This window comes from Streptomyces altiplanensis, assembly GCF_053591575.1.
Genome location: NZ_JBSFUB010000060.1, coordinates 1 through 43,893, shown reverse-complemented (window position 1 = coordinate 43,893; position 43,893 = coordinate 1). Strand labels below are relative to the sequence as shown.

Annotated in this window: 46 protein-coding genes, 2 pseudogenes and 1 riboswitch; of the genes and pseudogenes, 21 read left to right on the top strand and 27 right to left on the bottom strand. The window is 72.9% G+C overall.

Going from position 1 to position 43,893, the window contains the following annotated elements; genetic code table 11:
* Window positions 1-180 precede the first annotated feature (180 nt).
* On the top strand, window positions 181-1,026 hold the full coding sequence (locus tag ACWD0Y_RS23955) for a spermidine synthase (RefSeq protein ID WP_450262369.1): 846 nt from the start codon (window positions 181-183) through the stop codon (window positions 1,024-1,026).
* Here ACWD0Y_RS23955 and ACWD0Y_RS23950 read toward each other — a convergent pair.
* Together ACWD0Y_RS23950 and ACWD0Y_RS23945 are read right to left on the bottom strand one after the other, a co-directional pair.
* A complete protein-coding gene (locus ACWD0Y_RS23950) occupies window positions 988-2,325 on the bottom strand; it encodes an MFS transporter (protein WP_450262368.1) in 1,338 nt (445 codons plus the stop codon). The genes ACWD0Y_RS23955 and ACWD0Y_RS23950 overlap by 39 nt on opposite strands.
* A gap of 64 nt (window positions 2,326-2,389) precedes the next feature.
* Window positions 2,390-3,385 carry a hypothetical protein gene (locus ACWD0Y_RS23945; RefSeq protein WP_450262367.1) on the bottom strand — a complete coding sequence of 332 codons (996 nt, stop codon included), beginning with the start codon at window positions 3,383-3,385 and terminating at the stop codon, window positions 2,390-2,392.
* A 93-nt stretch (window positions 3,386-3,478) separates the two neighbouring features.
* On the opposite strand from ACWD0Y_RS23945, the gene ACWD0Y_RS23940 reads away from it, so the two are divergent.
* Together ACWD0Y_RS23940 and ACWD0Y_RS23935 are read left to right on the top strand one after the other, a co-directional pair.
* Window positions 3,479-3,931, top strand: coding sequence for a DUF4442 domain-containing protein (locus tag ACWD0Y_RS23940; protein WP_450262366.1), 453 nt, complete (start codon window positions 3,479-3,481; stop codon window positions 3,929-3,931).
* Between the two features lie 142 nt (window positions 3,932-4,073).
* Entirely contained in the window at window positions 4,074-4,757 is a 684-nt protein-coding gene (locus ACWD0Y_RS23935) for a DedA family protein (protein ID WP_450262365.1), read from the top strand.
* Window positions 4,758-4,773: 16 nt separating this feature from the next.
* Here ACWD0Y_RS23935 and ACWD0Y_RS23930 read toward each other — a convergent pair whose 3' ends face one another.
* Window positions 4,774-5,304: a gamma carbonic anhydrase family protein gene (locus ACWD0Y_RS23930; RefSeq protein WP_450262364.1), complete on the bottom strand. Its 531-nt coding sequence runs from the start codon at window positions 5,302-5,304 to the stop codon at window positions 4,774-4,776.
* 143 nt (window positions 5,305-5,447) lie between these two features.
* Here ACWD0Y_RS23930 and ACWD0Y_RS23925 point away from each other — a divergent pair, with 143 nt between their 5' ends.
* On the top strand, window positions 5,448-6,203 hold the full coding sequence (locus ACWD0Y_RS23925) for an acyltransferase (RefSeq protein WP_450262363.1): 756 nt from the start codon (window positions 5,448-5,450) through the stop codon (window positions 6,201-6,203).
* A 22-nt stretch (window positions 6,204-6,225) separates the two neighbouring features.
* Here the strand turns inward: ACWD0Y_RS23925 and ACWD0Y_RS23920 are convergent, their stop codons facing one another.
* A complete protein-coding gene (locus tag ACWD0Y_RS23920; protein ID WP_093803700.1) occupies window positions 6,226-7,092 on the bottom strand; it encodes a DMT family transporter in 867 nt (288 codons plus the stop codon).
* A gap of 94 nt (window positions 7,093-7,186) precedes the next feature.
* Here ACWD0Y_RS23920 and ACWD0Y_RS23915 point away from each other — a divergent pair, with 94 nt between their 5' ends.
* Both ACWD0Y_RS23915 and ACWD0Y_RS23910 read left to right on the top strand, forming a co-directional pair.
* The gene (locus tag ACWD0Y_RS23915; RefSeq protein WP_450262362.1) at window positions 7,187-7,759 is read left to right on the top strand and encodes a helix-turn-helix domain-containing protein; all 573 of its coding nucleotides are present in this window, start codon (window positions 7,187-7,189) and stop codon (window positions 7,757-7,759) included.
* A 43-nt stretch (window positions 7,760-7,802) separates the two neighbouring features.
* On the top strand, window positions 7,803-8,357 hold the full coding sequence (locus ACWD0Y_RS23910) for a YbaK/EbsC family protein (RefSeq protein ID WP_450262361.1): 555 nt from the start codon (window positions 7,803-7,805) through the stop codon (window positions 8,355-8,357).
* Between the two features lie 31 nt (window positions 8,358-8,388).
* Here the strand turns inward: ACWD0Y_RS23910 and ACWD0Y_RS23905 are convergent, their stop codons facing one another.
* Window positions 8,389-8,796 carry a CoA-binding protein gene (locus tag ACWD0Y_RS23905; RefSeq protein WP_450262360.1) on the bottom strand — a complete coding sequence of 136 codons (408 nt, stop codon included), beginning with the start codon at window positions 8,794-8,796 and terminating at the stop codon, window positions 8,389-8,391.
* A 194-nt stretch (window positions 8,797-8,990) separates the two neighbouring features.
* Here ACWD0Y_RS23905 and ACWD0Y_RS23900 point away from each other — a divergent pair, with 194 nt between their 5' ends.
* The 4 genes from ACWD0Y_RS23900 to ACWD0Y_RS23885 all read left to right on the top strand — a co-directional run bounded on the left by ACWD0Y_RS23900 (window position 8,991) and on the right by ACWD0Y_RS23885 (window position 14,919).
* Complete coding sequence (locus ACWD0Y_RS23900; RefSeq protein ID WP_450262359.1) at window positions 8,991-9,545, top strand: DoxX family protein; 555 nt, start codon at window positions 8,991-8,993, stop codon at window positions 9,543-9,545.
* 31 nt (window positions 9,546-9,576) lie between these two features.
* A complete protein-coding gene (locus tag ACWD0Y_RS23895; RefSeq protein ID WP_450262358.1) occupies window positions 9,577-10,203 on the top strand; it encodes a YigZ family protein in 627 nt (208 codons plus the stop codon).
* A 394-nt stretch (window positions 10,204-10,597) separates the two neighbouring features.
* On the top strand, window positions 10,598-11,779 hold the full coding sequence (locus tag ACWD0Y_RS23890; protein WP_450262357.1) for an exonuclease SbcCD subunit D: 1,182 nt from the start codon (window positions 10,598-10,600) through the stop codon (window positions 11,777-11,779).
* Window positions 11,776-14,919: an AAA family ATPase gene (locus ACWD0Y_RS23885; protein WP_450262356.1), complete on the top strand. Its 3,144-nt coding sequence runs from the start codon at window positions 11,776-11,778 to the stop codon at window positions 14,917-14,919. Before ACWD0Y_RS23890 ends, ACWD0Y_RS23885 begins: the two co-directional genes overlap by 4 nt.
* On the opposite strand, the gene ACWD0Y_RS23880 is transcribed toward ACWD0Y_RS23885, so the two are convergent.
* Window positions 14,880-15,326, bottom strand: a complete 447-nt coding sequence (locus ACWD0Y_RS23880; RefSeq protein ID WP_450262355.1) for an Lrp/AsnC family transcriptional regulator — start codon at window positions 15,324-15,326, stop codon at window positions 14,880-14,882. The genes ACWD0Y_RS23885 and ACWD0Y_RS23880 overlap by 40 nt on opposite strands.
* A gap of 94 nt (window positions 15,327-15,420) precedes the next feature.
* Here ACWD0Y_RS23880 and ACWD0Y_RS23875 point away from each other — a divergent pair, with 94 nt between their 5' ends.
* Window positions 15,421-15,927 carry a rhodanese-like domain-containing protein gene (locus ACWD0Y_RS23875; protein ID WP_450262354.1) on the top strand — a complete coding sequence of 169 codons (507 nt, stop codon included), beginning with the start codon at window positions 15,421-15,423 and terminating at the stop codon, window positions 15,925-15,927.
* Window positions 15,928-15,994: 67 nt separating this feature from the next.
* Window positions 15,995-16,858: an SDR family oxidoreductase gene (locus tag ACWD0Y_RS23870; protein WP_450262370.1), complete on the top strand. Its 864-nt coding sequence runs from the start codon at window positions 15,995-15,997 to the stop codon at window positions 16,856-16,858.
* 81 nt (window positions 16,859-16,939) lie between these two features.
* Here ACWD0Y_RS23870 and ACWD0Y_RS23865 read toward each other — a convergent pair whose 3' ends face one another.
* Both ACWD0Y_RS23865 and ACWD0Y_RS23860 read right to left on the bottom strand, forming a co-directional pair.
* Window positions 16,940-18,631: a DUF885 domain-containing protein gene (locus tag ACWD0Y_RS23865; protein ID WP_450262353.1), complete on the bottom strand. Its 1,692-nt coding sequence runs from the start codon at window positions 18,629-18,631 to the stop codon at window positions 16,940-16,942.
* A gap of 87 nt (window positions 18,632-18,718) precedes the next feature.
* On the bottom strand, window positions 18,719-19,201 hold the full coding sequence (locus tag ACWD0Y_RS23860; protein WP_450262352.1) for an Lrp/AsnC family transcriptional regulator: 483 nt from the start codon (window positions 19,199-19,201) through the stop codon (window positions 18,719-18,721).
* 59 nt (window positions 19,202-19,260) lie between these two features.
* Here ACWD0Y_RS23860 and ACWD0Y_RS23855 point away from each other — a divergent pair, with 59 nt between their 5' ends.
* Complete coding sequence (locus tag ACWD0Y_RS23855; protein WP_450262351.1) at window positions 19,261-20,496, top strand: trans-sulfuration enzyme family protein; 1,236 nt, start codon at window positions 19,261-19,263, stop codon at window positions 20,494-20,496.
* Here ACWD0Y_RS23855 and ACWD0Y_RS23850 read toward each other — a convergent pair.
* A complete protein-coding gene (locus ACWD0Y_RS23850; RefSeq protein WP_450262350.1) occupies window positions 20,390-21,844 on the bottom strand; it encodes a GNAT family N-acetyltransferase in 1,455 nt (484 codons plus the stop codon). The genes ACWD0Y_RS23855 and ACWD0Y_RS23850 overlap by 107 nt on opposite strands.
* 154 nt (window positions 21,845-21,998) lie before the next feature.
* A complete protein-coding gene (locus ACWD0Y_RS23845) occupies window positions 21,999-23,627 on the bottom strand; it encodes an alkaline phosphatase D family protein (protein WP_450262349.1) in 1,629 nt (542 codons plus the stop codon).
* Between the two features lie 282 nt (window positions 23,628-23,909).
* On the opposite strand from ACWD0Y_RS23845, the gene ACWD0Y_RS23840 reads away from it, so the two are divergent.
* Both ACWD0Y_RS23840 and ACWD0Y_RS23835 read left to right on the top strand, forming a co-directional pair.
* On the top strand, window positions 23,910-24,791 hold the full coding sequence (locus tag ACWD0Y_RS23840; RefSeq protein WP_450262348.1) for an RNA polymerase sigma-70 factor: 882 nt from the start codon (window positions 23,910-23,912) through the stop codon (window positions 24,789-24,791).
* Between the two features lie 136 nt (window positions 24,792-24,927).
* Window positions 24,928-25,698 (top strand): GntR family transcriptional regulator, encoded by a 771-nt coding sequence (locus ACWD0Y_RS23835; RefSeq protein ID WP_450262347.1) that lies wholly within the window; start codon window positions 24,928-24,930, stop codon window positions 25,696-25,698.
* A 51-nt stretch (window positions 25,699-25,749) separates the two neighbouring features.
* Here ACWD0Y_RS23835 and ACWD0Y_RS23830 read toward each other — a convergent pair whose 3' ends face one another.
* The 7 genes from ACWD0Y_RS23830 to ACWD0Y_RS23800 form a co-directional block, all read right to left on the bottom strand.
* Window positions 25,750-26,907: an ROK family transcriptional regulator gene (locus ACWD0Y_RS23830; RefSeq protein ID WP_450262346.1), complete on the bottom strand. Its 1,158-nt coding sequence runs from the start codon at window positions 26,905-26,907 to the stop codon at window positions 25,750-25,752.
* 135 nt (window positions 26,908-27,042) lie between these two features.
* Window positions 27,043-27,606: a G/U mismatch-specific DNA glycosylase gene (gene mug, locus ACWD0Y_RS23825; RefSeq protein WP_450262345.1), complete on the bottom strand. Its 564-nt coding sequence runs from the start codon at window positions 27,604-27,606 to the stop codon at window positions 27,043-27,045.
* 10 nt (window positions 27,607-27,616) lie between these two features.
* Window positions 27,617-29,059 (bottom strand): adenylosuccinate lyase, encoded by a 1,443-nt coding sequence (gene purB, locus ACWD0Y_RS23820; RefSeq protein WP_450262344.1) that lies wholly within the window; start codon window positions 29,057-29,059, stop codon window positions 27,617-27,619.
* An 81-nt stretch (window positions 29,060-29,140) separates the two neighbouring features.
* The gene (locus ACWD0Y_RS23815) at window positions 29,141-29,920 is read right to left on the bottom strand and encodes an SGNH/GDSL hydrolase family protein (RefSeq protein WP_450262343.1); all 780 of its coding nucleotides are present in this window, start codon (window positions 29,918-29,920) and stop codon (window positions 29,141-29,143) included.
* 78 nt (window positions 29,921-29,998) lie between these two features.
* Window positions 29,999-31,024 (bottom strand): hemolysin family protein, encoded by a 1,026-nt coding sequence (locus ACWD0Y_RS23810; RefSeq protein ID WP_450262342.1) that lies wholly within the window; start codon window positions 31,022-31,024, stop codon window positions 29,999-30,001.
* Window positions 31,021-32,418 (bottom strand): hemolysin family protein, encoded by a 1,398-nt coding sequence (locus tag ACWD0Y_RS23805; RefSeq protein WP_450262341.1) that lies wholly within the window; start codon window positions 32,416-32,418, stop codon window positions 31,021-31,023. The genes ACWD0Y_RS23810 and ACWD0Y_RS23805 overlap by 4 nt, the downstream gene beginning before the upstream one ends.
* Window positions 32,419-32,575: 157 nt before the next feature.
* Complete coding sequence (locus ACWD0Y_RS23800; RefSeq protein ID WP_450262340.1) at window positions 32,576-33,001, bottom strand: GNAT family N-acetyltransferase; 426 nt, start codon at window positions 32,999-33,001, stop codon at window positions 32,576-32,578.
* Between the two features lie 96 nt (window positions 33,002-33,097).
* Here ACWD0Y_RS23800 and ACWD0Y_RS23795 point away from each other — a divergent pair, with 96 nt between their 5' ends.
* Entirely contained in the window at window positions 33,098-33,325 is a 228-nt protein-coding gene (locus ACWD0Y_RS23795) for an antitoxin (protein ID WP_450262339.1), read from the top strand.
* Entirely contained in the window at window positions 33,322-33,693 is a 372-nt protein-coding gene (locus ACWD0Y_RS23790; RefSeq protein WP_450262338.1) for a fic family toxin-antitoxin system, toxin component, read from the top strand. Before ACWD0Y_RS23795 ends, ACWD0Y_RS23790 begins: the two co-directional genes overlap by 4 nt.
* Before the next feature lie 30 nt (window positions 33,694-33,723).
* Here ACWD0Y_RS23790 and ACWD0Y_RS23785 read toward each other — a convergent pair whose 3' ends face one another.
* The 5 genes from ACWD0Y_RS23785 to bioB all read right to left on the bottom strand — a co-directional run bounded on the left by ACWD0Y_RS23785 (window position 33,724) and on the right by bioB (window position 38,081).
* Entirely contained in the window at window positions 33,724-34,416 is a 693-nt protein-coding gene (locus tag ACWD0Y_RS23785; protein ID WP_450262337.1) for a class I SAM-dependent methyltransferase, read from the bottom strand.
* 38 nt (window positions 34,417-34,454) lie between these two features.
* Window positions 34,455-34,817, bottom strand: coding sequence for a VOC family protein (locus ACWD0Y_RS23780; protein ID WP_450262336.1), 363 nt, complete (start codon window positions 34,815-34,817; stop codon window positions 34,455-34,457).
* A gap of 18 nt (window positions 34,818-34,835) precedes the next feature.
* Window positions 34,836-35,528 (bottom strand): dethiobiotin synthase, encoded by a 693-nt coding sequence (gene bioD / locus ACWD0Y_RS23775; protein WP_450262335.1) that lies wholly within the window; start codon window positions 35,526-35,528, stop codon window positions 34,836-34,838.
* A gap of 128 nt (window positions 35,529-35,656) precedes the next feature.
* Window positions 35,657-36,952 carry an adenosylmethionine--8-amino-7-oxononanoate transaminase gene (locus tag ACWD0Y_RS23770; protein WP_450262334.1) on the bottom strand — a complete coding sequence of 432 codons (1,296 nt, stop codon included), beginning with the start codon at window positions 36,950-36,952 and terminating at the stop codon, window positions 35,657-35,659.
* Window positions 36,945-38,081, bottom strand: a complete 1,137-nt coding sequence (gene bioB, locus ACWD0Y_RS23765) for a biotin synthase BioB (protein WP_450262333.1) — start codon at window positions 38,079-38,081, stop codon at window positions 36,945-36,947. The genes ACWD0Y_RS23770 and bioB overlap by 8 nt, the downstream gene beginning before the upstream one ends.
* Before the next feature lie 144 nt (window positions 38,082-38,225).
* Between bioB and ACWD0Y_RS23760 the strand changes: the two genes are divergently transcribed.
* Window positions 38,226-39,383 carry an 8-amino-7-oxononanoate synthase gene (locus ACWD0Y_RS23760; RefSeq protein WP_450262332.1) on the top strand — a complete coding sequence of 386 codons (1,158 nt, stop codon included), beginning with the start codon at window positions 38,226-38,228 and terminating at the stop codon, window positions 39,381-39,383.
* Between the two features lie 291 nt (window positions 39,384-39,674).
* Window positions 39,675-40,106 carry an ATP-binding protein gene (locus tag ACWD0Y_RS23755; RefSeq protein ID WP_450262331.1) on the top strand — a complete coding sequence of 144 codons (432 nt, stop codon included), beginning with the start codon at window positions 39,675-39,677 and terminating at the stop codon, window positions 40,104-40,106.
* A 3-nt stretch (window positions 40,107-40,109) separates the two neighbouring features.
* Here ACWD0Y_RS23755 and ACWD0Y_RS23750 read toward each other — a convergent pair.
* Window positions 40,110-40,445 (bottom strand): annotated as a pseudogene (locus ACWD0Y_RS23750) (LysR family transcriptional regulator substrate-binding protein); the annotation flags it as partial.
* Between ACWD0Y_RS23750 and ACWD0Y_RS23745 the strand changes: the two are divergent.
* Window positions 40,405-41,028, top strand: a pseudogene (locus tag ACWD0Y_RS23745) (LysE family translocator). The pseudogenes ACWD0Y_RS23750 and ACWD0Y_RS23745 overlap by 41 nt on opposite strands.
* A gap of 30 nt (window positions 41,029-41,058) precedes the next feature.
* On the opposite strand, the gene ACWD0Y_RS23740 reads toward ACWD0Y_RS23745, so the two are convergent.
* The 4 genes from ACWD0Y_RS23740 to ACWD0Y_RS23725 all read right to left on the bottom strand — a co-directional run bounded on the left by ACWD0Y_RS23740 (window position 41,059) and on the right by ACWD0Y_RS23725 (window position 43,422).
* Complete coding sequence (locus ACWD0Y_RS23740; RefSeq protein ID WP_450262330.1) at window positions 41,059-41,445, bottom strand: VOC family protein; 387 nt, start codon at window positions 41,443-41,445, stop codon at window positions 41,059-41,061.
* A gap of 44 nt (window positions 41,446-41,489) precedes the next feature.
* Entirely contained in the window at window positions 41,490-41,963 is a 474-nt protein-coding gene (locus tag ACWD0Y_RS23735) for a C40 family peptidase (protein WP_450262329.1), read from the bottom strand.
* Window positions 41,964-41,966: 3 nt separating this feature from the next.
* A riboswitch (cyclic di-AMP (ydaO/yuaA leader) is annotated at window positions 41,967-42,129 on the bottom strand.
* 334 nt (window positions 42,130-42,463) lie between these two features.
* Window positions 42,464-42,760, bottom strand: coding sequence for a hypothetical protein (locus tag ACWD0Y_RS23730; protein WP_450262328.1), 297 nt, complete (start codon window positions 42,758-42,760; stop codon window positions 42,464-42,466).
* 8 nt (window positions 42,761-42,768) lie between these two features.
* A complete protein-coding gene (locus ACWD0Y_RS23725) occupies window positions 42,769-43,422 on the bottom strand; it encodes an ATP-dependent Clp protease proteolytic subunit (protein WP_450262327.1) in 654 nt (217 codons plus the stop codon).
* A 62-nt stretch (window positions 43,423-43,484) separates the two neighbouring features.
* On the opposite strand from ACWD0Y_RS23725, the gene ACWD0Y_RS23720 reads away from it, so the two are divergent.
* Window positions 43,485-43,769 carry a type II toxin-antitoxin system Phd/YefM family antitoxin gene (locus ACWD0Y_RS23720; RefSeq protein WP_450262326.1) on the top strand — a complete coding sequence of 95 codons (285 nt, stop codon included), beginning with the start codon at window positions 43,485-43,487 and terminating at the stop codon, window positions 43,767-43,769.
* The last annotated feature ends 124 nt before the right edge of the window (window positions 43,770-43,893 follow it).

Here is a 43,893-nt window from a genome sequence, read left to right as displayed (position 1 = left end):
CCGCCCCCGCGACGAAGGTCCCGAACATCCGCGGGGTGCACCGGGTGTGGTGCAGGCGGACCCGGCCCGCCCCTTCCCGCCGTGACACCTCACGGCTCCGCCGCGGGGAAGTCCCCGAGGACACGGCACGGAACCGCTCCCCGGCGCGGGGCGGGCCGGCCGGCGCCGCACAATGGTGGGGTGGACGAGCCGATACCCGTGATCCGGGACGTGGACCGGGGCACCGCCAAGCTGATGCCCGACGTGGACCGGGAGCGGGCCTGGCTGCTCACGGTCGACGGCGCGCCCCAGTCGTACGTCGACCTGGACGATCCCGCCCACCTGGAGTTCGAGTACGCGCGGCGCCTCGCCCATGTCGTCGACTGCGCCGCGGAGGAGGGCGCACCCCTCGACGTGCTGCACCTCGGCGGCGGCGGCCTCTCGCTGCCCCGCTACACGGCGGCCACCAGGCCGGGCTCGCGCCAGGACGTGGTGGAGGCCGACCGGGGCCTGCTGGCGCTGGTCGCCGAACACCTGCCGCTGGCCGAAGGGTCCGGGATACGGGTGCACGGCGCCGACGCGCGCCAGTGGCTCGAAAACGCCCCGGCCGCCTCCGCCGACGTACTCGTCGCCGACGTCTTCGGCGGTTCCCGGGTGCCCGCGCACCTCACGTCCGTCGCGTACGCGCGGCTGGCCGGACGCGTCCTGCGCCCCGGCGGGATCTACGCGGCCAACCTCGCGGACGGCGCGCCGTTCGCCTTCCTCCGCTCCCAGCTGGCCACCTTCGCGGCCGTCTTCGAGGAGCTCGCCCTGATCGCCGAACCGGGCGTGCTGCGCGGCCGCCGCTTCGGCAACGCGGTACTGATCGCCTCGCACGTCCCCGTCGACACGGCGGCCCTGGCCCGCAGGGCCGCCGGGGACGCCTTCCCCGCGCGCGTGGAGAGCGGTCCTTCGCTGGCGCGCTTCATCGGTGACGCGACGGCGGTACGGGACGAGGACGCGGTGGAGTCACCCGAGCCGCCCGGTGGTGCCTTCGGCATCGGCTGACGGCACGGCGAGGACGGACGAGGACGCGGGGGAGGGGGCGGGTACACCCGCCTTCGGCGTCCCGTGCGTACGGCGGGTCAGGTTCCGTACGTCGGGCACGAACAGCACCGCGGCGGTGACGAGCACCACCAGAGCCGCGCAGCCCCACAGCGCCTCCTGGCGCCCGACGAGGCTTTCGACGGGTCCGGCCACCGCCGTGGCCAGCGGCAGCATCGCGACCGAACCGAACCAGTCGTACGCCGAAACGCGCGAGAACTTCTCCTCCGGGATCTCCTGGTGGAGCGCCGTCATCCAGGCGACACCGAACACCTCGATCGCGACACCGCTGAAGAACATCACCGCGGCGAGACCCGCCGCCGGCAGCGGCACGGCCAGCGCCGCCGACGGCAGGGCGAGCGGGAAGACGCACAGGGTTCCGACGAACAGCAGGCGCCGGGGCTTCCACCGCATCATCACCAGCGCGCCGCCGACCGTGCCGACACCGAAGGCGGCCAGGGCCAGGCCCCAGGGCGCGGCGCCGCCCAGTTCCTCCTCGGCGACCAGTGGCCCGTAGACCGCCTCGGCGGCTCCCACGACGGCGACGACCACCGAGAACTGCGCCACGATGCTCCACAGCCAGGGCCGGCCGACGACCTCGTGCCAGCCTTCGCGCAGGTCGGCCAGCATCCCGCCGCCGGATTCGCGGGGCTTGATGTGGCTCACGTCGAGGAAGGCCCGCAGCGCGCCGGCGAAGGCGAACGCCGCGGCGTCGACGGCGAGGACCCAGCCGGGACCCACCGCGGCGACCAGCGCGCCGCCGAGCGCCGCGCCGCCGATGCCGGCGCCGTTCATGGCCATCCGGAAGAGCGCGAAGGCGCGGTTGGCCTGTTCGCCGCTGACGCTGGACAGGAGCATGCCCTCGGCCGCCGGGTTGAAGAACGCCTGGCCCGTGCCGCACAGGGCGGTCAGGACCATCATCTGCCACAGCTGGGGATCGCCCGTCAGGACCAGCAGGGCGAAGGCTCCCTGGGAGAGGCAGTTGAGCGCGTTGGCGGCGACCATCACGTGGTGGCGCGGCATCCGGTCGGCTATCGCGCCGCCCACGAGGAGGAACAGGACGAGCGGCAGGGTACGGGCCGCGGCCACCATGCCCACGTCACCGCCGTCGCCGCCGGCCTGGAGGACGGCGAACGCCGCCGCGATCAGCGCACCGTGGGTGCCCAGGTTCGTCACGACCGCGGCGGCGGTCAGCAGGGTGTAGTTACGGCCGGCCCATTCGGGGCGGCGGGCTCGGCGGGGAGCGGCGGCAGGAGATGTCACTTCCGGACTATCGCTGGCGTCGGCCGCCGTTGCCAAACCGATTCGGCACCGGCGGCAGGTCTGCTCAGGAGTCGATCAGCCGGACCGTTCCGAGGATCTTCCGGATGGTCGCGTCGGGGAGCTCGTCCTTGACGCCCTTGGCGGTGTACAGGCTCCAGACGGCGAAGTCGCCGTCGGTGTCCTTGAAGGCGAAGGCGATCGACTTGCCGTCGGTGTCGCACTTGTCCTTCCTGGTGACGCCCGTGACGGAGGCGACGGACACACTGCCCTTGAGCCCGGACGCGGAGGTGAACGGCGTGGCCCTGGAGACCTTGAACGTGCCGGTCTCCTTCTGGTCGTACGCGGCGAACACCCAGTTGTCGGCCACGTTCTCGGCCTCGGTGGTCGTGGTGCGGGCCCCGTTCGCGCCCCGGGTCCCGGCCGCTCCGAGCAGCGTGTCCTTGCCGCACCACCCGCTCTTGAAGTACGCCGGCGCCGACATCCCGATGAGGGGCTTGTCTCCCGGGTTCACGGTGTCCGTGATGCTGAGGGTGATGCCCGGCGCCTGCACCTCCCACTCCGGCGGTACGTCGAAGCGGGTTCCGTGCTTCGGGTTGGTGACGACCTTCCAGCCGGGGATCGTCGGCTTGGCCTTCTCGACCGAGCCGCCGCGCGGATTCTCGACGGGAGGGGTGGGGGCGGAGGGGGCCTCGGAGGTGGCGGAAGGCGACGACGTCTTCTCGCCGCCCGCCCGGGTGCCGCCGCCCTCGTCGTCCTTCCCCAGGACCACCGCGCCGGTGATCACGGCCGCCGCGACGACGGCGGTGGCCGCGGCGATCGCGACGATCGCGGTCTTCTTCCGGTTGCCGCCCGGCGGCTGCGGGCCGCCGGGCGGCGTCAGGGGCGCGTACGGCTGCTGCTGGTAGGGATTGGGCTGCTGGTACCCCGGCTGCTGATGGCCCGGCTGCTGGTAGCCGGGTGACGGGTACCCCGGCTGCTGATAGCCCGGCTGCCGGTACGGGTTCTGCTGCGGGTCCTGCGGGTTCTGCTCGCCCCCGGGCGGCTGCTGTCCTGGCCACATGACCGGTAACGATAGAGGTGCGCGGCCGGAGCCGTTGCTTCCGCCCCCGAGGGGATGGCCAAGTGCGCCTACTCGTGGGTAACCTGGCGCCGCATGAGCGCAGATCAGACGTCCGTCGGCGACATGCTCGCGGCGACGGTTCCCATGGCCCGTACCCTCAACCTCGAATTCCTGGAGACCACGGAGGAGCGCGCCGTGGTCCGCCTTCCGGACCAGGCCGAGTACCACAACCACGTGGGCGGCCCGCACGCCGGCGCGATGTTCACCCTCGCCGAGTCGGCGAGCGGCGCGATCGTCCTCGCCGCCTTCGGCGACCAGCTGTCGCGTGCCGTGCCGCTCGCCGTCAGGGCGGAGATCGGCTACAAGAAGCTCGCCATGGGGCCGGTCACCGCGACCGCGACGCTCGGCCGCCCGGCGGCGGACGTGGTCGCGGAGCTCGACGCCGGACAGCGCCCCGAGTTCCCCGTCGAGATCGCCATCCGGCGCGAGGACGGCGCCGTGACGGGCGAGATGACCGTCGTGTGGACCCTGCGTCCCCACAGCTGACCACAGCTGGCCGCGTCCCCGTGTGACGGGAGCGACCTCCCGGACGCCGTCACGCCGTGGTGAGGTGCGGGTAGGCTGCCCGCCGTGCGCCACGGGGGCGCACGGCGGGCAGCCGCCCTCCCCACGACGACAGGAACCGGCGTTGCACATCACGGAGTGGCTCGAGACCATCCCGGCGGTCAGCATTTACCTCCTGGTGGGGGTTGTCATCGGGCTGGAAAGTCTGGGCATTCCGCTGCCGGGCGAGATCGTTCTCGTCAGCTCGGCCCTGCTGGCCTCCCAGCACGGCGACATCGACCCGTACGTCCTCGGCGCGTGCGCCACGGCGGGCGCCATCATCGGTGACTCGATCGGTTACGCGATCGGACGCAAGGGCGGCAGGCCGCTGCTCGCGAAACTGGGCCGCAAGTTCCCCAAGCACTTCGGCGAGAGCAACATCGCCATGGCGGAGCGTTCGTTCGAGAAGTGGGGCATGTGGGCGGTCTTCTTCGGCCGCTTCGTCGCCCTGCTGCGGATCTTCGCGGGACCGCTCGCGGGCGTACTGCGCATGCCGTACTGGAAGTTCCTCATCGCCAACGTCTTCGGCGGCATCCTGTGGGCGGGCGGCACCACCGCCGTCATCTACTCGGTGGGTGTGGTCGCGGAGGCGTGGCTCAAGCGCTTCTCGTGGCTGGGCCTGGTGCTCGCCGTGCTGTTCGGTGTCACCTCGATGCTCGTGCTCAAGAGCCGCGCCAAGAAGGCCGCGGCCCAGTCCGGGGCGCGGTCGCAGGCCGGGGAAGAGCCGGTGGCCGCCGTGCCGGAGAAGGCCGCGGCGACCGCCGACTGACGGCGTCGCCCCGCGCCTAGTCCGCGTGCGCCTCGCGGTGGCTCCTGGCCAGCTCCACGTACATCGCGGCGTTCAGCTTGATGCCCTCGCGCTCCTCGTCCGTCAGCTCCCGCCTCACCTTGGCGGGTACGCCGGCGACCAGCGAGCCCGGGGGCACTCGCATGCCCTGCGGCACGAGCGCCTGCGCGGCGATCAGCGAACCGGCGCCGATGTGCGCGCCGTTGAGCACCGTGGCGCCCATGCCCACCAGTACGTCGTCCTCGACCGTGCACCCGTGCAGTACGGCGTTGTGTCCCACGGAGACGCGGTCGCCGACCGTGACGGGGAAGCCCGGGTCCACATGGACCGTGCAGTTGTCCTGGATGTTGCTGTCGGTGCCGAGGACGATCGGCCCGCAGTCGGCGCGCAGTACGGCGTGGTACCAGACGCTGGCGCCCGCGCCCAGCGTGACGTCCCCGATCACGACGGACGTCGGCGCGGCGAAGGCCGACGGGTCGGTCCGCGGCTCCTTGCCGCCGACGCCGGTGATCAAAGCCTGCTGTGCCATCGCGTGCTCCCTGGTGCTTCGTCGCTGGTCGGTCGCGCCAGGGGAACCGTAAGTGACGCCCCCGGTCTTCGGGGTGCCGGGTGGGGCGAACATCACAGCAGGCCGCTCCGGGCCGCCCGCGTCCCGCCGACTACCGTGTGCGGGTGCCGAAGAACAGAAACACGTTCTCATCGTTGTCTGCGCTGGCCGCCTGGCGCCGCCGTCTGGTGACCGGCGCCGTGCACGCCGGATGGCGCTGGGTGCAGCAGGCCGGAGCGGTCAGCGCGGAGCGTCCGGGGCGGCTGCGCTTCGGTGCGATCGGCACCGGAACGAAGCTCGCCTTCCCGCAGGGCACCGTGTTCGGCGAGGAGTGGATCCGCCTCGGCGACCACTGCATCATCGGCGAGCAGGTCACCCTGACCGCCGGAATGATGCCCGGCCTCGACCTCGGTCCCGACCCGATCCTGCGGCTCGGCAACGGTGTGGTCCTCGGCCGCGGCAGCCATGTCATCGCCGATACGACGGTGACCATCGCGGACGACTGCTACTTCGGCCCGTTCGTGTACGTGACGTCCACGAACCACAGCTACGACGATCCCGACGTCCCCGTCGGCAAGCAGTGGCCCCGTACGGACCCGGTGGAGATCGGCCCCGGCTGCTGGATCGGCACCGGCGCCGTGATCCTCCCGGGCGCCCGGCTCGGCCGTAACGTCGTCGTCGCGGCGGGCGCGGTCGTACGGGGCGAGGTTCCCGACCACGCGGTGGTGGCCGGGGCGCCCGCCCGGGTCGTACGCAGCTGGGACGCGGTGAAGGGCTGGCAGCCGCCGCTGCGCACGCCCGCGCCCGTACCGATCCCGGAGGGCGTCACCCCGGAGCAGCTGCTGGCGCTGGCCGAGCTGGAGACCGGGGCCGCCGAGTGAGCCGCGGCGGATGCCGGTCCGCTCACCCCGCGGCGAGCAGCACCGTGCCCACCACCGCCAGCCCGGCGCCCGCCGCCTGCACCGCGCGCAGCCGTTCCTTGAGGAGGGCTAGGGCGCACAGCGCCGTGACGACCGGGTAGAGGTTGGCCAGTACGGCGGCGACGGTGACGGGCCCGCTCTGGGCGGCGAGGGAGTACGTGCCGTTCGCCGCGACGTCGGCGAGACCGACGAACGCCAGGGCGGGCAGCGCGGACCGGACCACGCGCATCCCGCCGTCCTCGGGAAGGGCCTTCGCGCCGCGCCTGACCGACACGTACAGCGCCGCGCCGCCGACCGCCACGTTGGTCACGCGCTGGACGAAGAGCGCGAGGAACAACCCCACCAGAGTGGTGGACGCCTCGGCGATCAGGGCCAGCACCGCACCGAAGCCGACCGCCGCGACCAGCGTCAGTACGACCGCCTGCCGCTGCACCGGCGCCCCGCGCAGCTGCGGACCGCTCGCCAGCACCACTCCGGCGATCGCGACCGCGATGCCGGCGAACTGCAGCAGCCCGGGGCGCTCGCCGAGGACCAGGCCCACCGTGACGGGCACGGCGACGCCCACCGACCCCAGCGGCGAGACGACACCCATCGGGCCCAGCGCGAGGGCCTTGTAGAAGCACAGCATCGCGACGGGACCGACCGCGCCCGCGGCCACCGCGAACCACAGCTGCGGCCCGGCCTCGCTCCAGCCTCCGGTCGCGACGACGACCGCGCCCAGCACCACCACGGCGATGGTCTGGGACACCACGACGACGGTCAGCGCGGGCGTACGCCGGGTGAGCAGCCCGCCGCCGAAGTCGGCCAGCCCCCAGAGCAGGCTGGTGGCCAGGGCGAAGAGTGCGGTCATGGCGGTGCCTCGCAGTACAGTGCGGTGAACAGTCTGGTGCACCAGACCGTAGTGCAGTTCATTGAACTCTGTCATCCAAAATATTGGACGCAATGTGACGGACCTCGACCAGCTCACGCAGTCGCTCGCCCGCAACCTCAAGCGCTGGAGGGGTGAGCGCGGCTTCACGCTGGACGCGCTGGCCACCCGCGCGGGCGTCAGCCGCGGCATGATCATCCAGATCGAGCAGGCGCGTACGAACCCGAGCGTCGGCACCACGGTGAAACTCGCCGACGCGCTCGGCGTCAGCATCACCACCCTGCTCGACTACGAACAGGGCAAGCAGGTCCGGCTCGTACCCCGGGAGCAGGCGGTCCGCATGTGGTCCACGGACGCGGGCAGTCACACCACGCTGCTCGTCGGCACCGAGACCCGTGGCCCGCTGGAACTGTGGGCCTGGCGGCTGGTGCCGGGCGACAGCAGCGCGTCCGACCCGCATCCCGCCGGGACCACCGAACTGCTGCACGTCACCGCGGGCGAGCTGACCCTCGTGGTCGACGGCGAGCCGCACTCCGTGCCGGCGGGGGCCTCCGCGACGTTCGAGGCGGACGTACCGCACGCGTACCGCAACGAAGGCACCGAGACGGTCGAGATGACGATGGCCGTATCGATTCCGCCCGTACGCTGAGACGGTCAACGGGCTCCCCGGGGGCGGCTGTTAGCGTCTGCCCATGCGCGCGCCCCTCGGAGACTTCGACAACGCCACGCCCGCCCCCGACTGCCTCGGCCTGCTGACCGCGCCGGTCGCGGAGGCCGTGCGCGCGTGGAGCAACGACGTACCCGCCGACCAGCTGGTCTACGTCGACACCGACCCGGAGATCGCCGACACGGCGGCCTTCGCCGAGCACTACGGCACCGGACTTCTCGATGCCTCGGCGAACTGCGTGGTCGTCGCGGGCAAGCGGGGCGGCGAGACCACCCTGGCCGCCTGCGTGGTCCTCTCCCGTACGCGGGTGGACGTGAACGGCGCGGTCCGCAGGCACCTCGGCGCGCGCAAGGCGTCGTTCGCCCCGATGGACACGGCCGTCGGCGAGACCGGCATGGAGTACGGCGGCATCACGCCGGTCGGGCTGCCCGCCGGCTGGCCGCTGCTCGTGGACTCCGCCGTCACCGGCGTCCCATGGGTCCTGATCGGCAGCGGCCGCCGCAGGGGCAAGCTCATCCTGCCCGGCAAGGCCTTCGCGGGGCTGCCGGGCGCGGTTGTCGTCGACGGGCTCGGGGTCTGACCCCCTCCGGCGGTGCGCCCCCGGCCGGCCGTCAGCCGAGCCGGGGGATCTCGATCGCCGGGCAGCGGTCCATGACCATGTCCAGTCCGGCGGCGCGGGTGCGTTCGCAGGCGGCCTCGTCGACGACCCCCAGCTGGAACCACACGGCCTTGGCGCCGACCGCCACCGCCTCGTCCGCGATGCCGCCCGCGAGGTCGCTGTTGACGAACACGTCCACGACGTCGACCGGGAACGGGATGTCGGCCAGTGACGCGTACCCCTGTTCGCCGTGGACCGTCTCGGCCTTGGGGTGGACCGGCACGATGCGCTTGCCGTAGCGCTGGAGCACCTCGGCGACGCCGTACGCCGCCCGCGACCGGTTGCCGGACAGGCCCACCACCGCCCAGGTGTCGCCGGACTGCGTGAGGATCTTGCGGATCGTTGCCGGGTCGCCGTACACGCCCTGCCTCCTGGGGTCGGAAGGTCACTTGTGGTGGCCAACGGGCGACGTCCGGCGGGCATTCCCGGGGCGGCGCGCCGGTCCGTTCCCCGGCGCGCTGTTGTTCAAAGTTGTACCGCTGTGTATCGTCGCGACGTGTGACTTGAAGTTTCAAGTAACTTCGGACCGGCCCGACCCACAGGAGAGCCCCTCACATGACTCCCCCCACCAGCACCCTCGGCGTCCCCGTCATCGGCGGCGCCGCTGCCCGCCGCACCCCCTCGCTCCACGGCTACGACACCGGCCTGCTCGTCCTCCGTCTCGCCCTCGGCCTGACCATGGCCGCCCACGGCGTGCAGAAGCTCTTCGGCTGGTTCGGCGGCGGCGGACTCGAAGGAACCGGCCAGTTCTTCACCGCGAGCGGCTACCCGGCCGGCGAGGCGATGGCGGTCGTGGCCGGCCTCACCGAGACGCTCGGCGGCCTCGGGCTCGTCCTCGGGCTGCTCACCCCGCTGGCCGGCGCGGCCCTCGTGGGCACCATGGTCAACGTGCTCGCCGTGAAGTGGGGCGGCGGTTTCTTCGCCCCCGAGGGCATCGAGTACGAAGTGCTCCTCACGGCGGCCGCGGTCGCGCTCACGCTGACCGGTCCCGGCCGGTACGCCGCCGACCGCTTCCTGCCCGGCCTGCGCACCCACCGGCTCGCCTACGGCGCCGCCGCCGTGGCCGTCGGGCTGGTGGTCGCCGCCGTCATCCTGCTGCTCCGGAAGTAGTGCCCTCCGGTCTGCGCATAGGGTGGGCCGAATGCAGGAGCAGTACCGGACCGTCGCCCGCGCGGGTGTGCACGAGGCCGAGATCGGCCGATCGCGCTTCCTCTGCGCGCTCGCACCCGCCGCGACCGAGCGGGAGGCGCAGGACTTCGTCGCGCGCGTCCGCAGGGAACACCCGACGGCGTCGCACAACTGCTACGCGTACGTCATCGGCGCGGACGCCTCCGTGCAGAAGGCGAGCGACGACGGCGAACCGGGCGGCACGGCCGGTGTACCGATGCTCCAGATGCTGATGCGCCGCGAGGTGCGGTACACCGTCGCCGTGGTCACCCGCTACTACGGTGGCGTGAAACTCGGCGCGGGCGGACTGATCAGGGCGTACGGCGGAGTGGTCGGCGAAGCCCTGGACGCCCTCGGCACGATCACCCGGCAGCGCTTCCGGCTCGCCACCGTCACCGTCGACCACCAGCGGGCCGGAAAGCTGGAGAACGACCTGCGGACGACCGGACGCGCGGTGCGCGAGGTGCGGTACGCCGACGCGGTCGCGATCGAGGTCGGACTGCCGGAGGCGGATGTCGAGCCCTTCCGCGCCTGGCTGGCCGACGCCACGGCGGGCACGGCGGGGTTCGAGCTCGGCGGAGAGGCGTACGGCGACGCCTGAGGGCGGACACCGGTGCGCCTCGCGGCCCCGGCGTGCCTCGCCGCCGCGGTGCGCCGGGCGCCCTGACCGGCGGCAGACCGCCGGCCCCGCCCGGACGGCCGCCGTGCTCCGGTCCGTACCCGCCTCCGGAGGCGGACGGGAGGCGTGGCCGGGATCACGTTGCGGACCGGGTCTGATGTGATCCCCGACTCCTGCGGCGGCTAATGGAGTCGCCCCGGCGGCATCTTCGGCCTCTCCGCCCGGGCCGGCTCTCTTCCCCGGGTGAAAACAGAGGTCTGTGACAGCCCGGGTGCCGACCGGCGCTAACGTGGTCCGTGCTGACAGTCGGGTCCGCGCCGGGACGGCGCCGGCCAAGGGGGCGGAGGAAGGTACACATGCAGGTCGGAGCCGTCTCTTGAGGATTCTGCATACGTCGGACTGGCACCTGGGGCGTTCCTTCCACCGAGTGAACCTCCTCGACGCCCAGGCCGCGTTCCTCGACCACCTGGTGACGACGGTGCGCGAGCGGGACGTGGACGCGGTGCTGGTGGCGGGGGACGTGTACGACCGTGCCGTGCCGCCGCTCGCCGCCGTCGAACTCTTCGACCGGGCCCTGCACCGGCTCGCCGCCGAGGGCGTTCCGACCGTCATGATCTCCGGGAACCACGACTCGGCCCGCAGGCTCGGCGTCGGCGCCGGGCTCTTCGACCGGGCCGGGATCCATCTGCGTACCGACCCGGCGGGGTGCGCCACGCCCGTCGTCCTCTCCGACGCGCACGGAGACGTGGCCCTCTACGGGCTGCCGTACCTGGAACCCGCCCTGGTGCGCGAGGAGTTCAAGACGGCCAGGGCCGGGCACGAGGCCGTCGTCGGGGCGGCGATGGAGCGGATACGCGCCGACCTCGCCGGACGGCCCGCCGGCACCCGCTCGGTCGTTCTCGCGCACGCCTTCGTCGCGGGCGGCGAACCGAGCGACAGCGAACGGGACATCACGATCGGCGGCGTGGCCTCCGTCCCCGCCGGTGTCTTCGACGGCGTCGACTACGTGGCCCTCGGGCACCTCCACGGCTGCCAGGCCATCACCGGACGCGTCCGCTACTCGGGCTCCCCGCTCGCGTACTCCTTCTCCGAGGCGGACCACCGCAAGACGATGTGGCTGATCGACCTCGGGCCCGGCGGCGAGGTCGAGGGCGAGCGGATCGACTGCCCCGTGCCCAGGCGCGTCGCCCGGATCCGCGGACGCCTGGAGGAACTCGTCGAGGACCCCGCCCTCGCGCGCCACGAGGACTCCTGGATCGAGGCGACGCTCACCGATCCCGTACGCCCCCCGGAACCCATGGCGCGGCTCAGCGCGCGCTTCCCGCACACCGTCAGCCTCGTCTTCGACCCCGAGCGGGCGCCCGAGGACCCCCTGGCGTCCTACGCCCAGCGGCTCAAGGGGCGCAACGACCAGCAGATCGCGGAGGACTTCGTGGCCCATGTGCGCGGTGGCAGCGGCCCCGACGACCGGGAGCGCACCGTGCTCCAGAGCGTCTTCGACGACGTACGCGTCGACACCGCGCTCGCGCAGGACGGTGTGCGCGGGGCCGCCCGATGAGGCTGCACACCCTGCACATCACGGCCTTCGGGCCCTTCGGCACCACTCAGGAAGTCGACTTCGACGCGCTCAGCGCCGCCGGGGTCTTCCTGCTGCACGGAGCGACCGGCGCAGGCAAGACCTCCGTCCTCGACGCCGTCTGCTACGCGCTGTACGGCGCGGTGCCGGGCGCCCGGCAGAGCCCCGGCGCCTCACTGCGCAGCGATCACGCCCCGCACGGCCTGCCGACCGAGGTGCGCCTCGAACTGACCGTGGGCGGACGGCGCCTGGAGATTACCCGGCGCCCCGCGCAGCCGCGCCCCAAGAAGAAGGGCACCGGCTTCACCACGGAGAAGGCGCAGAGCTGGCTGCGCGAGCACCGGCCCGACACCGGGTGGAAGGCGCTCAGCCGCTCCCACCAGGAGATCGGCGAGGAGATCACCCAGCTCGTCGGCATGAGCCGGGAGCAGTTCTGCCAAGTGGTGCTGTTGCCCCAAGGGGACTTCGCGCGCTTCCTGCGCGCCGACGCGGAGGCACGCGGCAAGCTCCTCGGACGGCTCTTCGACACCCGCCGCTTCGCCGCCGTCGAAGAGCGTCTCGCCGAACTGCGCCGCTCGGCGGAGCAGCAGGTGCGGGCCGGGGACGAGCGGCTGCTCGCCGTCGCGCAGCGGATGGCGCAGGCCGCGGGCGACAGCGCGGACGCGCGCGAGTGGCCGCTGCCCGACGCGCAGCCCGGCGAGCCCGGACTCGCCGAGGCCGTACGGGAATGGGCCGCGATCGCGCGCAGCGGTGCGCGTGAACGGCTCGCCGTCGCGGAGTCGGCGGTCGCCGCGGCGGAGAGCCGGCGGGCAGCGGCCCGCACCGCCCTGGAGGCCGAACGCGAACTGGCCGCCCTCCAGCAGCGTCACGCCGACGCGCGCCGGCGCGCCGACGCACTCGAAGCGCGCCGCCCCGAGTACGAGCGGCTGCGCGCGCTGCAGGACCGTGCCCGCCGGGCCGACCGCGTCGCCCCCGCCCTGTCGCTGCGCGACGACGCCGAGCGGGAGCACCGCGCGGCGAGCGCGGCCCGCGAACGCGCGCGGGCCGAACTGCCGCCGGACCTCGCCGACACCGGTGCCGAGCACCTCGCCGCACTGGAACGCGGGCTCCGCCAGGACCTCGGCGGCCTCGAAGCCGCGCGCAGGGCGGAGCGGCGCAGCGAGGAGATCGGCCGGGAGCGGGCGGCGCTGGAGCGGCAGGCCCGCGCCGACGACGAACTGCTGCGGGACGCCGCCGACTGGCTGGACGGCTGGGACACGACCCGCCGCCGCTGCCAGGAGCGCATCGAAGCGGCCCAGGACGCGGTGACCCGCGCCGAGCACCTGGCGGGCCGGCTCGAACCGGCCCGCCGCAGACTCGACGCCGCACGCCGGCGCGACGCGCTCGGCGAACAGGTCACGGCCGCCGAGGACCGGCTGCGGACGGCCCGGGAGGAGGCCGCCTCGGCCCACGAGAGGTGGCTGGACCTGAAGGAACGCCGGCTGCTGGGCATCGCGGCCGAACTGGCGGCGGGCCTGCGCGACGGTCAGGAGTGCGCGGTCTGCGGCTCGACCGAGCACCCGGCGCCCGCACGGGCGGCGGCGGACCAGGTGGACCGTACGGCGGAAGAAGCGGCGTACGCCGCCCATGCGGACGCCGAGGCGGTGCGCTCCGGGGCGGAGCGCGCGCTGGCGGCGGTGCGTGAGGACCACGCGGCGGCGCGCGCGGAGGCGGGCGGCCGCGCCGACGGCGACGGGCCGTCCGGAGCGGGGACCGCCGGCGCGGCGCCCGCACCGGCGGAAGCCCTCCGGAACGCCGGATCCGGCCACTTGCATGAGGTGAGAGTCGAAGAACTTGCCTCCCTCGTAGAGGAGTTGCGGCAGGAGCACGCCGAGGCGCACGCCATGGCCGCCGGTCTGCACGCGGCCCGTGAGGCGCTGGACCGCGCCGAGCGCGAGTACGCGGGACGCGTCGACGCGCAGCGGCAGGCCGAACGGCGTGCCGCCGCCCGCACCTCGCAGCGCGAAGCGCTCGACCGCGAACAGGCCTCCCTCGAAGCCGAACTGACCCGGGCCCGCGGCGAAGCGCGCAGTGTCGCCGAGCACGCCGCGCTGCTGGAGCGCCGTGTCCGGGTGCTCGGTGAGGCGTCCGAAGCCGTACGGGCGGTCGAGATCACCGCCCAGCGCCTCAAGGAGGCCGACGACCGGCTCGCCGACGCCGCGTTCAAAGCTGGCTTCGACACTCCGCGGGCGGCGGCCGAGGCGCTGCTCGCAGAGGCGGAGCAGCGCGGCCTCCAGCACCGGATCGACGACTGGCAGCGCGAACAGGCCGCCGTAGCGGACCGGCTGGCGGAGCCCGCGACCGCCGCGGCCGCCGCCCGGCCCCGGGCCGAACCGCAGCGCGCCCAGGCCGGGTTCGACGCCGCCGAGCGCGGGCTGCTCGACGCCGCGTCCGTCCTCGACGCCGCGAGCGATCGCTGCGCCGCTCTCGCCCGGCTGTCGCAGCAGGCCGCCGAGGAGACGCGCCGCCTCGGCCCGCTGCGCGAGCAGTACGAGCGGGTCGCGCGCCTCGCCTCGCTCACCGCCGGCACCTCCGCCGACAACGAACGCAAGATGCGCCTGGAGTCGTACGTCCTGGCCGCCCGCCTGGAGCAGGTCGCGGCCGCCGCCACCGCCCGCCTCCAGCGCATGTCCTCCGGCCGCTACACCCTCGTCCACTCCGACGCCAGAGCCGGCGGCCGGGGCCGGTCGGGGCTCGGCCTGCACGTCGTCGACGCCTGGACCGGCGTCGAACGCGACACGGCGACCCTCTCCGGCGGCGAGACGTTCTTCGCCTCGCTCGCGCTCGCGCTCGGCCTCGCCGACGTGGTCACCGACGAGGCCGGCGGCGTACGGCTCGACACCCTCTTCATCGACGAGGGCTTCGGCAGCCTCGACGACCAGACCCTGGACGAGGTCCTCGACGTACTGGACTCCCTGCGCGAACGCGACCGCAGCGTCGGCATCGTGAGCCACGTCGCGGACCTGCGGCGCCGCGTCACCACCCGGCTGGAGGTCGTCAAGGACCGGCACGGCTCCGTGGTGCGCCACCACACGGCCTTCGGTCAGCGGCTGAGCGCGCGCCGGGGCAGCGGCGAGGAGTAGACGACGCTGGTGGTGACCGAGCCGAGCGTGCCGAACCGGCCCGAGACCTCTTCCAGGTGCTTCATCGAACGGGCCGCGACCTTCATGACGAAGCAGTCGTCGCCCGTGACGTGATGTGCTTCGAGCACCTCGGTCGTCGCTTCGAGCAGGTCGTGGAACGGCTTGTAGTTGCCGTGCGGATAGCGCAGCCGTACGAACGCCAGGATGGGCATCCCCAGCTGCTCCTGCTCGACGACGGCCGTGTAGCCCGAGATCACCCCGGCCTCTTCGAGCCGCCGCACCCGCTCCGTCACGGCGCTCGCGGACATGGACACGGCGCGCGCCAGTTCGGCGAACGTGGCCCGCCCCTCGCGTTGCAGGGCTTCCAGGATGCGCCAGTCGGTGGCGTCCGGTGAATATCCGTTCATGTCCCCGAGACAACAGGGGATCCACCGGCAGATCAAGACAAGAGCCGGGGAATCTCACTTCAATCGGATGATCGTCCACCGTAGATTTCTGTCCATGACGACGACACGGCCCACCACCGCCCAGACCTCCGCCACCCGCGCGAACGCCGTTCTCCGCGTCCCGCCGGCCACCCCCGCCGCGGCCGCCGCGTACTTCGGCGCCAGCCTCGCCTTCCACACCGACCCGTTCGACGTCGCCGCGGCCCTCGCGGCGGGTGAGGACCCAGGCTTCGCCCTGATCGACCCCCGCTCCACGCAGGCATGGGAACAGGGGCACATCCCCGGCGCCCTGCACCTCCCCACGGCGGAGATCCCCGCCCGGGCGGAGCGGCTCCTGGACAAGTCCGTGCCGGTCGTCACGTACTGCTGGGGGCCCGGCTGCAACGGCGGCACTCGCGCGGCTCTCGCCCTCGCCGAACTCGGTTACCAGGTCAAGGAGATGCTCGGCGGCATCGAGTACTGGATCCGCGAGGGCTTCGAGACCGAGACGGGCAAGGGCCGGGAGCGGCGCGAGGCCGACCCGCTCACCGCGCTCGTCGCCCCCGGCAACTGCGGCTGCTGACCGGCCGGTCCGCCGTACGGCAGGGGGCCGGGGAAACCGGATGACACCGGCGGCCCGCACCACCAGGATGTGGGCCGTGCCCAAGATCCCAGGACCTTCCGCGGCCGGACTCCGCCGCGACCCCCTGCCCCTGCGCGGCCGCAGCGCCCTCGTCACCGGGGCCAGCCGCCGCGGTGGCATCGGTTACGCGGTGGCCCGCCGTCTCGCCGCCTACGGTGCGAGCGTCTACCTCCACCACCACGTACCGCACGACGCGGCGCAGCCCTGGGGCGCCGAGCCCGAAGGCCCGGAAGCGGTCGTCGCGGGGGTGCGGGAAGCGAGCGCCGACCCGGCCGCCACCGTCGCCCACGGCCCCGGTGACCTGGCGGATCCCGAGGCCCCCGCCGAACTGGTCGCCACCGCCGCCGAGGCGCTCGGCGGACGGATCGACATCCTCGTCGCCAACCACGCCCTCAGCGGCTCCGACGGCACGCTGGAGACCATCGACGCGGCCATGCTCGACGCGCACTGGGCCGTCGACACACGGTCCGTGATCCTGCTGGTCCAGGCGTACGCCCGGCTGCGCGCGACCCTGCCGCGGCGCTCGCCGGGCGGGCGGGTCGTGATGATGACCTCGGGCCAGGACATCGCGGGCGGCATGCCCGGAGAGGTCGCGTACGGCCTCGCGAAGGGCGCCCTCGCGTCCGCCACCCGTACCCTCGCCACCACGCTCGCGGACCTCGCGGTGACGGTCAACGCCGTCAACCCGGGCCCTGTCGACACGGACTACCTGAGCGGTGACGACTACGACGCGATCGCCGCGATGTTCCCCGCCGGGCGGTGGGGCATGCCGGACGATCCGGCCCGGCTCATCGCCTGGCTCGCCACGGACGAGGCCGCGTGGATCACGGGGCAGGTCATCGACTCCGAGGGCGGGTTCCGGCGCGGGTGAGCGCGTGAGCCGTCCGGGGCGACGGCGGCCGGGTGTATGGAACCGGGGAACCCGGCCGCCGTACCCGCACACCCCGGGTCGTCAGAGCTTCGACAGCTCTTCCACCAGGTCGTCGAGGCCCAGCGAGCCCTGCGACAGCGCCGCCATGTGCCACGCCTTCGCGTCGAAGGCGTCGCCGTGCGCCTTGCGGGCGTTCTCGCGGCCCAGCAGCCACGCCCGTTCGCCCAGCTTGTAGCCGATCGCCTGGCCGGGCATGGACAGGTAGCGGGTCAGCTCGCTCTCCACGAAGTCCGCGGGCCGCCCGCTGTGCATGCCGAAGAACTCCTGCGCCAGCTCAGGCGTCCAGCGCTCGCCCGGGTGGAACGGCGAGTCCGCCGGGATCTCCAGCTCCAGGTGCATGCCGATGTCGACGATGATGCGGGTGGAGCGCATCATCTGCGCGTCCAGGTAGCCGATCCTGCGCTCCGCGTCGCCGAGGAAGCCCAGCTCGTCCATCAGCCGCTCCGCGTACAGCGCCCAGCCCTCGGCGTTGGCGCTGACCATGCCGACCGACGCCTGGTAGCGGGACAGCCGGTCCGCGACGTGCACCCACTGCGCGAGCTGCAGGTGGTGCCCGGGAACACCCTCGTGGTACCAGGTCGACGCCAGGTCGTACACCGGGAAGCGGGTCTCGCCCATCGTCGGCAGCCAGGTGATGCCCGGGCGCGAGAAGTCCTCGGAGGGGGTGGTGTAGTACGGCGCCGCCGCGCCGCCGGGGGGCGCGATGCGGGACTCCACCTTCCGTACCCGCTCGGCGAGTTCGAAGTGCGTGCCGTCCAGCGCCTCGATGGCCTCGTCCATCAGGCCCTGGAGCCAGGCCCTGGTCTCCTCGACCCCCTCGATGTGCGTGCCGTGCTCGTCGAGCCAGGCCAGGGCCTCCCACGGGGTGGCCGCGCCCGGCAGGATCTTCTCCGCCTCGGTCCTCATCTCGCCGAGCAGGCGGTGGTACTCGGACCAGCCGTACGCGTACGCCTCGTCGAGGTCGAGGTCGGTGCCGTTGAAGTAGCGCGACCAGCGGGCGTACCGCTCGCGGCCCACCGTGTCGGGCGCGTCCTTCACGGCCGGGGCGTACACGTCGCGCATCCAGTCGCGCAGCGCGGCGACGGCTTCGGTGGCGCCGCGTCCCGCCGCGTCCAGTTCGGCGCGCAGCGAGCCGGGCCCCGCCGCCGCGAACTCCTCGAACCAGCCGCGTCCGGTTCCCGCCCACTCGGTCAGCTGGCCGATGAAGGTCTCCGTGGCGCGCGGGCCGCCCAGGAGCCCCCGTTCCAGACCGAGCGCGAGCGACGCCCGGTAGCCCTCCAGGGCGCCGGGCACCGCGCGCAGCCGCTCGGCCACCGCCGCCCAGTCCTCGTCGGTCCTGGTGGGCGTCACGGCGAAGACGCCGCGGATGCTGTGCGCGGGCGAGTGGATGTTGCTGACGGCGCGCAGGCTCTCGTCGGCCTCGTGCACGGCGAGTTCGGCGTTCAGCCGCTCGCGCAGCAGCCGGCCGCAGCGCCGCTCGACGTCACTGTCCGCACCGGGCCGGCCCTCCGCCCTGTCCAGCTCCGCGAGCGTGGTGCGGGCCAGCGCGGCGAGTGCCTCCTGTCCCGCGGGGGAGAAGTCCGGAAGGCGGCGGGAGCTCTCCTCGACTCCCAAGTACGTGCCGGTGATCGGGTCGAGGGCGATGAGTGCGTCGACGTACGCGTCGGCTACCTGGCGGGGGAGGAGGAGCGCGCTGCTCGAAGTGACTGACATGCGGACATCCTCGTACGGGAAAGGGCTCCGCGTCACCACTGTCCGGAGTCGACGGCATGCCACCGGCCGTTTGGTGGCAGCTTGTTGTCAGCGTCCCGCCGCGGGCGGCAGCAGGGGCCCGCAGTCCCACGCCTGGAAGATCAGCCGGGTCTCCACGCGGGCGACTTCGCGCCGTGAGGTGAACTCGTCCAGGACCAGCCGCTGCAGGTCCGCCGTGTCCGCCACCGCCACGTGGACGAGGTAGTCGTCGGGCCCGGTCAGGTGGAAGAGCGCCCGCGACTCGGGCAGCGCCCTGATGCGCTCCACGAACGGGCCGATGAGCTCGCGCCGGTGCGGGCGTACCTGCACCGAGAGCAGGGCTTCGAGACCCCGGCCGAGCTTGGCCGGGTCGAGGCGCAGCTGGTGGCCGAGGATCACACCGGAGCGGCGCAGCCGCGCCACCCGGTCCAGACAGGTCGAGGGCGCCACCCCGACCTCGGCGGCCAGATCGCGGTAGGTGGTCCGCGCGTCGTTCTGCAGAAGGCGCAGGATGTGCAGATCGACCGGGTCGAGTACGACGGATTCGGCCATGCGCCGAACGTAACACGGTCATCCATCCCTACTTCCCGGTAGCTGTTCAGAGTCATGTCATGAACACCGACGCCTCGACCACACCCCGGGCCCTGGCCACCGAAGCCGTCCACGCCGGCCGCGAAGACCTCGCGGCGCTGGGACTGCACGCCGTGCCGCTCGACCTGTCGACCACCTACCCGTCGTACGACAGCCGGGGGGAGGCGGCCAGGATCGACGAGTTCGCCGCCACCGGCGCGCGGCCCCAGGGCCCGCCCGTCTACTCACGGCTCGACAACCCGACCACCGCCCGCTTCGAGGACGCCCTGGCGCGGCTGGAGGGCGCCGGGAGCGCCGTCGCGTTCGCCAGCGGCATGGCGGCGCTCACCGCCGTACTCCTCGTACGGGCGAGCGCGGGCCTGCGCCACGTCGTCGCCGTACGGCCGCTGTACGGATGCAGCGACCACCTGCTGAACGCCGGGCTGCTCGGCACCGAGGTGACCTGGGTGGACCCGGCCGGCATCGAGGACGCGATCCGCCCCGACACCGGCCTCGTGATCGTCGAGACCCCCGCCAATCCGACCCTCGCGGAGATCGACGTCCGGGCGGTCGCGCACTCCTGCGGGTCGGTGCCGCTGCTCGTCGACAACACCTTCGCGACGCCGGTCCTCCAGCGCCCGCTGGAGGACGGCGCACGGCTCGTCCTGCACAGCGCGACCAAGTACCTGGGCGGGCACGGCGACGTACTGGGCGGGGTGGTGGCGTGCGACGAGGAGCTCGCCCGCGCGCTGCGCCAGGTGCGGTTCGCGACCGGCGGCGTACTCCATCCGCTGGCCGGATACCTGCTGCTGCGCGGGCTCTCCACACTGCCCGTACGGATGCGCGCGGCGTCGGCGTCCGCGGCCGAACTCGCCCGGCGGCTGTCCGCCGACCCGCGGGTGGCGCGGGTGCACTATCCGAAGCTCGGCGGCGCGATGGTGGCCTTCGAGGTGTACGGCGATCCGCACGCGGTGATCGGGGGCGTACGGCTCATCACGCCCGCTGTCAGCCTCGGCAGCGTGGACTCGCTCATCCAGCACCCGGCCTCCATCAGCCACCGCGTCGTGGCCGAGGGAGACCGGCGGTCCTCGGGGGTCAGCGACCGGCTGCTGCGGATGTCGGTCGGGCTCGAGGACGTGGAGGACCTGTGGCGGGACCTGTGCGAGGCCCTCAGCGCTGCCGGGGCCGCTGCGGCCGTGCGTGCGCCGGTGTCTGTGCCGGCCCCTGCGCGTGAGCGGGGTGCGGACGTACGGCCGTCGCACCCAGCCGCGCGGTGACCACGAGGGTGCCCTCCTCGATCTGGTAGTCGAGGGGCAGGCCGAGGCCGCGCATGGCCGCGACCATGCCGGTGTTGGACGACTGGGTGACGGCGTAGACGCTCTCGCAGCCCGCCTCGGCCGCGAGAGCCACCAGGCGGCCCAGCAGTTCGGAGCCGATGCCGCGCCGCTGCCACGCGTCCTCGACGAGCAGCGCCACCTCCGTCTCGTCGCCGTCCCAGAGGAGGTGGCCGAGACCGACGAGGCGGCCGGACGCCGTCGAGGCGGCGAGGGTGCGGCCGAAACGCGGGCTGAGGAGGTGGCCGAGGTAGCGGTCGGCGTCGCCCACCGGGCCGTGGTAGCGCAGGCGCAGGGTGCGGTCGCCGCAGCGGTCGTGCATGGCGCGGGCGGCTTCGAGGTCGTCGGGTCCGGCCCTGCGGACGGTGATCTCGTTGCCCTCGGGGAGGGTCAGGACCTGCTCGCCGCGCGGGATGCGCGGGCCGAGGCGGGCGTCGAGCTCCACGAGGGCGCGGGCGCGCGCGAACTCCGTCGGAGTGAAGGGCAGGTAGTGGCGCTCGACGGTGATCGCCCCGCCGGACGGATCGCGCAGCTTCATGACCGTGCCGTCGAGGACGCCTTCGACCGGAGCGGCATCACCGGTGGGCCGGCCGGTGAGGCTGGTGGCGGGCAGCGAATGGATGGTGCAGCGTCCGAGCAGCTGCCGCAGCGCCAGCGGAAGTTCCGCGGCGTCGAGCGCGGTGCGGGTGGCGAGACCGAGCACCCGGGTGGGGGCGTCGACCAGGTCGTGGGCGTCGGCCCGCTCCAGCCACGTGTCGCTGCCGCCGGCGGCGGAGACCTCCCGGCTCAGCGCGGCGGCCTGGAGGGTGGCGGGGGCGCGCAGCAGCAGCTCGTCGACGGTGCCCTCGGCGAGCGGGTGGGTCTGCAGGGTGAGGATGTCCACCTGATGGCGGGCCAGGGCGGTGCACAGCAGCGCCAGGCTGCCGGGCTCGTCCCTGACGGTGGTGCGCATCCGCCAGAGCGCGGTCTCGGAGACGGACGGCGCACCGTCACCGGCCGTACGGGGGCGGGGGCCGGGAGGGGGCGGCGGCGGGGAATGGCTGTGCCGCCGCGCCCACCAGGTGTGGAATCCGGCCGTGGCGGTCAGCACCACGGCCGAGGCCACGAGGAGGTACGGTCCGTCGGGGCCGTGCGCGATCGTGTTCGCGATCGCGTCGGCGACGGCCACGGCGGTGAACAGGGCGGCGAGTTCGACGAGGTCCCGCCGCCAGTGGTGGGCGCGGCGGGGACGCTTCGGCGACGCCGTGCCGGTCGTGTCGGTCGTATGGGGCATGCCAGTCACATCCGTCATGGCACCACTGTGACCGACTGTTGTTGCGTGATCACGAACGCTCTGTGACTGATGGGTTAAGCGTGCTTCTGGGGCTTAGTGGCCGTTTTCAGCCATGCCGGGCCCCGTGAGACGGCCCGTCCGCGTTCCCGGATCCCCTCTCCGACACCTCCGGCTACTGGCCGACGAGGCCGGGCTGCAGCACCTTGCTGAACAGCACCGTCCCGCCCTCGGCGCGCAGCCGCACCGTCAGCTCGCCGCTCCCGCCGTCGATGTCGACCTCGCCGAAGTACTGCGGGGACTCCATGGGCGACACGTTGGCGCGGGCCGGTGCCTTCACGAAGACCTGGTCCGGCCCGAAGGTGGCGTCGAGCCGGCTCGACGGGAAGCCGCCCGCGGCCAGCGGGCCGGACACGAACTCCCAGAAGGGCGCGAAGTCCTTGAACGCCGCGCGGGACGGATCGTAGTGCTGGGCGGAGGTGTAGTGCACATCCGCCGTGAGCCACACCGTGCCGGTGATACGGGCGTGCTTGATGTGGCGCAGGAGCTCCGCGATCTGGAGCTCCCTGCCCAGCGGCGCCCCGGGATCACCCTGCGCGACCGCCTCGAAGTCGGCCGGTCCGTCCGGGACGACGATTCCCAGCGGCATGTCGGAGGCGATCACCTTCCACACCGCGCGGGAGCGCGACAGCTCCTTCTTCAGCCAGGCGAGCTGCTCGGCGCCGAGGATGCCGGTCGCGTCGTCGGGCTGCCGGCCGGGGGAGTTGGCGTTGCGGTACGTCCGCATGTCGAGGACGAAGACGTCGAGCAGGGGGCCCTGCCCGACCACCCGGTAGACCCGGCCGTCGTCCTTTCCGCGCCTCCCGTCCTTTCCGCCCTCCCCGCGCGCGGGGAGCGTCGAAATCGGGAAGTACTCGCTGAACGCGCGCATCGACCGCGCCGCCAGTACGTCGATGTTCTTCTCCGTGTAGCGGGCGTCGTCGAGGATCTGGCCCGGGTACCAGTTGTTGCGCACCTCGTGATCGTCCCACTGCACGATCGAGGGCACCTGCGCGTTGAAACGGCGCACGTTCTCGTCCAGCAGGTTGTAGCGGAAGTTCCCGCGGTACTCGTCCAGGGTCTCGGCGACCTTCGACTTCTCCGGGGTGGTGATGTTCCGCCACACACGCCCGTCGGGCAGCGTCACGCTCGGCTGGATCACGCCGTCCGCGTAGACGGTGTCGCCGCTGCACAGGAAGAAGTCCGGGTCGAGGCGGCGCATCTCGTCGTAGACCCGGTAGCCGCCGATGTCCGGGTTGATGCCCCACCCCTGTCCCGCGATGTCACCCGACCACAGGAAGCGCACGCCCCCGCGCCGCTTCGCGGACGCCGTACGGAACGTTCCCCGGACCGGCTCCCCGGTGCGACGGGGATCGTCGGGATCGGCGAGGGTCACCCGGTAGTACACCTGCTCGCCCGGGGGCAGGCCCCGCAGCGGCGTCGTCCCCGTGAAGTCCGTACCGGGCCCGAGCAGGGGGCCGTGCCATCTGCGGGAGTGGCGGAAGGACTCCGTCGCGGACGTCTCCACGATCATCCGGGCCGGGCGGTCGGACCGTACCCACACCAGACCCGAAGAGGAGGTGACGTCACCCGTCTGCACGCCCCACGCGGCACGCGGCCGGCCGGAGAGCGCCTGGGCGGGCGCGGCACCCGCGCCGACGGCGGTGGCACCGACGGCGGGCAGGGCGAGCGCGGCCGAGGCGGCCAGCGAGCCGCGCAGGACGGAACGTCGGTCGGGGGACTGGCTCTGCGGTCGGTGCGGCATCGATGCGCCTCCAGTGACGGTTCGGTCGTTCTGTGGATCGGACTGCCCGCCGGAGTGTCCACCTTGCGGACACTCCGGCGTGTGAGGCCATGCCTAACGCCCGGTCACGGCAACCACACGAACCACAAGTGAACAGCCGGCCACCGTTCCCGGGAACCGGTTCGGCGCGTTCCGGGCTGTCCGGGCCCCGGCCCCACAAGGCCGCCCGGTTCCCTCCCGCAGGGCGGAGCCGGGCGTCGTCGTCGCCTGGACAGGGCGCGAACGGTCGGCTGGGATGGGGGAGTGACCGCCGACACCGCGACTGACGTCTTCGAAGAGCACCGGCCCCTTCTGACCGGAGTGGCGTACCGGATGCTCGGCCGGGTCGCCGACGCCGAGGACGTCGTGCAGGAGGCGTGGCTGCGCTGGTCCGCACAGACGCGTCACGACGTGCGCGAACCGCGCGCCTACCTGGTGCGGATCACCACCCGGCTCGCCGTCGACCGGCTGCGCCACGTACAGGCCAGGCGTGAGGCGTACGTCGGGCCGTGGCTGCCCGAGCCGCTCGTGACGGACTTCGGCGCGACCGTCGAGGACACCGCGCAGCGCGCGGTGCTCGCCGACTCCGTCTCGCTCGCGGTGCTCGTCGTTCTCGAGTCGCTCTCCCCGCTGGAGCGCGCGGTGTTCGTCCTGCGGGAGGCTTTCGGCTTCCCGTACGGAGAAATCGCCGCCACCCTGGAACGCTCGGAATCGGCCGTACGGCAGCTCTCGGGACGCGCCCGGCGGCATGTGGCGGAACGCAGGCCGCGGTTCGACGTGGACCCGGCCGAACGCCGCGACCTCACCGAACGGTTCCTCGCGGCGGCGTCGGGGGGCGACCTCGGCGCGCTGCTCGCACTGCTCGCGCCGGACGTCCGGCTCGTCGGTGACAGCGGCGGCAAGGCCAAGGCGCCGCTGCGCGTCCTGGAGAGCGCCGACAAGGTGGGGCGCTTCCTGTTCGCCGCGGCCAAGCAGCCGGTCGCCGAGAGCGAGTTCCGCTTCCTGGAGCTGAACGGCGGGCCGGCCCTGCTGGTCCTGTCCGGCTCGAAGCCCGACGCGGTCTTCCAGCTGGACGTCGCGGACGGCCTCATCCAGTGCGTCTACATCGTCCGCAACCCCGACAAGCTCACCGCGCTCGCCCCGTAGAAGCGACGCCTGTCCCGCGCCGATTGGTCTTGACCAAGGGGGGCCACGGACTTATGGTCGCAGAGTTAGTGCAGGAACCTTTAATAAACAAGGGCGCGGAAACTCGCCGGGGACAGGCTGATTGCGGAGGATCAGGGTGGGGACCACGCAGCTCGAAACGGTGCCGGAGCCGAAGTACTGGCACCTCAAGACCGTGCTCAGCGAGGCACTCGACTCCGATTTCGCGGTCGGGGAGATCCTGCCCAACGAGCGTGAACTCGCCTCGCGCTTCGGCGTCGCGCGCGCCACGCTCCGCCAGGCCCTCGAACAGCTCGAGCTGGAAGGCCGCCTGCAGCGCCGTCGCGGCGTGGGCACCACGGTCGCCCCGCCGCGCGTGGGTGTGGACGTCGGCACCTCGCGGCACGGATGGCCGGGCGCGGCCGGCGACGCCTGGCAGCCGGTCGACTGCACGAGCGCCGTGCCCCCCGTCGCGGTGGCCCGCATGCTCGACGAGGACTTCGACGCCGAGGACGAGGTGCACATGGTGCGCCGGATCCGGGTGACGAACGGCCAGCCGGTCGCAGCCGAACTGCTGTACGTACCGGACGCGTCCGTACCGGATCTCGCGGCCATCGAAGCACCCTCGGGCGCGGCCCGCGCGCGCAGTGTGCTCCGGGAGCTGCAGCGCCTCGCGATGGACGGCCAGGACCGTGCCGTCGAGCTCGGTTCGGCCCGCGCGGACGACGCGAAGGAACTCGACCGGCTGCCCGGCGCGCCCGTCCTCGTCGTCACCACGCGTTACTTCGCCGAGGGCAGGACCGCCGCGGTCTCCGTGGCCACCTACCGGGCGGACACCTGCCGGCTCACCTTCGGCGACTCGGGCGACGTGGAGATAAGCCACCACACGCAGGAGCGCAGGGCCTCCTGATCCCGCCCGCCCTACGGCACTTGGAGTGCTTGCGGTACGGCCCGTCGCGACTCAGCGGCGGGCCGTCGCCGTTCCCTCGACGGCGAAGAGCTGTTCCTCGACATGGTCGAGGGCCAGGCGCAGCGCACCGGTCGCCACCGCCGCCTCACCGAGCAGTGACAGCGCCACCCGCGGCGGACGCAGGCAGTAGCGCGCCAACTCACCGCGCAGCGGCTCCAGTACACCGTCGATGCCGGCCGCCCACCCGCCGACCACGACCAGCTCGGGGTCGAGGGCCAGGACCAGCGCCGCCACGTCGTGCACCAGCCGCTGGATGAACCTCTCGACGGCCTCCTGCGCCCCCGGGTCGCCCTGTCGGGCGCGCCGGAAGACCGTGGCCACCGCCTGCTCGTCCAGCGGGAGCAGCGGCTCGTCCGTCGTCGACAGCAGCGTCTCCGGCGTGACCTCGCGGCCCAGCAGGTGCAGCGCTCCGATCTCGCCGGCCGCGCCCCCGTAGCCGCGGTGCAGCCGGCCGCCGATCAGTGAACCCGCGCCGGGGCTCAGTCCGGCCAGGACGAACACGATGTCGTCGGAGTCGACGGCGGCGCCCTTCCAGTGCTCGGCGACCGCCGCCGCGTTGGCGTCGTTCTCCACCAGTACGGGGCAGCGGAAGGAACGGCGGAGCCGCTCACCGAGGGGCAGCCCGGTCCACTCCGGGAGGGCCGTGCCCAGCCGTACGGTTCCGTCGGCCTCCACGATGCCGGGTGAGCCGACGCCGACGGCGCGCAGCGAGCTGCGGGCGACTCCGGCGCGGCGCAGTACGTCGGCGACCATGGCGCGTACCCGGTCGAGCCGCTCGTCCGCCGAGGCGGTCTCGGACACCTCGCGGGAGCCCGCGCCGATGACACGGCCGTCGAGGCCGGACAGCAGGGCGGCGATGCGGTGCGGGCCGATCTCGACGCCCAGCAAGTGCCCCGCCTCGGCCCGGAACCGGAACCTCCGCGCGGGCCGCCCCTGCCGCCGCGCCTCGCCGTCCTCGGCCGGGGCCTCGACGACGAGCCCGGTCTCCATGAGCCCTTCGACCACACCCTCGACCGTCGGCCGGGAGAGGCCCGTGATGCGGGTCAGGTCGGTGAGGGTGGGGGAGCCGGCGCCCCGCAGAGCGTGCAGCACCACGGCGGAATTGATCCGCCGCAGCAGTGAGGGATCTCCGCCGGTCAGCCGCCCCACGGTGTGTCCTCCCAGCTCGCGCGCTTGTTCTGGCGGATCGTACTCGCTGGTCGGGGGAGCGGCGAGGGCGGTCCGGCGGTGTGCGGCCTCCGCGGCGCCCCAGCGGTACGCCGGAGGGCCGGAGGTCTTCCGCGCCTAGCGGGCGGCTCCGGGCTCCCGGCCGTCGTCGTGCGACGCGGCCCGCAGTCTGGCGTACTCCTCGGCCATGGTCTGCGCGGTCCAGTGGGCGTTGAGTCCGCTGGGGTTGGGCAGGGCCCAGATCCGGGTCCCGCCGATCGTCCGCTCCTGCGGCCCGATCACCGCTTTCCTCTCACCGAACGCCGTGCGGTAGGCGGTGATGCCGACCACCGCGAGCCACTTCGGCCGCAGCAGTCCGACCTTCGCCGTCAGGAGCCGTCCGCCCTCGCGGAACTCCTCGTCACTGATCTCGTCGGCCCGCGCGCTCGCCCTGGCCACCACGTTGGTGATGCCCAGACCGTAGGACAGGAGCTCGTCCTGCTCCGACGGCTTCAGTTGCCGGGGCGTGAAGCCCGAGAGGTGCAGCACCGGCCAGAAACGGTTGCCGGGGCGGGCGAAGTGGTGGCCCGTCGCGGCCGACATCAGCCCCGGGTTGATACCGCAGAAAAGCACCCGCAGGCCGCCCGCGACCACGTCGGGAACGAGGCGGTCGCGGGCGGCCAGGAGCTCTTCGGGCGTCATGGCGTGCGGATCAGAGGATCGATCCGGGGGTGTACGCGGCGGCGTCGGGGTGCTGCTTGGCGATCTCCTCGATACGGGAGACCACGGCCCCGACCTGCTGCGCCGCCGCACCGGTGAAGGACAGCTTGTCGGCCATCAGCTCGTCCAGCCGTGCCCGGTCCAGCGGGATCCGCTCGTCGGCCGCGAGCTTGTCCAGCAGCTCGTTGCGCTCGGCGCCCTGCTCGCGCATCGCCAGCGCGGAGGCGACGGCGTTCTCCTTGATGGCCTCGTGCGCGACCTCGCGGCCGACCCCGGCCCGTACCGAAGCCATGAGCACCTTGGTGGTGGCGAGGAAGGGGAGGTAGCGGTCCAGCTCGCGGGAGACGACCGCCGGGAAGGCGCCGAACTCGTCCAGCACCGTCAGGAAGGTCTCCAGCAGGCCGTCGAAGGCGAAGAACGCGTCGGGCAGCGCGACACGGCGCACCACCGAGCAGGACACGTCGCCCTCGTTCCACTGGTCGCCCGCCAGCTCACCCGTCATCGAGGCGTAGCCGCGCAGGATCACCATGAGGCCGTTCACACGCTCGCAGGAGCGGGTGTTCATCTTGTGCGGCATCGCGGACGAGCCGACCTGCCCGGGCTTGAAGCCCTCCGTCACCAGCTCGTGTCCGGCCATCAGCCGGATCGTCTTCGCCACCGACGACGGCGCGCCCGCCAGCTGCACCAGCGCGGTGACGACCTCGTAGTCCAGCGAGCGCGGGTACACCTGGCCCACCGAGGTGAAGGCCTGCGAGAAACCGAGGTGAGCGGCGATCCGCTGCTCCAGGTCGGCCAGCTTGCCGGCGTCACCGCCCAGCAGGTCGAGCATGTCCTGGGCCGTGCCGACCGGGCCCTTGATCCCGCGCAGCGGGTAGCGGCCCAGCAGCTCCTCAAGACGTCCGTACGCCACCAGCAGCTCGTCGGCCGCCGTCGCGAAACGCTTGCCGAGCGTCGTCGCCTGGGCCGCGACGTTGTGCGAGCGGCCCGCCATGACGAGCTCCGCGTACTCGGCGGACAGCTTGCCGAGGCGGGCGAGCACGGCGACCGTACGGTCGCGCATCAGCTCCAGCGAGAGCCGGATCTGAAGCTGCTCGACGTTCTCGGTGAGGTCGCGGGACGTCATGCCCTTGTGGACCTGCTCGTGGCCCGCGAGCGCGTTGAACTCCTCGATCCGCGCCTTCACGTCGTGGCGCGTGACCTTCTCGCGCTCGGCGATCGACGCCAGGTCGACCTGGTCGAGCACACGCTCGTAGTCGGAGAGGGCCTCGTCCGGCACCTCGATGCCGAGGTCCTTCTGGGCGCGGAGCACGGCGAGCCACAGCCGGCGCTCCAGCTTCACCTTCTCCTCGGGGGACCACAGGACGGCGAGTTGCGTGGAGGCGTAGCGGCCGGCCAGGACATTGGGGATGCGGGGCTTCGCAGGAGCAGCAGTCACGTGACCAGATTCTACTGGCGGTTTATGCAGGTCGGCGCCGCGCCCCTGTTTGTGGCTTGCTACGAGGAGGGGACGGGGGCGCTACGGCAGGGGACCGTCGTACGGCAGCAGCTCCGGGCGCTTGGGCGGCCGCCCGTCGCCCGAGGACCGTCCCGTGACGCGCCGTCCGATCCACGGCACCAAGTGCTCGCGCGCGAACCGCAGGTCGCTGCCGCGGCGCGCCGCCCAGCCGGGAGTCGCGCCCGGCGCCAGCGGCGAGCGCCAGTCGTCCTCCGCCGCGAGCCCGAGCGCCTGCCACACCGCCTCGGCGACCCGCCGGTGCCCCTCCGCCGTGAGGTGCAGCCGGTCGACGTGCCACAGCCGGGGGTCGGCGAGCACGGGAGCGCCGTACAGGTCGACCACCAGGGCGCCGTGCCGCGCCGCCAGGCCGTCGATGAACTCGAACAACTGCTCCATGCGCGGCCGGAAGCGCTCCATCACCGGACCGTTCCGGCCGGGGCTGCGCATCAGCACCAGCCGCCCGCAGGACGGCGCCAGCTTCCCGGCGGCCTCTTCGAGGAGCCCGCACACCCTGCCCATGTCGACCTTCGGCCGCAGCGTGTCGTTGAGCCCGCCCACCAGCGTCACGAGGTCCGGCCGCATGGCGGCCGCGACATCTACCTGCTCGTCGACGATCTGGCCGATCAGCTTTCCGCGTACGGCGAGATTGGCGTACTGGAAGCCCGGTGTGCTCGCCGCGAGCCGCGCGGCGAGCAGGTCCGCCCAGCCGCGGTACGAGCCGTCGGGCAGCACGTCCGACATGCCCTCGGTGAACGAGTCGCCGACCGCGACAAAACTGGTGTAGACAGCATTCATTTTCATGGCGGAGCGATGGTATCCCGGCCGTCCGCACCACCGCGGCCGGGGCGGCGCTCCTCGCCGCCCCGGCCGCGCCGGCGGCTAGGACTGCTGCTTCTGGTCCGGCCGGCCCACCAGTTCCCGCAGTACGTCCTCCATCGTGACGAGCCCCGCCGGACTGCCGTCCTCGTCCAGCACCGCCGCCAGGTGCGTCCGGCTGCGCCGCATCGCCGTCAGTACGTCGTCGAGCGGTGCGACCGCCCGCACCCGGGCGATCGGCCGCAGTGCGGACACCGGGAACGGCACATCGCGCGGTACGGCGTCCAGCGCGTCCTTGACGTGCAGGTAACCCAGGATCCGCAGGCCCTCCAGCACCGGGAAGCGGGAGAAACCCGACTCGGCCGACAGCCGCTCCAGGTCCTCCGGGGTCGTCCCCACCTGGGCGTACACCACACGCTCCACCGGCATGACCACGTCCCGCACCGGGCGCCGGCCCAGCTCCAGGGCGTCGTGCAGCCGCTCGGCCGCGCGGTCGTCGAGCAGGCCGGCGTCGCCCGCGTCGGTGACCAGCCGCGCCAGTTCGTCGTCCGAGAACGTCGCGGACACCTCGTTCTTGGCCTCCACCCGCAACAGCTTGAGCAGCGCGTTGGCGAAGGCGTTGATCGCGAAGATCACCGGGCGCAGCGCCCGGGCCAGCGCCACCAGCGGGGGCCCCAGCAGCAGCGCGGCCCGCACCGGCTCGGCCAGCGCGATGTTCTTCGGCACCATCTCGCCGAAGAGCATGTGCAGGTACGTCGCCGCGGCGAGCGCGATGACGAACGAGACGAGGTGCGTCAGCCCGTCCGGCACACCGACGGCGTGGAAGACCGGCTCCAGCAGGTGCGCGATGGCCGGCTCGGCGACCACACCCAGCACCAGGGTGCACAGCGTGATGCCCAGCTGGGCCGCCGCGAGCAGCGCCGAGACGTGTTCGAGGCCCCACAGGACGCTGTGCGCCCGCCGGTTCCCGCGCTCGGCCTCCGGCTCGATCTGACTGCGGCGTACGGAGATCAGCGCGAACTCCGCGCCGACGAAGAAGGCGTTGACGACCAGCGTGAGCAGGCCGATGAGCAGTTGGACCGCGGTCATCGCCCGGCCTCCTTTTCCCCGGAACGGGTGGGTCCGGCGGAGCCGTAGGAGCCCGCGGAGCCATAGGAGCCCGCGGCCTCTTCTTCCCCGGGCGGCGGGGCGTGCAGCAGCACGCGCGCCGCGCGGCGGCCCGCCGCGTCCACCACGTCCAGCTGCCATCCGGCCAGTTCGATGCGGTCGCCCACGACCGGGATACGGCCCAGTTCACTGGCGATCAGCCCGGCGAGCGTCTCGTACGGGCCGTCGTGCAGCCGCAGTCCGACCCGCTCCAGCTGGTCCGTCCTGGCCGCGCCGTCCGCCGACCACAGCGTCCGCCCGTCGGCGTCCTCGCCCGCCGGGGCGAGGTCCGGCGTCTCGTGCGGGTCGTGCTCGTCGCGTACTTCGCCGACGACCTCCTCGATGATGTCCTCCAGCGTCACGACACCCGCCGTACCGCCGTACTCGTCGATGACGACGGCCATGGTGCGCTTGCCCGACAGCCGGTCGAGGAGCCGGTCCACAGTCAGCGTCTCCGGTACGAGCAGGGGCTCGCGCAGCAGGGAGGAGACGGGGTGCGACGGCCTGCGTCCGGCGGGCACGGTCAGCACGTCCTTGATGTGCACGATGCCGACGACCGAGTCGAGGCTGCCCCGGTAGACGGGGAAGCGGGACAGGCCGGTCGCACGGGTGGCGTTCGCGACGTCCTCCGCGGTGGCCTGCACGTCGAGCGCGGTGACCTGCACGCGCGGGGTCATCACGTTCTCCGCGGTCAGTTCGGCCAGGTTGAGGGTCCGTACGAACAGCTCCGCCGTGTCGGCCTCCAGCGCGCCCTCCCGCGCGGAGTGCCGCGCCAGGGCGACGAGCTCCTGCGGGCTGCGGGCGGAGGCCAGCTCCTCGGCCGGCTCCATGCCCAGGCGCCGCACGATCCGGTTGGCCGAACCGTTGAGGTGGCTGATGAGCGGGCGGAAGGCCGCGCTGAACATCCGCTGCGGGGCGGCGACCACCCTGGCCACGGCCAGCGGTGACGAGATCGCCCAGTTCTTGGGCACCAGCTCGCCGACGACCATCAGGACGACGGTGGACAGGGCCGTACCGATGACCAGAGCCACCGACGAGGACGTCGAGCGGGAGAGGCCGACGTCCTCGAGCGGGCCGCGGATCAGCTTGCCGATGGAAGGCTCGGCGAGCATGCCGACGAGGAGGTTGGTGACGGTGATGCCGAGCTGGGCGCCGGAGAGCTGGAACGTGAGGCTGCGTACGGCCTTGAGGGCACTCGCCGCACCCCGTTCGCCGCGCTCCACGGACCGTTCGAGGTCTCCGCGCTCGATCGTGGTGAGCGAGAACTCGGCTGCGACGAAGGCTCCGCAGGCGAGCGAGAGCAGCACGGCCACGGCGAGCAGAAGCACTTCGGTCATCGGTTCACCTCCGTCCCATGATCGGGCAGGGCGGGGAGGAGTGCGCGATGTCGACTGCTGGTACTGGGAGGCTCGCCCATGGGCGGACGCTCACACCTTTCAAAAAAGGGGATGAATGATCCGCCCATGGTAAAGGACCAGCAAACTGGGGCAGAAATCAGTCCGCGAGCGGCTTGACCCACCGCTGCCACTGCGGCTCCGGGGCGTAGCCCGCGGCACGCCAGGCGTGGTGCGCGCGCTCGTTGCGTGTGAGGACCATCGCGTCGCCGCGCCGCCCGCCCAGCTCCACGAACCGCTCCTCCGCCGCCGCGAGCAGCGCGGAGCCGATGCCGCGCCGCCGCCGGTCCGGGCGCACGGCCAGCCGGTACAGGTGACAGCGCCAGCCGTCGAAGCCCGCGACGACCGTGCCGGCGAGCTCGCCGCCGAGCTCCGCGAGGAGCAGCGCACCGGGGTCCCGGGCGACGAGCCGCTCGACGCCCGCGCGGTCGTCGCTGATGCTCGTCCCTTCGGCGGCTTCCTTCCAGAAGGCCAGTACCGCGTCGAGATCGTCGGGGTCCGCGGCCCGTATTCGAAGATCGTCCATGGCGTCATCCCAGCACCCGGGGACCGCCGCGTCGACCGCTTTCCGTATGCCGGACACCCCTTGCCGGTGCTAGCGCCGCCGCGCTAGCTTGGAAGCGTGGCGAAGACCCAGCTGAACGTACGCGTGGACGAGACCACCGCGGAGGCCGCCCGGCAGCGCGCCCTCCAGCGCGGGATGAGCGTGAACCGCTACATCGAGGAACTGGTCAGACAGGACGCGGGCGAGGTGGGGCGCACCTTCGTCGAGGCCGCGTCCGACTTCATGAAGCAGTACGAATCGGTGTTCGTGGAAGAGTTCGGCACGGAGCGCGAAGGCAAGCGTTGACTCTCAGGATCGATCTGGCCTGGCTCCTCATGGTCGCCGAGCACAAGACCCCCGGCGACCCGCAGGTCGTCGACTGGGGCGCGCTCGTCGCCGCCGTGGCCCGGCACGAGGCGGAGATCTTCGGCATCCCCGTCTACGGCGACGCGCCGGCCCGCGCCGCCGCCCTGCTCCAGCTGCTCATTCAGGTGCCCGCGCTGGAACGCTCCAACGCGATGTTCGCCTCGGCCGTCGCGTACGGCTATCTCGTCGCCTGCGGCCTGAAGATCGCGACCTCGCCCGAGCAGGTGAGGGACCTGGCCAGGCTGGTCAAGGAGGGCAAGGCGGACGTGCACGCGATCGCCGAAGAGCTGCGCCGGTGGAGTCTGTGAGGGGATGAGCCGCGGCCGGGCCGCGCGGCCTCAGCCGCCGGACGGTCCCGTCCCTTCCGGGGGCCGGTGCGCCACGCCCAGCACGCAGGGCGACGACGGCAGCTTCGGTCCCTTCTCCGGTACGGACAGCCGCCGGTGGGCACCGATGTCGAAGCCCGCCGCCGCGATGCCCGCCAGCGGATCGCGCGCCGTGTGACACCCGCCGAAGAGCAGGGGCCACACGGTGCGGTCCAGCGCACGCTGGGCCGTCACCATGGCCCGGCCCTCGCCCCGGCCGTGCTCGAAGAAGCGCAGCTCGCCACCCGGCCGCAGTACGCGCCTGATCTCGGACAGGGCGCGCGGGACGTCCCGTACGCTGCACAGCACCAGCGACACCACCGCCGCGTCGAACGCCTCGCTCTTGACCGGCAGCGCCTCCGCGGCGCCCGGCACCACGTCCACCGGGACACCGGCGTCCAGGGCCGCCTTCACGGCCAGTTGCCGCAGACTGCGCTCCGGTTCGATCGCCACCACCTCGGAGACGGCCGAAGGGTAGTACGCGAAGTTCAGCCCGTTTCCCGCGCCGATCTCGATGACCCGGCCCGAGAGACCGGACAGCAGCTCCGCGCGGTGCGCGGCCACCCCGCTCCTCAGGTCGGCCACCACACTCACGCGGGCGTAGAAACGGGCGAAGAGCGGATGGTGCACGGCGTCCCGGGGAACCTTGCGGCGGCGTTCCAGCATCGCGGACCTCCTCCGTGGGTGTACGGATACCGCGATTCCTACCCCGTGGCGGGGCTCACGCCGCTCACGAAGCAGAACTCGTTGCCCTCCGGATCCAGCAGCACCTGGAAGGAGCCGTTCTCGTCGGTCACGATGCCGCCCTTCCTGGTCGCTCCCAGGCGCTCCGCCTCGGCGCTCGCCGTGTCCAGGTCGCCCGCCTCCAGGTCCAGGTGGAGGCGGTTCTTGACGGTCTTGCCCTCCGGTACGCGCTGGAAGGCGACCCGCGTCCAGTCCGGCGGGTCGACGTACGACCAGTGCGGACTCCGGTCGACGGGGTCGCCGCCCAGCAGGGCGGCCCAGAACCGGACCAGTGCGGCCGGATCCGCGCAGTCGAAGACGATCTCGTCGATACGTGCTCGCATGACGACGACCATAAGGGCTTACGGGCGCCAGGTGCCGCCGAGCCGGGGCGCGAGCCACGCCGTGGCGCGGCTGCGGAATGCGGCGGGTTCCAGGGCCCCCGCGCCCTCGGGGACGACGCCGAGCAGGGGCGCCCCCGCGACCTCGGGGAGGTCCGTCAGATTGCACCGCTCGGCGAGGCCGGGGTCCCCGGGCCAGCTGCCGACGACGACGCCGAGCATCTCGATCCCGCGGGCGCGCAGGGCCTCGGCGGTCAGCGCGGTCGAGTTGAGCGTCCCGAGGGCGGCCGGGGTGACGACGAGTACGGGCGCTTCGAGCAGGCGGGCGGCGTCGGCGAGGGTGGCGCCGTCGTCGTCGAAGCGGACGAGGAGGCCGCCGGCGCCTTCGACGAGCACGAGGTCGTACTCGACGGCGAGCTTGGCGGCCGCCGTGGCGACGTCGTGCGGCCGTACGGGGGGCAGGCCGGCGCGGCGGGCGGCCGTCGCGGGCGCCAACGGCTCGGGGAACCGCGCGAGTTCGACCCCCGTGACCGCGTCGCCCGCGAGCCGCACGACTTCGTCGGCGTCCCCCGGCTCCCCGTGCGCGAGTCCGGTCTGCGCGGGCTTGAGCACGGCGACGGTACGTCCCTGGGCGCGGGCGGCGGCGGCGAGGGCCGCCGTGACGACGGTCTTCCCGATCTCGGTGCCGGTGCCGCTGACGACGATGACGGTCATGGGTTGTGCTCCTGCGTAGTAGTTCGTCTGTGCCCGGGCGGGGGCTTCCCCCCTGCCCGCCCCCTCCTGAACCGGGGCGGGACCCCGGGTGCGGGAAGGGGCGGGCGGAGGGAGGAGGGAGGCCCCGCTCACGCGCCGGCCGACGCCGCCGCCCGCACCGCCCGGCAGATGCGGGCCAGGTCCTCGTCGTTCGTCACGTACGGCGGCATCGTGTAGATCAGGTCGCGGAACGGGCGCAGCCACACGCCCTCCCGTACCGCCGCCTCCGTCGCCGCCGCCATGTCGACCTCGCGGTCCAGCTGTACGACGCCGATCGCACCGAGCACCCGCACGTCCCGGACCCCCGGCAGCCGCGCCGTCTCCGCCAGCCCTTCGCCCAGGCCCGCTTCGATGCGCTTGACCTCGCCCTGCCAGTCCTGGCCGAGCAGCAGGTCGATCGAGGCGCACGCCACCGCCGACGCCAGCGGGTTGCCCATGAACGTCGGACCGTGGGCCAGGACCGGCACCTCGCCGCGCGAGATGCCGTCGGCCACCCCGGACGTGCACAGCGTCGCCGCCATCGTCAGGTAACCGCCGGTCAGCGCCTTGCCGAGGCACAGGACATCGGGTGAGACGGACGCGTGCTCCGAGGCGAAAAGGGTTCCCGTACGGCCGAAACCCGTCGCGATCTCGTCGAAGACCAGCAGCACGTCGTGCGCGTCGCACGCCTCCCGCAGCACCCGAAGGTACGCGGGGGAGTGGAAGCGCATCCCGCCCGCGCCCTGCACCACCGGCTCCACGATCACCGCGGCCAGTTCACCGGCGTGACGGGCGATCAGCGCGCGCAGGTGGTCGGCGTACGCCGCGTCGTACCCGGCCGGCGGCGCGTCCGCGAAGACCTGGCGCGGCAGCGCCCCCTGCCACAGCTCGTGCATCCCGCCCTCGGGGTCGCACACCGACATCGGCTGCCAGGTGTCCCCGTGGTAGCCGCCGCGCCAGGTCAGCAGCCGCTGCTTGCCGGGACGGCCGACCGAACGCCAGTACTGGAGGCACATCTTGACCGCGACCTCGACCGCCACCGACCCGGAGTCGGCCAGGAAGACATGGCGCAGCGGCTGCGGAGTGATCTCCACCAGCTTGGCGGCCAGGCGCACGGCGGGCTCATGGGTGAGCCCGCCGAACATCACGTGGCTCATCCGGTCGAGCTGACCGCGCGCCGCCTCGTTGAGGACCGGGTGGTTGTAGCCGTGGACCGCCGACCACCAGGACGACATGCCGTCGACCAGCTCGTCCTGGCCGTGGGCGGCCCGCGCGAGCCGCAGCCGGACGCCGGACGCGGACTCCACCAGCAGCGGCTCGGCCCGGCCCGGCATCGGGCCGTACGGATGCCAGACGTGCTCCCGGTCGAGCCGGAGCAGCTCGGCGGGGGAGAGCGGCTCAGGCATTGGGCGCGAGGTCCGTCCCGGCGCCCCGACGGCGTACCGACACCAGGTCCGTACGGGCGGCCGGGATCTCCGGTGCGTCCGCTTCGGCCGCCGGCTCACCGCACGCCGACGCGCAGCCGCCACCGCCCCGGTGCTCCGGCAGCGTCGTCGTGTCCGCCCCCTCCACCTCGAAACCGGCGTCGGCGATCATCTCCAGGTCGGCCTGACCGGCCTGGCCCTCACTGGTCAGGTAGTCGCCGAGGAAGATCGAGTTGACCAGGTGCAGCGCGAGCGGCTGCATGGTGCGCAGGTGCACCTCGCGCCCGCCCGCGAGCCGCACCTCCACGTCCGGGCAGACGAACCGCACCATCGCGAGGATGCGCAGCGCCCGCTGCGGGGTGAGGTTCCACTCCTTGGCGAGCGGCGTCCCCTCGAACGGGATCAGGAAGTTCACCGGCACCGAGTCCGGGTCCAGCTCACGCAGCGCGAAGACGACGTCCACCAGATCGGCGTCGCTCTCGCCCATGCCCGCGATCAGCCCGGAGCACGCGGACATGCCCGCGGCCTGCGCCTGCTGGACGGTCTCCACGCGGTCGGCGTAGGTGTGGGTGGTGGTGATGGCGCCGTACGTCGCCTCGGACGTGTTCAGGTTGTGGTTGTACGCGTCGGCGCCCGCCGCCCGCAGCCGCTCCGCCTGCCCGTCGGACAGCAGCCCGAGGCAGGCGCACACCTCGACGTCCTCGTTCTGGTCCTTGATCGCCTCGATCGTCTTCGAGACCCGGTCGACGTCCTTGTCCGTCGGCCCGCGCCCGCTCGCCACCAGGCACACCCGCTTCGCGCCGCCGGCGACCCCCGCGGCCGCCGCCTTGGACGCCTCGTCGGGCTTCAGCCAGGTGTACTTGAGGATTTCGGCCTTGGAGCCGAGCCGCTGCGAGCAGTACGAACAGTCCTCGGGGCACAGACCCGACTTGAGGTTGACGAGGTAGTTCAGTTTCACCCGCCGTCCGAACCACTGACGGCGTACCTTTCCGGCCGCGGCCACCACATCGAGCAGCTCGTCGTCGGACGTCGCCAGCACGGCGAGCGCTTCTTCGCGGGTCGGCAGCTCACGCCGCAACCCTTTCTCCACCAGTGTGTTCAGCAGGTCCATGGCGCCGATCCTGGCCTACGGCGCAGCCTGCCGCCAGGGAGGAATCGCACAAGAGAGGCCCGGCGAGGTGTGGGTATTGCCACACCCTGACCGCGCATGACCCCGGCTAGTGTCTGTTCGCTGCCTACAAAAAGGGACTCACTCATGCCCCAGGGACCGTTCGACCCGTTCGGCTGGATCGACGAGCAGGCGGCGGTGCGCGCCACGGCCGGACTCGTCAGGACCCTGCGCCCGCGCCCCGCCGAGTCCGCCCTGCTCGACCTCGCGAGCAACGACTACCTCGGCCTCACCCGCCGCCCGGAGATCACCTCCGCCGCCGCGGAGGCCGCCCGCCTCTGGGGCGCGGGCGCCACCGGGTCGCGGCTCGTCACCGGCTCCACGCGGCTGCACGCCGAACTGGAGCGGGAACTGGCCGACTTCTGCGGCTTCGAGGCAGCCCTCGTCCTCTCCTCCGGTTACGCCGCCAACCTCGCCGCTCTCACCGCGCTCACCGGTCACGGTGCGCTGATCGTGTCCGACGCCCTCAACCACGCCTCGATCGTCGACGGCTGCCGGCTCGCGCGCGCCACGACCGCGGTGGTGCCGCACGCCGACCCCGACGCCGTACGCAAGACGCTCGACGCGCACGAGGGCCGCGCCCTCGCCGTCACCGACTCGGTGTTCTCGGTGGACGGCGACGCGGCGCCCCTGCCGGAACTGGCGGCGGCCTGCCGTGCGTACGGAGCGGCCCTCCTCGTCGACGACGCGCACGGGCTCGGCGTCCTGGGCGACGGCGGCAGGGGCGCACTGGACGCGGCGGGCCTCGCGGGAGCGGACGGCGTCGTCGCCACCCTCACCCTGTCGAAGTCGCTCGGCAGCCAGGGCGGAGCGGTCCTCGGCCCGGCTCGTGTCATCGACCACCTCGTCAACACGGCCCGTACGTTCATCTTCGACACCGGACTGGCGCCGGCCGCCGCGGGCGCGGCGCTGGCGAGCGTACGGCTGCTGCGCCGTGAGCCGGAGCTGGCGGGCAGGGCCCGGAGCGTCGCCCTCTCGCTGCACCGCGGGCTGACGGACGCCGGCCTGAGCGCCGTACGCCCGGACGCCGCCGTGGTGTCGGTCCTGGCACCCTCGCCGGAGGCGGCGGTGCGGTGGGCGGCCGACTGCCGGGCTGCCGGTCTCGTGGTGGGCTGTTTCCGGCCCCCCTCGGTGCCGGACGGGATCTCCCGGCTCAGGCTGACCGCGCGGGCGGACCTGACGGGCCGGCAGATAGTGGAGGCGGTGGACACGGTCGTGCGGACCGCGCCCACCGCTGCCTTCTGAGAGCCGGCGGTCGGCCGGCCGAACTCGCCCGGAAATCAAGGCGGGTGAGCACCATCTCGCGACGCGGCCTTCACGGCTTCTCCACGACCTTGCACAAGACCTGGCTCAAATGGACTACCGCGCAGCAGAGTTCACCGCTTCGAGCGACAGACATCTGCGTATCTCGGGGGATCACGCCCGGTAACGGCGCCGTGAGTGGCACTCTGGCGCGGAGCACAGTCCGAGGCCGTCCTCGAAGTTCATCCGCTACGAGTCGGAGTCCGGCCCCGGCGGGAAAGGGACAGCGTCGCCATGGCAGACCATCAGGAAGTATCCGTCACTCTGCCGAGCGAGCCAGCCTCGGTCTCCGCGGCCAGGAGATATGTCGCGGAGATTCTCGGCGAATGGGGCATGCCCCCGGGATCCGACGCCGCCGATACCGTCCGGCTGATCGTTTCGGAACTTGCGACCAATGCCGTTCAGCACACCTTCGGGCAGTCGCCGACGTTCACCGTGGACGTACAGCTGGAGCGGGACGAGCAGCTGCGCATCGGCGTCACCGACAGTCACCCGCGCTGGCCGAAACGGCTGCCCGCCGCCGTCCAGCAGGACAACGGGCGCGGCATGGTGATCATCCGCTGGCTCACCGCCGAGTACGGCGGGCGGGTGTCCGTCCAGCCCACCCGGGACGGCGGCAAGACCGTGTGGATCGCCCTGCCCTGGACCGTACCCGTCCAGCAGTAGGGCTCAGGCCGCACAGGCCCGGCCGAAGGCACCGCGCAGCAGCGCGCGCAGGGTGTCCGCCGCCGGGCTCGCCTCACCGGGCCGGTACGCCACCGGGATCGTGCGCCGCAGCCCGGCCGGTTCCAGCGACCGTACGCCCACCGGCGTCATCGTCGCGGCGACCATCTCGGGCACCACGGCCACCCCGAGCCCCGCGCTGACCAGCGCGTAACCGGGCGACCCGCACACGACCGCCGGTGTCGCCCCCGCCGCGGTCAGCGCCGCCTCCACGCCCTGCCGGGGCGGATGCGAGGGCGCACTGCTGATCAGCGGCTGTCCGGCGAGTTCGGCGACCGGCACCAGCGCCGCGAGCCGTGTCGGGCCGGGTCGGGTCGGGGTCGCCTGCGCGGTGGGTGTCGCGGGCGGGCTCCTCGTCCACACGGCGCTGGCCGTGGCGGGACTGGCGGCCGTACTCGTCGCCGTACCGGCGCTCTTCCGTGCGGTCCAGCTGCTCGGTGGCGCCTACATCCTCTGCCTCGGCTGCCGGGCCCTGAGGTCCGCGCTGCGCCCGGCGCCGCGGAAGGGGCCGGAGCCCCATCCCGGCGGACCGACGGCGACCGCGGCCCGCGGCGTCGGCCGCAGTCTGCGCCAGGGCTTCCTCGCCAACGCGCTCAACCCCAAGGCGCCGGTGCTCTTCCTCAGCCTGCTGCCCCAGTTCGTCCCGGCGGACCAGTAGCCGCTGCCCAGGACGCTGCTGCTCGCCACCGTCGTCGTCGTTCTCGCACTGCTGTGGTTCCCCGCCGTGGCCCTGCTCGTGGACGGGCTCGGCGGGTGGCTGCGGCGGCCGGGCGCGGCCCGCGCCGTGGAAGCGGGCAGCGGGACCGCGCTCGCCGTGCTGGGAGTGGTCCTGCTGACAGGCCCGGTGGCGGCGGCCGCCGTGTAACGCGCCCGCCCCACCGCCCGCACCGCGGTGTCAGACGGGCTTGATCTCCTCCGCGCCGCGCTCCACGCAGAATTCGTTGCCCTCGGGGTCGGCCATGACGACCCAGCCCCGGCCGTCCTCGGTGCGGCGGTCGTCGACGATCCGCGCACCGAGCGCGCCGAGCCGCTCCACCTCGGCATCCCGCGTACCGTGCGGCGGCTGGATGTCGAGGTGGACGCGGTTCTTGCCGGCCTTGTCCCCGGGAACCCGTATGAACAGCAGTCCGGGCACACCGGGTCGCTCCGGATCGATCAGCACCTCGTCGTCACCCGGCTCGTCCAGCAGCTTGTAACCGGTCAGACGGGACCAGAACTCGGCGAGCGTGTACGGGTCGTGGGCGTCGAAGGTGATGTGACGTACCGGATTCAGGAAGGTCATGGCAGGGAAGGTATCTCCCCGGACCGGCAGCCGGCCGGGAAATATCAGCGCACGCGGCCGTACCAGACGCTCTTGGACCAGATCTTCTCCAGCTTCACCACGGAGCCGGACTTGGGCGAGTGCCAGATCTTGCCGCTCCCGGCGTAGATGCCCACGTGGTAGACGTTCCGCCCGGAGTGGAAGAAGACCAGGTCTCCGCGCTGACGGCTGGAGGCGGAGATGTGCCGGGTCTTGTTGTACTGGGACTGGGCGGTGCGTGGCAGGCTCTTGCCGGCCTTCTTGTACGAATAGAGCGTCAGCCCTGAGCAGTCGAACCGGCTCGGGCCCACCGCCCCGTACTTGTACGGGGCCCCCTTCTTCGACGCGGCGACGTTGAGCGCCTTCGTCGAATGCGATGCGGCCTGCGCCTCGGTGACGGCACCGGGCGCCAGCATCGTGGTGCCGATCGCGGCGAGGGTGAGAGCCGAAGCGGCTCCGGCCCGGGACAGTACGGACGGAACGTGCTTGTGCGCGGTCATGCGCAACCCTTCGTCAGCCGCCTGTGAAGGATGACCTGTCGGGTTCGGACAGGCGAAGATGCCCGGCCGCGGTGTGCGGCTTCACCCCGAGGGACGACCGTCTCCGGCCACCCCGTACTGCTTGGGTCCTCCACTCCTGCCGATGCACTCCTGTCGACCAGTCATCCGGAACGGCGGCAGGACTCAGCGTCCGCCCGGACCGCCCCGCCGCGGTGGCGGGGGCTTGTCGTCCCAGGGATCTTGACTCATGAATGGCCGGATTTCCGAGCCGAAACGGCATTTTGTGAGGCTGATCACCGCTGACCCGTTCGGGTGGACAGGGGTGTTTTCGGCACCGGACGCCGGTGCCTGACGACCGCCGTACCAGCGGCGGAATGCCCAATTCCGCCAAATGTGCAGGTGTGTTGCGCAAGCGGGGTCGTACCGCTGTTCAGGTATTTCCTACGCCTTTTGAGTGAGTTCCTCTCGTACGCCAATGGGGGTAGCCGACCGCGTGTTCCTCAACTCGCGGACACGGCTGGCAGGGTGACCCGGTCCGCCCGCCGCTCCCCGTCGAGCACGCGCAGGGCCCGCGCGAGCGTGGCGGCATGCACGCGCGTCTCGCCCCGCTCGTGCATCAGGGCGAGAGCGTCCCGCAGGCCGGCGGCCTTCCCGGCGAGCGCCTGGGCGGCCCGCAGCGCGCCATAGGTGTCGGTGCCGCGTGCGGGGTTGATCCGTCCCATCAGGTCGAGCACTTCGAGATAGCGGTCGACGAACTCGCACTCGGCGCGCGTCAGTGCGGGCAGCGGCGGCAGCATGCGCGGGTTCACCTCGGAGCGGGGGAGGCGGGCGCGGCCTTGCGGCTGTGCACGACGTGGTCCACCAGGCCGTACGCCATCGCGGCCTCGGCCGTGAGCACCTTGTCGCGCTCGATGTCGTCGTCGACGCGCTCCGTGCTCTGGCCGGTGTGCAGTGCGAGGAGCTGAGTGAGCGTCTGCCGCATGCGCGTCAGCTCCCGCGCCTCGATCTCCAGGTCCGAAGGCCGGCCGTGCACGGGCCGGCCGGTGGACGGCTGGCTGAGCAGCACCCGGGCGCCCGGCAGGGCGAGGCGCCTGCCCGGCGTGCCGGCCGCGAGCAGTACGGCGGCGGAGGCGACGGCCTGGCCCAGGCAGACCGTCTCCACGTCACAGCTCACGAACCGGATGGTGTCGTAGATCGCGGACATCGCGGTGTGCGAGCCGCCGGGGGAGTTGATGTAGAGCGAGATGGTCCGGTCGGGGGCGGCGTGTTCGAGGTACATGAACTGCGCCGTCACGTCGTTGGCCGCGGCGTCGTCGACGGCCGTTCCCAGGAAGACGATCCGCTCCGCGAGCAGTTTCGCGTACGGATCGACCGTGCGGGTCCCGGTGCTGGTGCGCTCGGTGAACTCGGGCAGTACGTAGCGGGTGCTGTAGGTGCTGCGGGCGGTGGATCGGTTCATGGCGGTACCTCCGAAGCCTCTGTAAAAAATGTACAGGATGTACAGCTCGTACTATGGGGAGCATGGCCTACGAGATTCCGGTGACGCAAGCCCGGGCAGAGCTGGCGGAGCTGATCAACCGCGTCGTGTACGGCGGCGAGCGGGTGGTCGTGACGCGGCACGGGAAGCCGCTGGTGGCGCTGGTTTCCGCCGCTGACCTGGCACGACTTGAAGGTGAGCAGCAGGAGGCGGCCGAGGAGCCGGTGGTCAGCTCGGTCTCCGCGATCGGCTCGGCGCCGTCCGCTCCGGGCGAACGGCGCCGCTTCGGAATCGCCGCCGAGCACCGCGGCGAAACCTCCGACAGCTGACGCCTCGCCGGGCGGGGGCGGGGGGGGGCCCCCCCCCCCCCCCCCCGGGGGGGGGGGGGGGGCGGGGGGGGCGCCCCCCCCCCCCCCCGCCGGGCCGGGCCCCGCGCGGGTGAGGTCCCGGCGG

Bases quoted from the DNA above. Each gene is read 5' to 3' on its own strand.
- ACWD0Y_RS23855 (WP_450262351.1), top strand. From the start codon at position 19,261: ATGAACACCGACGCCTCGACCACACCCCGGGCCCTGGCCACCGAAGCC.
- ACWD0Y_RS23755 (WP_450262331.1), top strand. From the start codon at position 39,675: ATGGCAGACCATCAGGAAGTATCCGTCACTCTGCCGAGCGAGCCAGCC.
- ACWD0Y_RS23930 (WP_450262364.1), bottom strand. From the start codon at position 5,304: ATGGCACAGCAGGCTTTGATCACCGGCGTCGGCGGCAAGGAGCCGCGG.
- ACWD0Y_RS23800 (WP_450262340.1), bottom strand. From the start codon at position 33,001: ATGGACGATCTTCGAATACGGGCCGCGGACCCCGACGATCTCGACGCG.
- ACWD0Y_RS23805 (WP_450262341.1), bottom strand. From the start codon at position 32,418: ATGACCGAAGTGCTTCTGCTCGCCGTGGCCGTGCTGCTCTCGCTCGCC.
- ACWD0Y_RS23885 (WP_450262356.1), top strand. From the start codon at position 11,776: ATGAGGCTGCACACCCTGCACATCACGGCCTTCGGGCCCTTCGGCACC.
- ACWD0Y_RS23860 (WP_450262352.1), bottom strand. From the start codon at position 19,201: ATGGCCGAATCCGTCGTACTCGACCCGGTCGATCTGCACATCCTGCGC.
- mug (WP_450262345.1), bottom strand. From the start codon at position 27,606: ATGACGCCCGAAGAGCTCCTGGCCGCCCGCGACCGCCTCGTTCCCGAC.
- ACWD0Y_RS23810 (WP_450262342.1), bottom strand. From the start codon at position 31,024: ATGACCGCGGTCCAACTGCTCATCGGCCTGCTCACGCTGGTCGTCAAC.
- ACWD0Y_RS23880 (WP_450262355.1), bottom strand. From the start codon at position 15,326: ATGAACGGATATTCACCGGACGCCACCGACTGGCGCATCCTGGAAGCC.
- ACWD0Y_RS23940 (WP_450262366.1), top strand. From the start codon at position 3,479: ATGAGCGCAGATCAGACGTCCGTCGGCGACATGCTCGCGGCGACGGTT.
- ACWD0Y_RS23920 (WP_093803700.1), bottom strand. From the start codon at position 7,092: ATGACCGCACTCTTCGCCCTGGCCACCAGCCTGCTCTGGGGGCTGGCC.
- ACWD0Y_RS23815 (WP_450262343.1), bottom strand. From the start codon at position 29,920: ATGAAAATGAATGCTGTCTACACCAGTTTTGTCGCGGTCGGCGACTCG.
- ACWD0Y_RS23785 (WP_450262337.1), bottom strand. From the start codon at position 34,416: ATGCTGGAACGCCGCCGCAAGGTTCCCCGGGACGCCGTGCACCATCCG.
- ACWD0Y_RS23770 (WP_450262334.1), bottom strand. From the start codon at position 36,952: ATGCCTGAGCCGCTCTCCCCCGCCGAGCTGCTCCGGCTCGACCGGGAG.
- ACWD0Y_RS23875 (WP_450262354.1), top strand. From the start codon at position 15,421: ATGACGACGACACGGCCCACCACCGCCCAGACCTCCGCCACCCGCGCG.
- ACWD0Y_RS23780 (WP_450262336.1), bottom strand. From the start codon at position 34,817: ATGCGAGCACGTATCGACGAGATCGTCTTCGACTGCGCGGATCCGGCC.
- ACWD0Y_RS23760 (WP_450262332.1), top strand. From the start codon at position 38,226: ATGCCCCAGGGACCGTTCGACCCGTTCGGCTGGATCGACGAGCAGGCG.
- ACWD0Y_RS23865 (WP_450262353.1), bottom strand. From the start codon at position 18,631: ATGTCAGTCACTTCGAGCAGCGCGCTCCTCCTCCCCCGCCAGGTAGCC.
- bioD (WP_450262335.1), bottom strand. From the start codon at position 35,528: ATGACCGTCATCGTCGTCAGCGGCACCGGCACCGAGATCGGGAAGACC.
- bioB (WP_450262333.1), bottom strand. From the start codon at position 38,081: ATGGACCTGCTGAACACACTGGTGGAGAAAGGGTTGCGGCGTGAGCTG.
- ACWD0Y_RS23895 (WP_450262358.1), top strand. From the start codon at position 9,577: ATGCAGGAGCAGTACCGGACCGTCGCCCGCGCGGGTGTGCACGAGGCC.
- ACWD0Y_RS23900 (WP_450262359.1), top strand. From the start codon at position 8,991: ATGACTCCCCCCACCAGCACCCTCGGCGTCCCCGTCATCGGCGGCGCC.
- ACWD0Y_RS23735 (WP_450262329.1), bottom strand. From the start codon at position 41,963: ATGACCGCGCACAAGCACGTTCCGTCCGTACTGTCCCGGGCCGGAGCC.
- ACWD0Y_RS23845 (WP_450262349.1), bottom strand. From the start codon at position 23,627: ATGCCGCACCGACCGCAGAGCCAGTCCCCCGACCGACGTTCCGTCCTG.
- ACWD0Y_RS23945 (WP_450262367.1), bottom strand. From the start codon at position 3,385: ATGTGGCCAGGACAGCAGCCGCCCGGGGGCGAGCAGAACCCGCAGGAC.
- ACWD0Y_RS23725 (WP_450262327.1), bottom strand. From the start codon at position 43,422: ATGAACCGATCCACCGCCCGCAGCACCTACAGCACCCGCTACGTACTG.
- ACWD0Y_RS23740 (WP_450262330.1), bottom strand. From the start codon at position 41,445: ATGACCTTCCTGAATCCGGTACGTCACATCACCTTCGACGCCCACGAC.
- ACWD0Y_RS23730 (WP_450262328.1), bottom strand. From the start codon at position 42,760: ATGCTGCCGCCGCTGCCCGCACTGACGCGCGCCGAGTGCGAGTTCGTC.
- ACWD0Y_RS23720 (WP_450262326.1), top strand. From the start codon at position 43,485: ATGGCCTACGAGATTCCGGTGACGCAAGCCCGGGCAGAGCTGGCGGAG.
- ACWD0Y_RS23910 (WP_450262361.1), top strand. From the start codon at position 7,803: ATGCGCGCGCCCCTCGGAGACTTCGACAACGCCACGCCCGCCCCCGAC.
- ACWD0Y_RS23870 (WP_450262370.1), top strand. From the start codon at position 15,995: ATGTGGGCCGTGCCCAAGATCCCAGGACCTTCCGCGGCCGGACTCCGC.
- ACWD0Y_RS23850 (WP_450262350.1), bottom strand. From the start codon at position 21,844: ATGACGGATGTGACTGGCATGCCCCATACGACCGACACGACCGGCACG.